Genomic DNA, 57,671 nt, shown 5'->3' with positions numbered 1-57,671 from the left:
TTGGTCAAATGTTCAACATTGATTTTAAGGGGCGCTTATGACACGTCTTCACATCCCTTAGATATGGAAAATCTGCTTCGTCATTTGGGCACTTCGAATAAAAAAATGATTACTTTTGGTAATGCGACACACTATGCCATTGCTGAACGAAAAGCTAAAACACTATGGGAGGAAATTTCCGCTTTTTTTCTGAAAGATTAGGGGTGTATAATGCTATGTTGAGAATTTTTGTTTTTCTAATTAATACCTTAGGAATTTTAGTTAATGCGGCATAATTTTGTTGAAGCCTTTATTGGCGCAGTCGTTTTGGCTGCGGCCGGTTTCTTTTTTGTATTTGTATATTCTGCGAGCCAGAAAAATATCGCCGATGGCTATATGGTGTATGCCCGTTTTGAACGAATTGACGGTATCAATGTCGGTAGTGATGTAAAAATGAGCGGCGTTAAAATCGGTGTTGTCCACCATCTTGAGATCGACCCCAAAACTTACCAAGCTCGGATTACATTGAACCTGTCACAGCATCTTCAGCTGCCGAAAGATTCATCTGCGGAAATTGCGAGTGAAAGTCTGTTGGGTGGAAAATATGTGGCTTTAGTCCCCGGCGGTAGCGAGCAATTCCTAACGTCAGGTGAGGAGATAACCCACACGCAATCATCAATCAGCTTTGAAGGACTGATTAGTAAGTTTTTATTCTCACAGTCCGGCGACAATAAACATGATGCAAAGGCAACTGCGTAGGTTTTCAAAAAAGGTTAGTAAGTGGGCTCTCAATTAAAAAAAGCACAGTTTACCTTTCAGGGAAAAGTCTTTGAGCTGCCTGTACTATCAGGCACCGAAGGTCCTGACGCGGTTGATATTTCAGCACTATACAAAGAAACGGGTCTGTTTACCTATGACCCGGGCTTTATGTCTACGGCCAGCTGTACTTCGGCTATCACCTTCATTGATGGTGACGAAGGACGATTGCTCTATCGAGGATATTCCATAGCATCGTTGGCTGAAAATTGCGATTTTTTAGAAGTTGCTTATCTGTTGTTGTATGGCGATTTACCCAACGTCGCTCAAAAACAAATTTTTATTAAAGATATCAATCTCCATTCCCTGCTTCATGAACAGATGAGCGGCTTTTATCAGGGGTTCCGGCGGGACGCCCATCCTATGGCTATTATGGTTGGTGTCGTGGGTGCCTTGTCAGCCTTTTATCATGATAGCTTGGATATCCACGACCCTAAACAAAGGGAACTGGCGTCTTTTCGGCTAATTGCTAAAATGCCAACCATGGCTGCCATGGCCTATAAATATTCGATCGGCCAACCGTTTTTATACCCAAGGAATGACCTTTGTTATGCGGGTAATTTTTTGCGGATGATGTTTGGTTTACCTTCTGAAGAGTATGAGATTAATCCTGTCTTGGTAAAGGCCATGGATCGTATTTTGATTTTGCATGCCGATCATGAACAGAATGCGTCGACATCCACAGTGCGACTGGCTGGATCCAGTGGGGCGAATCCGTTTGCATGCATTGCCTCAGGTATTGCTGCTTTGTGGGGGCCAGCCCATGGAGGGGCGAACGAGGCGGTCATAAATATGCTGCAAGAAATTGGGGATCTGAAACGCATTCCTGAATTTATTAATCGTGCCAAGGACAAAAATGATTCCTTTCGTTTAATGGGCTTTGGGCACCGGGTATATAAAAATTATGATCCCCGTGCCACGGTTCTTCGGGAAAGCTGCCACGAGGTTTTGTCAGAGCTTAGAATTAAAAATGATCCTCTTTTAGATCTAGCTTTGGAACTTGAGCGTATTGCTTTACAGGATGAGTATTTTATAGAGAAAAAGTTGTATCCGAATGTGGATTTCTACTCTGGAATTATTTTCCGGGCGATGGGTGTTCCGACGTCTATGTTTACGGTCTTGTTTGCTCTCGCTCGCAGCGTTGGATGGGTAGCTCAGTGGCAAGAAATGATTGCTGAGCCGACTCAAAAAATTGGGCGCCCTCGGCAACTGTATCAGGGTCATCCTGAACGGGCCTTTGTGTCTGTTCATAACCGTACAACAGCCTCTCAATGACCCAGTCTTTCAAAAACTATGGAATGAAAACGTACTATAACGCACAAAGCGTCATGAAGAAGGCTGCTAACAGAAATAAAATTCCTAAAATTTTATTGCTCAAGCGGTTCTTAAGAATTAGCCTGTTAGCAGGCCCCTTGTTGGCGTTGCTGTTGTGGATGTTATTGGGGTGATTGTATAGTGATTGTTCATTGTCCTGGCTGTTCTCAAACGTATTTTTTGCCGCCTGATGCTGTTGCTGGCTTTAAAAATCCAACCTCATCCCAATCGGATTTAGGGTGGTGGCTGTCTTGCGGTTTTTGCGACCATCAGTTGTGGCAATCGTATGAGCAGAGTCTGCCAAGCTTTCCAACAATCATGGAAATGGATGATTCAGAACTTTCTAGTCTGGGTGTTCCCAGCCAGGATAGAACCCCCTTCATCAAATCAGCTAAGGCTAGCAATAGGTCTTGGGTCTTCGGCGTTGCCAGCCTCTTGATTGTGCTAATCAGTTTAGGGGGGGTAGGGTACTTGTATCAAAAACCCCTGATGCTGTTTTGGTATCAAACGATAGGAAAACCTATCTTGCCCAGCCCAAAACCTCTTCATTTGAACAACGTATCCTATACCCTAAAGGCATCAGATTCGGAAGGGGATGATAGTCAGATTTTAACCGTAAAGGGCCAAATTGTTAATGCCGCCGCAACGTCAAGATTGACACCGATTATAAGGGTGAGTGTTTGGACGGATTGTCAGGAAACAACTTCCGGTGTCATCAGTGCCCAGGGTGATTGTCTTTACTTTGAATGGGTCTTCAAACCCGACAGCGCCCAAATAGGGGGTTCGACGTGGCTGCCTTTTGAGACCAGTTACCCTGTTTCAGCTAAGGTGAGGCGCGTCGAAGTGGCCATATCACCTTTCTAAAGTGGTAAAAATCAGAGCAAGGTCACATTGAGGAAGGATTTGATTTTCTTGGATTCAACGTACGAAAGTATAAGAATGGAAAACTCTTGATTAAGCCTTCAAAGCCACGATCAAAAGCGTCTGGCACAACTACCTTAATAGCTGATCCTCGCGTTAAATTCACGTTTGACGAGATGGTGTAAGATAAAAAAAGCGCGGCCACACCTTTTGACCCCCTGTACAAAGGATATTTTGAACAGGGGGAACAAGAGAAAAAGCGTCGCAAAACCATCAGCAATCTTAGTCACTTTACTGAGTTGAGAACAATTCAGCCTTATTGAGGGCTTGAGCCGTATGTGGGGAAACTCGACTGCACGGTTCTTAGAAGGGCCCAACCTATAAAGGGGTAACTTTAGGTGTCTACCCTGATTACAAGGGATGGTGCCTAAGTCTCAAAATGGTTGAATCTATACACCAAGCCCAAATCATATCCCAAATCTCTAAAGTTTGCAGTTAAAGAATCTGACAAAAGCATTGACGACCATCAGGTTTGAAAATTAAAACTTCTTTACCCAAAGTTGCACCTATTAATTTCACATTTTCTGATATTTCCGAGAAGTCTCTAGGCGTATAATTATCAGCTGGTAATTCAGTAGACAAATAACCAAGCTGTTGAAGCATTAATGCGACAAGTTCACTGCAAAATAGACTTGAATCGTCCCCGGTCTTATTGCTGCGGCTTTTCGATTTTAAGATCGAGACAATATTTTCTTCATAATTGATACCAAGATATTTTTGAACAAATTTTTGTACGTCGTCTGAAGTCGGTTGTTTATCAAAAATAAAATCTCTCGTAACTGCTTTTGAGAGGCTTTGTTGCATTAGAGATGTGGCCAAAGGATTAATTTGAACTTGGGGGAAAATTCCACTTAACACTTGACTGGTACTGCCTGTTGACTCAAAGCATAGTAATTGGTTATCTTCCAGCCTTTTTAATATTATTCCTATATGTGAATAAGTGCTATGAAGATATTTTTCTATGGCTTTGCTAGGGCGTGTCATCAATTGAATAAGTCATAGATTTCTGTTTTAATTGAGAAAAATTTTACGAGGTTTTTTTCGGTGAGACGCTACGCATTACGGGATGATCAATGGGATCGCATTAAGGGTATGCTACCTGGAAGGGAAGGATATGTTGGTGCAACAGCAAAAGACAATCGCCTATTTATAGAAGCCGTTCTATATCGATATCGAGCTGGAATTCCGTGGCGTGATTTACCGGAACGTTTTGGGGATTTTAGAGTTATTCATCTACGCCATTCGAGGTGGAGCCAATCAGGTGTGTGGAAGAAAATTTTTGAGCTATTAAGCCAAGATGCTGACAATGAATACGCTATGATTGATTCAAGTATAGTGCGTGCTCATCAGCACAGTGCTGGTGCTAAAAAAAAGAATTCTCAGCTGACCAAGCGATTGGACGAAGCAAAGGAGGATTAAGCACCAAAATTCATGCCACCTGTGATGCGTTGGGAAATCCAACAGGGTTTTATTTAACAGCCGGACAAGATCACGATTTAGAAGGTGCCGATGCCTTAATAGATAACCTTACGCAAGCTGGTGCCGTCTTAGCTGACAAGGCTTATGACGCAGACGAACGTATGAGAAAAAAACTTGAAGAGAAAGGATGTGAGGCGGTCATTCCCCCAAAAAAGAATAGGATCAACCCTTGTTCGTATGATAAAGACCTCTACAAGGCCCGGCACCTCATCGAAAACTTCTTCGACAAACTTAAACAATACAGAGCCATAGCCACTCGATATGATAAAACAGCTCGAAACTTCCTGGGAGCCATACATTTGGTTGCTGCGGCTATTTGGCTTAATTGATGACACGCCCTAGTCAAACAAGCTCCTGCAAAAAGAGCTACCCCCTGAAGTTGTATGGTTTTTCCTTCAATTAACTCTAGTCCTTGTCTAAGTAGTGTAGCGTTTTGTTCCTTAAAAATTGAGCAATGTCTGCTGGTTCGATCACTAACAATTGCTTCCAATGAAGTAGGTAGTGCTGTTTGGGACGCGCTAGCATAGCCTATTAATTTAAGGCTCAAACATATAGCTGTTATGAATTTAAATACCCAAGTAATATTTGATTTTAACATGGAAAAATCCTTAATAATAATACACTATCTGGAATTATATGGTTTAATTTATTAATATTTAATTAATATAGGAAAATAAAATCTCGTAAACAAGAGCAGTTGTATGACGAGCGATTCATCCCAAATATCATAAGAAAGGATGAATTTTATGGCTAACAACATGCAGAAAAAAGCCGATTGTGCAGAGTTTAAATTTAAAGTTGCGATTGCAGCCATCAAGGGTGATAAGACAACCGCAGAGTTGTGCAGTTATACTCGGGTTTGCCGGCTGCGCTTTATGGGGAAACAATTTTTCAATTGTTTCCAAGGTACTAGGTTCCAGGAATCAGGTTCCAGGAGAATACAGCATACGAACCATATCATCGAACGCATCATGAAATTTTGTTTATATCGTTTGTGAAGGGTTTCGCTTGGTAACCATAACCGAAAACTGGTCATTGCGAGGAGCGCTAAGCGACACGGCAATCCAGGAAAATACATGGACTTTTCATCCAATTGGCACGCCCCTTACGGGGCTCGCGATGACGGGGGACCTTTTATTTTGAAGGGGAACCAATAGTGGGCTCAAATGGCTTCTAAACTCAACGTTCCAGGGGCTTATACTTTATCCGATGGGGTTGGTCCGCACTGACCCCCAGGCGGCGGTGGCGGTCTTCCTCGTACGACTGATAATTCCCCTCGAACCAAACGACTTGACTGTCGCCTTCAAAGGCCAATATATGCGTGGCAATGCGGTCCAGGAACCATCGATCATGGCTGATGACAATGGCACAGCCGGCAAAGTTAAGCAGGCCTTCTTCCAAAGATCGCAGCGTCTCTACGTCCAAGTCGTTGGTCGGTTCGTCCAGCATCAAGACATTGGCGCCTGACTTTAAAATCTTTGCCAGATGAACGCGGTTTCGCTCACCACCCGACAGCTGGCCAACCTTCTTTTGTTGGTCGGCCCCCTTAAAGTTGAACAATCCGCAATAGGCGCGGCTAGGCATGCTTCGCTTGCCCAATTGCACGTCGTCTAGGCCATTGGAAATTTCTTGCCACACGGTTTTATTGGCATCCAGAGTGTCACGCGATTGGTCGACATATCCCAAAACGACGGTATCCCCAATTTCTAAGGTTCCAGAATCGGGATGTTCTTGGCCTGTTAGCATACGGAAAAGGGTGGTCTTACCCGCTCCGTTGGGCCCAATAACCCCAACAATTCCGCCGCGCGGCAGTCGGAAATTAAGATCATCAATTAACAAACGGTCCCCAAACCCTTTGGTCAAGTGGTGTGCCTCGATGACCTTATCGCCCAACCGTTGGCCGGCGGGAATATGAATGGCTCCATCACCTGAACCTTGGTCGTAAGTTTCATTTAACAAATCTTCATAGGCTTGGACACGGGCTTTGCTTTTACTTTGGCGGGCTTTCGGCGATTGGCGGATCCATTCTAATTCTCTGGCCAATTGCTTTTGCTTTGAACTTTCTTGCTTTTGCTCTTGCAGCAGGCGTTTTTGTTTTTGTTCTAACCAATTGGAATAATTGCCTTCATAGGGGATACCTTGTCCGCGATCCAATTCTAAAATCCACCCCACCACGTTATCCAAGAAATAACGATCATGGGTGATTAAAACAACGGTACCAGAGTAATCCTTTAGATATCGTTCTAACCAGGCGACTGATTCAGCATCCAAGTGGTTCGTGGGCTCGTCCAGCAATAACATATCAGGCTTTTGCATTAACAAGCGGCACAAGGCGACCCGACGTTTTTCCCCGCCAGAGAGCCCGGTAACTTTTGCATCAGCAGGGGGGCACCGAAGCGCATCCATCGCAATTTCAATTTTGCGGTCAAGGTCCCAGGCATCCAGGGAATCGATTTTCTCCTGCAGCTCCCCTTGTTCAGTGATCAGGGCATTCATTTCATCATCTGTCATGGGCTCGGAAAAGCGCAAGTTGACAGCCTCAAACCTATCCATCAGTTCCTTGATATGCGACAATCCGGCCATGATGTTACCGAATACATCAAGGGTCTCGTCAAGTTCTGGTTCCTGGGCCAAGTAACCAACTTTGATGCCTTGGGCAGACCAAGCTTCCCCATTATAGTCTTTATCAAGCCCCGCCATAATTTTCAAAAGACTGGTTTTGCCAGATCCGTTCGGCCCGATAATGCCAATTTTGGCGCCTGGGAAAAAGGATAACCATAAATCTTTGATGACGTCCTTTCCCCCTGGGTAAGACTTGGAAAGGCTTTTCATTACATAAATATATTGGTAAGCTGCCACTGATGCGTTTAACCTTAATTTTTTAAATTTGCCTCATCCTGCCTGATTCTTGGCTTTTTGGCAAATGGTTGCTTTTGAAAACCTTATGACGAAAACTCGATTGTCAAGTTCTGAACATGAAAAAATATGTGATGCTTTTAAAAAGGTTTTTGCGCCCGATGATCAGCTGTGGCTATTTGGATCAAAAGTGAATTTGTCGGCAAAAGGGGGGGATATTGATTTATATGTTGAAACTGAATTCGATGTCTCAAAAGTTGTACAGCTTGAATTGCAGTTTTCAAAGGAACTGTTCTATCGGCTTGATGACCGTAAAATCGATGTGGTTATCCGCTATAAGGACGCCCCTGAAACATTGATTTTTCAAATCGCAAAAAAAACAGGAGTGCGCATGGTATGACAACGAAAACGGTTCTTTTTAGTGTTCTTGAGGTCTGTAAAATCCATGAACAACGGCTGCAAACAGCCCTTGAGTATTTGAATCCAGTCTTTCCCTTGTGTGAAAGTAAGTTCTTGACCCTAAATAGTAATGACCTGGGCCAGCTTGAAATACTGACCGGTCGGTTTGCTAAATTGCAGGATCTGATAGGTTCAAAAGTCTTCCCACTTTTGGTCCAAGCCATGGAGGAAATTGTCAAAGGATCATCCTTTATTGATCTGCTAGAACACCTGGAAAAGATAGAGCTTATTGAATCGGTTGAGTTTTGGCTTGAACTTCGAAAGGTTCGAAATTTTGTCGCTCACGAATATCCCGATAACCCAAAATTGATGGTGGATCACTTGAATCAAATTTACGAGGCAACCCTAAAGTTATTGAGCTATTGGCAGGGCCTTTATACTCGTATTCAAACCATGAATCTTCCAGATTAAAGCTTTTTATGACATATTCGTTTTCGCCTTCCCCCCAAACCGGTCGTCAATTGGCCAAGCGCCTTTTAAGGGTACACGTCAAACCTTATCGTTCTTTGTTTGCCCTGGCTTGTTTATTCATGATTATTGCGGCTGCAGCCACGGCGGCTTTGCCGTACTTATTGCAACCTGTTTTTGATCGCGTTTTTACAGCTGTCGATAATCGTCTGTTGTTTATTTTCTGTGGAGCTGTTTTCTTATCCTTTTTTGTGAAGGGTGTGGCGTCGTATGGCGAGTCGGTGGTGATGACCTATGTTGGCCAAAAAATTATTTCAGATATTCAAAAACGGGTTTTCACACACCTCATGCAGGCAGACCTGGCCTTTTTCCACCGGGTCACCAGTGGGGAATTGCTGTCGCGGTTTACCAACGATGTGAACATTATGCGAAGCGCCATTGCGAATGTGATTATTGGGTTGGGCAAAGATTCTTTTACCTTGATTTTTCTTATTGGGGTTATGTTTTATCGTGATTTTTCCTTGGCTTTGGCGGCCTTTGTCATTTTTCCAACGGCTGTGATCCCCATTGCCAAAATTGGCCGAAAAATGCGTAAAGTGACCGACCGAACGCAAATAGAGTTAGGGTCATTTACGATGCAGTTGACCCAGCTTTTTCAGGGTATGCGGGTTGTGAAAGCCTATGGCATGGAAGAAACTGAATCTGGCCGGGCGGCAACGGCCATCGATAAAATTTTCAAGCTGATATATAAAACGGCCAGAGTCCGATCGGCATCGCATCCCGTGGTGGAAACGCTGGGGGGCTTGGCGATTATTGTGGTGATCGCCTATGGCGGCTGGCAGGTGATGCATCACAACCGCACAACCGGCGAGTTCATTTCGTTTATCGGTGCCATGCTGCTGATTTACGAGCCCTTAAAGCGCCTTAGCAATTTAAATTCAAACCTGCAAGAAGGCTTGGCAGGAGCAGCGCGGGTCTTTGATATTATTGATACGCCGTCCACTATTACGGACCCTTTGAATCCTGAGCCCCTTGATCGGGCAAAAGGTCGGGTGGTGTTTGACAAGGTTTGCTTTGGTTATACGCCGTTTAAAAAGGCCCTGGATGGGTTAAGTTTTACCGTGGAGCCAGGTAAAACAATTGCCTTTGTGGGGGCAAGCGGGGCAGGGAAGTCAACGATTATCAACCTGATACCCAGGTTCTATGATATCACATCGGGGCAAATTTTAATTGATGGTCACGATGTGCGCTCTGTCACGTTGCGCGATCTGCGCCGTCAGATTGCGTTGGTGAGTCAGGAGATTGCTTTGTTTGATTTAACAATTGCGGACAATATTGCTTATGGAAATCCGAACGCTTCCTTAGATGATATTCATCAGGCGGCGAAAGCAGCAGCGGCTGCAGAGTTTATTGAAAAGTTGCCCGATAGGTACAATACGTTTGTGGGTGAAAATGGAGTCAGATTGTCTGGCGGCCAGCGCCAGCGTATTGCCATTGCCCGGGCTATGTTAAAAGATGCGCCCATCTTGTTGTTGGACGAGGCTACCTCGGCCCTTGATACCGATTCTGAACGCCAAGTTCAAAATGCTTTAAAAACCTTGATGAAGGGGCGGACAACGCTGATCGTTGCCCACCGATTATCGACGGTTGTTGATGCGGACTACATCTATGTGCTGGATGATGGTCGCATTAAAGAACAAGGCAACCACTCTGAGTTGTTAGATTTAGGCGGGATTTACGCCCGCCTATGGCAGGCGCAATCTTTGGTCATTACAGGAAGAATCTGAGGGCGCAAAGTCAGCATATCAAACCTGTTCGCCAGATTAAAAAGCTCCTTTTTTTGAAAGCCATATTCTCTTAAAAGGACGGCCCCTGGTAATGTATGAAAATCATAGTCAAAGCTTTTAAGGCCAAAGGTTTCTGCATTTGAAACGATTTCATCCTTATCTAGTTGGTATCTTTTGGCCAACTTTTCAAAATTGGGGTTTTCAAGTCCCAGTTCAATTTTGGCTATGGCTAGAAAAAGGCAGCAAGATCCCTCTGTTTTTTTTATTTGCTCAAGGAAGTCCGACTTTGGAAAGCGTAATGTCGAGATGTCATGAACATGCTCAAGAAAATATTCGACAGGAATTTTGCCCAATTCATATCTCATGACGTCATTTTTTTGAAGTTCCCTAAAGACCTTTTCTTTGTGTGGATAAGAGTTTATAAACCTTCCCAACTCAAGAAGTGTGTATTTATTTTCGTAATGTTGGTGTTGTGCTGGGCCTGCTGGCGATAAAAGGGCCTCTTTATGGCTGGTTTCAGAAGAATCCATGCTCCAGACATCATTTTTGAGCATAACGACCAGAGATAAAAATGTTACAATAATCTTAATCATAATAAATAACTCAAGTGTAAATTGTAATGGCGAATTTTACACTTGATGTTATTAATAAATTGTTAATTTTTTTTATAATATTCGATTTTGAGGTCAACGATAAAGAATGGCCGAAATTTAAATTTTTCTATGAATTTGGCCCTATCAGTCCTTGAGTGATAGTGGCGCTAGAAGCCGCTGTAGGGGGTGGAGTTTGAGGAAAATGACGTCTAAAGTCTGTGATTCCATAGGTGGCGGCATTTTCAATAAGCATGCTTACGGTGAATTTATATTTCGTGGTCAACTCATTAATATTAGGAGCCTCAAGTTTCAATTCTATTTTAGCAGCTGCTAAAAAATGATAAATTTCTTCGGTTTTCCTAAGCTCTGCAATGTAATGCATACTTTTTCTTCGCGCTTCGGTTGTTTTTTGTGCATACGCGAAAAGATCCTCAGCGGAAACTTTCTTCAATAAAACCTGCATGTTGTGTCTTTCATTGAGTTCTTTAAAGGCGACATTTTTTGCAGGTAAAGACGTGACAAACTGTTCCAATGGAATCATAGGAAGTTGTATTTGAGAAGGGGTTCTTTTATGCGCATGCTCTGTGCCATTGACCTTGTAATAATCCGCACTGAATATTTGACCATTGGTGGTTATTATCAATGCAAGCACTGTTAAAGTAGTTTTCTTCATAATTCTATACCCTTTGTTATGTTAAAAACCTTTGCATTATAACTTAAAAAGTGTAAAGAAATGGTTAATTTATTTGTTTTTTTATATTATTAATTTCATATGAAATAATTGATTTAACATGATAAAAAATATTCTGTTTTATTTAAAATGAAAATTTACAAAATAAGCAGTGTGAAAAAATATCCTTTATGCCTTTTGAAAAGGTAAGAACTGTTTATTCTTCAACCCCCATTGAGTGTCAATAAGACATTCGCTATAGTGGTCTCAGTTTCAGAAAAAAGCCCTTCAACTTGCAAAGTTAAACATGACCTTTGATGATCAAGACAAGCCAGGCGACGATCTTCCCCAAAATCCTTGGGCAAGCAATGAAGACGTATCAGAAAAACCTTCTTCTAAAAAAGATGTTAACAAGTCTGATACAAATATCCGCTCGCTTGAGCATCGGCGTAATCAGAAAAATCAATCGCAAAACAACAACGCAGTGGATGATTTTTTTGAAAAAATTCAGGACTTATGGAACAAGAAAAAAAATTCAACATCAGGCGGTATCCCTCCTCTAAAAGCGGGTGTGGGTGGAATACTACTCATTGTGGTTGCCTTTTTGGTGTTGGTTGGTTTTTGGCTGAGCTCCGGTTTTTATCGTGTCCAAGAGGGTGAGCTTGCTGTCGTGCTTCGCTTTGGAGAGGTCGCACGCATTAGCCAACCAGGGCTTCGCTATCGTTTACCAAGCCCGATAGAAGTTGAATTGATCAGGAACGTCGCCGTCCTTAACAAAATTGATGGCGGTTTAAAAGGAGACACTGGACGCAGTTCAACCGATGCACAAGAACAAAACCTGATTTTGACCGGTGATGAAAATATGGTTCACACCAATTATACGGTTCTTTGGAAAATTAAAGACATTTCCGAGTTTTTGTTCACCATGCGTGATCCAGAAGGCACCATAAGGGTTGCTGCTGAAAGTTCTATTCGTGAAGTTTTGGGTCAAACGACAGCCCGCCTAGCTTTAACGGAAGGGCGCGAAACAATCGGCAGTAAGTCGCAAGATTTATTGCAAAAAATTCTAGATATTTATAAGGCTGGCGTACAAATCGTGAGTGTCCAGTTACAAAGGGTTGAGCCGCCTATCCAAGTTGTCCAAGCCTTCAACGATATGCAGGCATCTTTGGTTGATGCTGACCGTTTGCGCAATGAGGCCGAAGCCTACCGCAATGACAAGCTGCCTCGTGCCCGCGGGCGAGCCACAGAAATCCTAAGGGCTGCTGAGGGGTATCAACAACAAATCGTTGCCCAAGCCAGGGGTGAGGTCTCGCGCTTTAATGCCATTGCTTCGGCGTATCGTCTAAATCCAGAAATTACGATGCGGCGGTATTACCTTGAGACTATGCAAAAAGTGCTCAGCAGAGCCAATAAAACAATTGTTGGTTCTGGCGTTGCCGGCGGAAAAGGAACTGGCTTGGTTCCTTATATAAATTTGCACCCACACAAGGCCATCGAGTCGGGACCAAAAGCCGCTGTTCTTGACGAAAAGGCCAATGAAGTCACGTCATCAGCTAGTGTTAATACGGAAAAAGGAAAAAGGTAATTTTATGACACTCTCACGCCTTCCCTTATTTCTTTTAGGGGGTCTTCTCCTTTGCCTTGTGATCCTTACGGGCAGTATTTTTACTGTTGACCAAACCAGCCAGGCTATTGTCTTGCAGTTTGGTGAATGGAGAAAAGTTCACACAACCCCCGGTTTGAAATTCAAAATCCCCTTGATTCAAGAGGTCACTTATTACGATAAGCGTGTCCTAGACTATGACTTGCCGCCCATTCACATCACAACGGGTGATCAAAAAAGATTGGTTGTTGATACCTATACGCGGTATCGTATTCATGACCCACTTTTGTTTTACAGAACCATTAAGCCTGCCTCTGAAATTGGCGCACAGATGCGCCTTGAGGCGTTGATCAGCAGCTCCGTTAGAAACGTTCTTGGTAAAGTTCCGTTGCGCACCATGTTAAGCGCTGATCGGTCGGGCATTATGCGCCAAATTGAACAAGAAGTTCGTGCGATGGCTACGCCCCTTGGTCTTGAAATCGTGGATGTCCGCATTATCAGAACAGAATTACCTGTTGAAAACAGAAACGCCGTTTTTGCTAGAATGAATGCTGAATTAGGACGATTCGCTATGGAAAATCGAGCCAAAGGAGCGGAAGCGGCTTTAGGAATTCGCGCTGAAGCTGACAAAGAAATTGTCATTGCCTTGGCTCAGGCAGAACAGCAAGCTCAAGTGCTAAGGGGGGATGGCGAGGCCGAATCCATCAAAATCGCCATTGAAGCCTTTGGTTCTAACAAGGAGCTGTATACTTTTTACCGTACAATGGAAATTTATCGTGAAGCCTTTGGCGCAGACACAAATCTTATTTTGTCGACAGACCATGAGCTTTTAAGTTTCTTTAACAGCTTACCCAAACATTAATACCCAGTGGAGTCCTAACATATGAGAAGAGAATTTTTTGCAAAGCAAAATCTTAATTTAGTGAGCCTGTTTATGAAAACTTCATGTGTGTTGGCTGCCGCTTGTTTATGTTCAGCTGCAGCGAGTGCTTGGGCGAGTAAACCAACAGCTGCTGTGGTAAAAAAACAGCCTGAGCCAGCAGCCAAAACTGCTGTCGAAGCCACAAAAGAGACCAAGACAGAAAAAGAGTCAGTCCCAGAGGCTTCCGAGAAAGTCCCATCTGAGTTAACTTCACCTTCAAAGAAAGTCATAGAAGATATAAATAAGGGTTTTACAGCGATTGCTGAAGCGGCATTGCCGGCGGTCGTGAATGTAGCGACGACACAAATTATCGAAATGAAAGACCGTGGATTTGACTTTCCCAAGGGATTCCCAGGTATACCAGAAGAATTGTTTCGAGATTTCTTTGATTTTGAGCGATCAAGGCGGGTGCAATCATTAGGATCTGGTTTTATCATTATTTCTTATGAGGGTAAAGCCTATATCGTGACTAACTATCACGTAATTGCTGATGCAAAAAAAATCAGCATTTTCTTGAACGACAAGACGGAGTTAGAGGCGACCCTTCACGCCTACGATGAGCGAACAGACATTGCTATATTGGAAGTTAAAACGGATAGCTTACCGATAGGAAAACGTAAACTCCCCACATTAGAATGGGGCGATTCTCGCACGGTCAGGGTTGGAGAATGGGTCCTCGCCATTGGAAACCCTTTTGGTTTGGGCAGTACAGTCACTAACGGTATTATCTCGAACATTAGTCGTGATCTCATGACGCCTAGCCGCAATAGTTATGTTGACTCTTTCCTGCAGCACAGCGCCCAAATCAATATGGGAAACTCTGGTGGTTGTCTATTAGACATCAATGGTAAAGTCATTGGAATCAACTCCGCTATCTTTTCACCAAGTGGTGGAAATGTTGGAATTGGTTTTGCAATACCATCTGATATTGCGCAAAAAACAATTGAACAGCTCATGCAATTCGGTCGTACAAAGCGTGGGTGGCTGGGTGTTAAAATTCAAAACCTTACTGAAAATATGGCTGAAAGCCTAGGCCTAAAATCGCAAGGAGCTATTGTTGGCAGCGTTACCCCTGATGGCCCTGCTCAAAAAGCAGGTATTCAAAGTGGCGATGTGATTTTAGAGTTTGATGGAAAAGTTATTAACGAATCAAACCGCTTGTCGCGTTTGGTAGGTGAAACACCGATTGGAAAGGCATGTTCTATTAAGATATGGCGTAAAGGTAAAGAAATACCATTACAAGTGACCGTTGGTGAATTTGAAGATGCCTTACAGAAAGGAAAGATTGATGGGGAAGAAAAGCATTCAGATGGAAAAAGTGCACCCATATCAGAAGCTTTAGGGATTAAAGTAAGTTCTATACCCCAAGAAATCAAGCAACGATATGCTCAAAGTGGCCCTTTGAAGGGTGTGTTTATTGTCAAAGTTGATAGCAACAGTTCTGCAGCTGAGGAAGGCTTGATGAGGGGAGATATTATCGTCGAGGCAAACATTGAAACTAAGCGACAAGAACTGAATGAGCCGAAAGATTTTAGCGATTTTGTCGAAAGCGCTAAAAGAACAAAGCACAAAAATATTTTACTTCTTGTTATGCGTAATGGTGAACCAAAATATTTCTCGCTGAAGATTGACGAAGAACTGGAAAATAAGAGTAAAGAAAATAAAAAGAACGAGCCAAAAAGCTTTTCATCTGCCCCATCCGATTTGAAAAGTGGGAATTCTGTCCCTTTTTCAAAAGATGACGCAAAGCCTAAAAGGGGTATGGTACCTGATCATCCGGCTAATAAAGACAACGCATCGGGCCCTGCTGCCTAAAGAGTGAAGGGAATTTTTTCTCTTTTTATAAGGGGGACCATTTATCATGCCCCCCGCCAAATGATTTGAATTGGGTATTTATAAGCTCAACAAGCAGCCATCCTTAAAACCCCACCGCAGTGCTTTTCAACCAGTTGTGTAACGTTTTGAGTGAACGCAATCAAATCCTCTTCGGTGAGGGTGCGTTCCAGGGATTGTAATTTAACTTCAACGCCCAATGATTTTTTGCCAGCTTCTACTTTATCACCTTGGTATAGGTCGAACAGTTGAATGCCTTGAATCAACGTTTTGTCGGCTTTTTGAATTGTCTTTATCAAGGCATCGGAGCTTAAACTTTGTGGAACGACAAAGGCGAAATCGCGGGTGACAGCCTGATACGGTGAAAGGGTCAAGGGCTTTGGAGGCCGAGCCGTCAACGCAGGTAATCGATCGAGAAAGATCTCAAACCCCATCACAGGACCCTGCAAATCAAAAGCCTTTAAAATTGTAGGGTGCACTTCACCAAAATATGCCAAAATTTTAGCGCCTTGTTTAAAAGTCCCTTTACGGCCGGGATGGTAATAGTCAGGTCCGCTGGCGTCCACCTGGTATCCTTGAATACCCAAAGCATCCAGGACAGCATGCACATCACCCTTCACATCAAAAATATCCACCAAACGAGGGGGGGTTAGCCAATGACGATCGCCAGTTGATTGAACGCGAACGCCTGCTGCCACGTTTTCTTCGTGAACCCTATCGTTCTGTTTTTGAAACTGATGGGCAATCTCGAAAAACGTACTGTTATGTTGGCTTTTCGCTTGATTGTAACAGATCGCTTTTAAAAGCCCCGTTAACAAGCTAGGTCTTAACACAGCCATGTCCTGGTTCAAAGGAGCACTAAGTTCTACGCCCTCACCAAAAAAATTGGACGTCGTCTGATCCGTAAATGACCAGGATAGAATTTCATCCAAACCTTGTTGACAAAAAGCCTGACGAACTTTATCAACGGGCTTAATTCTCTCGCACGGTGGCCTTATGGGCAAAGAGGTGACGGAAATATTCTGATAACCGTTGAGGCGCAAGACTTCTTCAATTAGGTCAACCTCAATCTGCAAATCATGACGCCAGCTTGGGGTGTTTATCGTCAATGTATCTAAAGTTTCGCTTTGGATAGTAAGACCCAACCGTTCAAGACTTTTTCCAGCCTGATTCATTGTCAAATGAGGGTCACCTGTCAGTGACGTTAATTTTTTCTGGGTTAGTATAGTGGTGTGGACGTTTTCTGGTGGACAGCCAACTTTTAGAGGCTGACTTGCTTCTCCCCCACAAATATCCAAAATCATGTGTGTTGCCGCATTCAATGATCTGATAATTTGTTCAGGATCAACACCCCTTTCAAATCGCGCCCTTGCGTCGGTGTGTAAATTAAGCGCTTGGCCTGTTTGTGCAATTCGAAGAGCGTCAAAGTGTGCCGCCTCGAGGAAAACGCGTGTGGTTGTAGACGTACAGGCTGAACTTTCACCACCCATCACCCCGGCTAAGGCTAGAATGCCCCTATCATCCCGAACGGTGGTCATGCCCGTTGTCAACGTGTAAGTCTGATCATTCAAAGCTGCTAAGGTTTCACCCTCTTTGGCTGGTTGCACGTAAAGAACGGATGATATCTTATCCGCATCAAACGCATGCAAAGGTTGTCCCAGATCGAAACAAAGATAATTGGTGATATCAACAAGGGCTGATATAGGTTTTTGGCCAACGGATATTAGGCGTTTTTGCAGCCAGTCAGGGCTGGGACCATTGGTAACCCCTTCAATTAAACAGCCGTTAAAATAAGTGCAGGCAGGGTCCGTTAGCGTTACTTTGATGGGACAATCTTTAGAACTTGCAAAAGAAAATTTCTTTAAGGGTTTCAAAACACCAAGGTCCGCTGCAGCCAAGTCACGGGCAATACCACGTACAGAGAAACAATCTGCCCGGTTGGGGGTCACGCTGACCTCTATGACTACATCGTCTAAGCCTAAGGCTGCAGCCAAACTTGAACCGGGGGGCAAATCGGTTTGCAAATCAAGGATGCCATTACTTTCTTCAGCCAGAAGCAATTCTTCGGCAGAGCACAACATTCCCTGGCTTTCAACACCCCGAATGACGCCGGCTTTCAAAGCCTGCCCTGTAGCGGGTATCACGGTACCCACACGTGCAAAGGCCACCTTCATGCCGGCCCGAACGTTTTTTGCGCCGCACACAACCTGTATCAACTCCCCTTGGCCATCATTCACCTGGCATAAACTGAGGCGATCAGCATCGGGATGGCGGTCAGCGGTTTCAACCGTTGCGACCACAAAGCCTGCAAGCTTTTCGCTGGGATTTTCAATGCCCTCAACCTCTAAGCCTAGGTCGACAAGGGCGTTGGTAATTTCCAGCATTGATGCTGATGTTTCCAGGTGATCTGATAGCCAACTAAGTGTGAATTTCATGATATACCTTTCCTAATGTCAACAGCCCTGGCCATAATGGTCCAGCCAACGTTGATCAGAATGATAAAGCTGACGAATATCGGTTAAGCCGTACTTCAACATGACCAACCGCTCAACCCCAATACCAAAAGCAAACCCCTGAACAACTTCGGCGTCAATAGAACAGTGACGCAAAACGTTGGGATGCACCATGCCAGAACCCAACACCTCCAACCACTTCTTCTCGCCCTTGGTATTGGTGTACAAAATATCCACTTCCATAGACGGCTCGGTGAAGGGGAAAAAGCTGGGACGAAACCGCACCTGCAGATCTTTATTATTAAAAAAATGGCGACAAAAATCGGTCAAACAACCCTTAAGATGGCCGATATGAATGCCTGGCTCCAACACCAAGCCTTCCAGCTGATGAAACATCGGTGTATGGGTCGCATCTAAATCATCACTTCGATATACTCGCCCTGTGCTGATAATACGTAACGGGGGCTGTTGAAGCTTTAGGGTGCGAATTTGCGTGGTTGATGTATGGGTACGCAACAACCAACCCGGCATGTCTTTTAAATAAAATGTGTCGTGCTCATGGCGAGCCGGATGATGGCTTTGAAAGTTTAGCGCATCGAAATTATGATGTTCATCCTCAACCTCAGGCCCCTCTATGGTTTGAAATCCCAGATCACAAAAGTAGGTATGGATATCTTGTATGACTTTCGTAAAAAGGTGGATTTTTCCCGACTTATGGGGGCGCGCCGGTAAGGTGACATCCAGGGTTTCGGATCTCAACCGTTCAGCCAAACCTTGTTGTTCCAAAACAACCTTGCGATTTGCTAAACATTGGGTTAATTCATCCCGTGCCGCATTTAAAAGGGCGCCTTGTTCACGGCGAAGGTCGGGCGATAATTTCCCTAATTCTTTCAGCTGCAAGGTTATAAGTCCTGTTTTACCTAACAGCTGCAGACGAATATCTTCCAAGGATTGTGCATCTGCACAATCTTGAAGCGCTATTTTCCAGGTTTGAGTAAAAATTTGAAAGTCAAGGGTTTCGGTCATATCTTACAACCCACAAAAAAAACCACCCCACCGTTAAAATAGGCAGGATGGCGAACAAAATCGTTTAAGCGGCAGCAGCCATGGAGGTTTTAACCTGTTCAACCAAAACCTTGAAAGAAGCAGGTTCATTAACCGCCAATTCAGCCATGGCTTTACGGTCGATGGTAATCCCAGCTTTAATCAAGCCGTTCATGAAAACGGAATAGGTTAACCCCAATTCGCGAACAGCGGCGTTGATACGCTGAATCCACAAGCCGCGAAAATCGCGCTTTTTATTGCGGCGATCGCGGTAAGCATACTGCAATGCTTTTTCAACACGTTGTACGGCAATACGGAAACAATTTTTGGAACGACCACGGTAACCCTTGGCCATTTTGATGATTTTTTTGTGACGAGCATGGGTCGTAACCCCGCGTTTAACACGTGACATGGTAAGCCTCTATAAAATTAGACGTGAAAATAATAGGTTTTAACTTTTTTTGCATCACTTGGGTGCATGATGGTTGTGCCACGAGCATTGCGCAACATTTTGTTGCTCCGCTTGCGCATACCATGGCGTTTACCGGCTTGGGCCATTTTCACTTTACCAGAACCTGTCAAACGAAAGCGTTTCTTGACGCTGCTTTTTGTTTTCATCTTGGGCATTTTAATTCTTTCTAAGATTTTTAAAAAAGATTATATAATATCCGCAGATAGGCATGCCCGGAGATCAACGATAATAATACGTCTCTCCTTGCTCACGCTGCGGAGCACATTAAATTAGTAAGATAGCCTATTATTGAAGTCAAGGAAAAGTGACAAGAAAAATGAATAAACAACAGAAGCTTTTAAACGTTAACGCCATTGTGGCCATTGCTTCTGGAAAAGGGGGGGTTGGAAAATCCACTACAGCCGTAAATTTGGCTGTTTCAATGGCGAACAGGGGATTGAATGTTGGTCTTCTTGATGCTGACATCTACGGGCCTTCATTGCCAAGAATGATGGGGGTCAACCAAAAGCCAGAATTAACCGACGATAAAAAATTGATTCCTTTGGTCGCTTACGGTGTGTCGTGCCTGTCCATAGGGTTTCTGGTGCCAGAAGAGTCCCCAGCAATATGGCGTGGTCCCATGGTGCAAAGTGCCTTAAAACAATTGCTTCACGGTGCTGCTTGGGGGTTCCACCATGATAAGGGGTTGGATATATTGGTTGTTGATATGCCACCTGGTACAGGCGATGCTCATTTAACTTTGGTGCAGCAAGTCCATTTAAACGGGGCCATTATTGTTTCCACATCCCAAGATGTCGCTCTGATTGATGCCCGAAAAGGCTTGGCTATGTTTCAACGGGTTAACGTTCCAATCTTGGGTTTGATTGAGAATATGAGCCAGTTTTCTTGTCCTAGGTGCGGTCATGCAAGTTCTATTTTTGGACATGGTGCTGTAAAAGCCGATGCTGAAAAATTCAATGTTCCTTTTTTAGGAGAGATACCTATTGATTTGGCATTACGTGAAAGTGGCGATGAAGGCCGCCCTATAACAGCACTTGATCCAGACAGTCCCATCAGCCGTATTTATTCGCACATTGGGGAAAAAGTCATAGTTGGGGGGTGAATTTAGTTAAAAAAACCCCATTATTTTAACAATTTATTAACTTTTTTTTGCAAAAATTAAAATATAAATTTTTTCAAAAGGTAGTTAAAAAATGCGTTTTTCACATGCTTATCTTGGTTTTTATGTCAGCTTGGGCCTTCTTTCATCCACCTATGCAAGTACGGCGGATTTGACGGGCGATGGCGCTCTTCGTCATTCTCCTTCAGTAAGTGGCAGTGTGGTTAACTGTCTCACAACTTCGACACCTAGCAACCCTGTGATTCAACAAGAACCTTCAACCTCTTCAGCAATCTCCATACCCCTATCTTCCTTGACGATATCTCAGCAAACGCCTTTTGCTAATATTGTGACTGCTGCCGATAAAAAAGTTGTGGTTACCTTTGTGACGCCACGTTTCTCAAAAAAGGCGAGTCACAAGTTTTTAACGTCCGTTGGTCAGGGGCTTACGGTAAAATGCGGACTAGCAAGTGCGGATGGTAACGGATTTGAAGGTTCAACATTTAACGTAAGATTGACCAATCACTGGGAAAATCATCGTTACGTTAATGACTCTGACATGAATCCAACAAACAATTCCACGCCTCAAAGTCTCGGTGCGACGCCTTTGTGCTGGGTAGGAGCCTCCACAGCATTTACAGTGGGATCTGTTTACAGGTATGAACTCTGGCTCAGTGATTTCGCCTCAGGTAATACTGCTGGAGATAATCCTTTGTGGGCCGGAAAGCTGGACAGTTTGGTGCCAGCATCCACTGGAACCAATTCTGATCTTGAAAGCGTCATCGTACAAATTCAGGCTTAGGTTTAATTGATCTTAGAAAAACTCATAAAATGGGCCGTTATTAATAACGGTCCCTTTTTTTGTGTCTGAACCCAACTTTTTTTCCATCTAATATTCTTGATTTCCATAAATCAATTTCCTATATTGTTAGCACACTCATGACGATGCTGCTAATGCAGTTAGAAATTTAGGAGATTTATATTATGGCTAAAGTCATTGGAATCGATTTAGGTACGACGAACTCTTGTGTTTCTGTAATGGAGGGCGCAACTGCCCGTGTTATAGAGAACAGCGAGGGTGCAAGAACAACCCCTTCAATGGTTGCGTTTACTCAAGGGGGCGAACGCCTGGTAGGGCAGTCGGCTAAACGTCAGGCAGTAACCAACCCTGAAAACACTTTATTTGCCATTAAACGGTTAATTGGGCGGTCGTTTAAAGACCCCATGACCCAAAAGGATATTGGCCTTGTTCCTTACAAAATTTGCGAGGCTGAAAATGGTGACGCCTGGGTGCACTCACGTGATCAAAAATACAGCCCCAGCCAGATTAGCGCCTTCATCTTGCAAAAAATGAAGGAAACGGCAGAGGCCTATTTAGGTGAAACCGTCACACAAGCTGTGATCACTGTTCCTGCCTATTTTAATGACGCCCAACGTCAAGCAACCAAAGACGCCGGCAAAATCGCTGGCTTGGAAGTTTTGCGTATTATCAACGAGCCAACAGCGGCTGCTTTGGCCTATGGTCTGGAAAAGAAAGCCCATGGGACTGTTGCTGTTTATGACTTGGGTGGTGGAACATTCGACGTATCTGTTTTGGAAATTGGCGATGGTGTGTTTGAAGTCAAATCAACCAATGGCGATACGTTCTTGGGTGGTGAAGACTTTGATGCGCGTATAATGGATTACATTGCGGATGAGTTTCAAAAGGAACAAGGTATTGACCTTCGCAAAGACAAGCTAGCCCTGCAACGGTTAAAAGAAGCTGCCGAAAAAGCGAAGATTGAATTGTCAGCATCTATGCAAACGGACATCAATCTGCCCTTTATCACGGCTGACGCGGCGGGTCCAAAGCATTTGAATCTGCAATTAACGCGTTCTAAATTTGAATCGCTGGTTGATGACTTGATTCAACGTACTGTTGAGCCATGCCGCGCTGCCCTAAAAGATGCTGGCTTGACTGCCAAAGACATTGACGAGGTGATCTTGGTGGGTGGAATGACCCGCATTCCAAAAATAATGGAAACCGTCAAATCATTCTTCCAACGCGAACCTCACCGTGGGGTTAACCCTGATGAAGTGGTGGCGATTGGTGCGGCTATTCAGGGGGGCGTTTTAAAAGGCGACGTTAAAGACGTTCTTTTGTTGGATGTTACGCCATTGTCATTGGGTATCGAAACATTGGGTGGAATCTTTACACGATTGATTGACCGCAACACGACCATACCGACCCGCAAAAGCCAAGTCTTTTCAACGGCGGAAGATGGTCAAACAGCCGTGACAATTCGGGTTTTCCAGGGTGAACGAGAAATCGCAGCCCAAAATAAAAGCCTGGGGCAATTTGATCTGATGGGGATCGCGCCAGCGCCAAGAGGGACGCCGCAAATTGAAGTCACCTTTGACATTGATGCGAATGGTATTGTTCAAGTCTCTGCCAAAGATAAGGCGACGGGTAAGGAACAACAAATCCGTATTCAAGCCTCGGGTGGATTATCAGAGGCCGATATTCAGCAGATGGTCAAAGATGCGGAATTGAATGCAGCTGAGGACAAGGTACGTCGGGAAATGATTGAAACAAAGAACCAGGCGGAAGCCATGGTTCACAGCACCGAAAAAAGCTTGAAAGAACATGGGGATAAAGTTTCAGAGACTGATAAGGCCAGTATTCAATCGGCTATTGATGACCTAAAGCAGGCCATAACGGCTGAAAATGCTGATGAGATGAAGGCGAAATTAGAAATTTTGACCCAAGTGTCCATGAAACTAGGTGAAGCTATTTACAAGGCATCTTCCCCAGAGGCTGGTCAAGCGCCAACGTCAGAGGCAACGGATGAAATTGTTGATGCTGAGTTTAAAAACGTGGACGATACAGATCGTAAACAGGCTTAGTTTTGCCAAGCATCTTTGGTGTTCGCTTCAAAGATGCTTTTTTATACATAGTGTTCATAATAATGTTTAGAGCAAGTTTTCCATGGCCAATAAAGATTTCTACAAAACCCTAGGCGTTAGTCAAGGTTCCAGCCCTGAAGATATTAAGAAGGCCTACCGCAAATTGGCCATGAAATATCACCCTGACAAAAATCCGGGGGATAAAGCAGCGGAGCAAAAGTTCCGTGATGTTGCAGAAGCCTATGAAATCCTAAGTGACGAACAAAAGAAGGCTGCTTATGACCGGTATGGTTCGGCGGCTTTTGAACAAGGCATGGGCGGTGGCGGCGGAGCTGGGCCCGGGTTTGGCGGTTTTGGTTTCTCAGGAAACTTTTCAGACATCATTGATGAAATGTTTGGTGATTTAGGGGGAAGTGGGCGGACTGACACGTTCCAGCAGATCGGGGCGGATGTTCGTTTTAATTTAGATATCTCTTTGGACGATGCGTTTAAGGGTACGACAGCGCGCGTCAAATTCACAACAGGCGTTCCTTGTGACCATTGTCATGGTTTGGGCAGTCAAGGCGGGCTTGCCCCAACTAATTGTTCAGCTTGTCACGGGCGAGGCAAAACCCGATATCAACAAGGTTTCTTTACCATCGAGCGGGCCTGCAACACCTGTGGGGGCAGTGGAAAAACCATCGCTGATCCCTGTCGTCCGTGTGGTGGCCAGGGGCGCGTCAGGCGTGAAAAAAACCTTGAGGTGAAAATTCCACCCGGGGTTGAGGACGGCACCCGCATTCGGCTGACCCGTGAGGGGGAGGCTGGCCTAAGAGGCGGACCTGCCGGAGATTTATACGTCTTTTTAAGTGTTCGGCCCCATCGTCTGTTTAAACGTCAAGGCGCCGATCTGTTCTGTCGTATTCCTATTCCCATGACCACAGCGGCTTTGGGTGGAGAAATAGAAGTTCCATGCGTGGATGGCAGCAAAAGCAGTCTGAAGATTCCGTCGGGAACGCAAGGTGGTCAACAATTCCGCCTGCGTGGAAAAGGGATGTCCGTCTTGCGCAGCAGTGCCAGGGGTGATTTGATTATTGAGGCCGGGGTTGAAACACCTGTCAACTTGTCGAAAAAGCAAAAGGAATTGCTGAAGCAGTTTGAGGAGGCAAGTAAAAAAGAAGAAAACAACCCCCACTCGACTGGTTTTTTCGCCAAAGTCAAAGAATTTTGGGATGAATTGGGTGGGGCATAGAATAATAAAATCCTAAAAAACACTTGAATATAGAACAGGAATTTTGTAAGTTCCATTATTCTTTTTTGTTTCAAGTGTAATTTTATGGTTATTATACGTTTTTTAATTCTTTTTGTTTTTTTCTCATTTTCTTGTTATGCGGTGGAGTATATCCGTCAACAAGATCAAAGCCGGCGCGATATTTATGCCAGCAGCCGTGATGCTTCCAGGGCGCAGCCCTTTACCAACAATATAAGCAATCGGCTAACCGATCATGCCCGCATTGACTACAGTCGTACAGCAACCGAAGCGGAACGAGAGATCATTTACAAGGCCATGATGGGCAGTATCATGGTGCATGATCCTTCCTATTTTAGATCGTTCTATCAATCAACCAGCAAAGACGTTCGCTTCCAAAGTCACTTTGAAGCATTAAAGGAGATTAATGATTCCATCAGGATTCTATGGAAAGGTGTGAAGCAAAAAAATTATATTCGCAAAACTGATCAAGTTACTTTACTTGGGGCGCGTGAAGATTTGCTCACGAAACATTTCGTGAAGTGGTTCTACGAAGCCTTGGAATCTTATCAGCCTGATATGTATAACGACTATATAACGCCCATCTCAGCACTAAAAGGCAAGATTATTTCTCCTGCGGTTGTTAATGCCCCGCTTAGTTCGGACATTCACCAAATTATTGGCGTTAAACCCCTAGAACGACGTGATGGGAATGTTACGGATGTCTACTTTGTGCTGGAAAAATTAACGAACGAAACCATCAACCGCTGGCAAACGTACGGAGACAATGCTTTTCCGCCTCGAGGAAAGAATGGAGGAAACGAAGGTTTCCGTGAGTCCCTAACATATTATGGAAGAACAGATACGTGGGTTGCCTATGCAGCATCAAAAAATCCTAAGATAGAGGAGTTAGTCATGGGGACGGGGGTTTCGCTTGATAAAAAAAGCCATATCGAAATGGTTTTCTGTGTCCATATGAATGAAAACTGTCCTGTTACGACACACATGGGAATTTATCGTCCTTATGCGTCTCAGGAAATGGTGAATGGTGACGTGGTAATGAGGCACGATTGTCACAAAAACTTGTCAGTGGAGCTCCACGGTTTTGCTGCAAAAGTATCACGGCTGATGAAAGGTAAAAAGCATATAATGGTAACCAGGCCTTTAAAAGTAATGGGTGACATTTTAGTGCGTAATTTTGCCGACAAACCTAATCAAATCTGGACTGGTGATGAATATGAGCGTTCAAAGGCAAGGAAAGAGATAAATAACAAATTAACGGGTATTCAAACTAGTGAATGGTCCAAATATATTTCGAAGGAAGATATTTTGGAAAAATTTATACCTAAAATTGAAGAGCCCGGAATTTTAGAAAGTATGTCAGATGAACTATGTAAATTGAACGTTGAAGGCCAACAGATCTTATTCCCACGTCCCAACTGGTTTGATCACAATTGCGTTATAAGGGGCGGCGGAAGCAGTCCTTTAACTATGATTTCTCTGAAAGCAATGGCAGATAAGTGGTGAATGACGTAGTTCATCATTATGACGAACGCAGCTCCGCAGATTTAAACATTCTAGTCATCAAACTGGGGGCGTTGGGTGATTTCGTTCAGGCAACAACGGCTTTTGCCGCATTGAAGGCCTATCATCCAAATGCTCAGTTGACGTTATTAACCACAGCCCCTTACGTTGATTTTGCCCGACGTCTGGGGTTTTTTGATCATATCCTGATAGATTCGCGCCCCAAGTGGTATCAGTGGACGCAGATTCGATCGCTTATTAAAACCTTGCGAAGCAGGTCGTTTGATACGGTGATCGATTTGCAAGGGGTGGACCGAACACGGCTTTATAAACGACTTTTCCCCCGATCGACCGTTTGGGTTGATCATCCTTCGTCTGGCAACTTGCCACATCCTCAAGATCGTTTCCGCTATCAGTTAAAGGCGATGGCTGTTCACGACCTGCCAACCCTAGATTTGGGGATGTTGGCAGAACCATTAACAGTATCGAATCCCTATGCGCTTTTGATTCCAGGTGCCAGCAATGCTCACGGTGGGCGCAAGAAATGGCCTGAAGAAAACTATGCGTCATTAGCGAAATATTTATTGGGGCAGGGGATCCAGCCGGTGATTATCGGCGGGCCGGGTGAATCATTTCCTATTATCACCCAGCAAGTTCCTGTAGCTTTAAACCTTGTGGGTCAAACGTCCTTTTATCAAGTGATTGGTTTGGCGCAGCAAGCCTTGTTTGCCGTTGGCAATGACACGGGTCCTATGCTGTTGGCTGCCAGCGGTGGTTGTCCAACTTTGACGTTGTATTCGTCAGTGAACCCAGCGGCAATTGGCGGGGCGAAGGGACCTAAGAATTTTGCGATAGAGATGACCGATTTAAAAGTTTTGAGTCTAGAAACAGTTATTGAAAAAACTCACGCTGATCTTATATGATTCATTGTATTCCTTTTAAAAATTAAATGTTGAGTGGTTCATGAAGATAAAATTTATCTTATTTATTATCATCTTTTTGTGTTCAAACGTATATGCGGTTGAGTATATTGGCCAACAAGATGGGGCTCGCATCAAGGTCTTTTCGAAAGATGACAGGGGTGAATATCTTCCCCATAGAAGCAGGGATCTTGCACTTCCCTATACCCGAAATATCAGCAGCCGATTAACCGATCACGCGAACATCGATTATAATCGCACGGCAACCGAAGCCGAACGTGAAACTATTTATAAAGCCATGATGGGAACGGTTATTGTGCATGGTGGGTATTCTTATGATAAGACGACTACCGGACACGTGGGCTACGAGAACCACTTTAATGCTTTGAAAGTCATTGATGAATCCATAAAGGCCTTATGGATAAATGTGCAGAGTGGTGCATACCTTGTTAGTCTTGATCAAATCACTGGCGACTCCTGTAGACAAACTTTGTTGACTCCCCATTTTGTGAAATGGTTTTACGAGGCTTTGGAATCTTACCGCCATGAATTGAACTTTTTTGGGGGAACAGCATCTTTTGATTGGTTTCAAAGGGCCAACGTCAATTATGCCAATGCAAGCAGAAGAATGAAATACGACCTTGGAACAGAGTATTCTTCCAATAAAAAAGACGTTATACACATTCATATTCAAGATGAAAATGGCCTCAAAATGGCCGTTTTGAAGCCTAAGCCGACTACTGATGAAAACAGAAGGAATGACTGGTTGGTTTCCTTGGCAGCCAAGGCAATAGGATTAATTGACGTTATCAACCCCGCTATTCCCGTTCGTATCGAATCAGGAAAATTGGTTATAACCACTTATAATTTTACTCATATTTTAGAACCCTATGTGGGAATTAGTCCCGATTCATCTTCTCAGAACATGAATCAGTTATTGCAGAATGTTAGATCAAATGAAGAAAATGAAATAAAAAAGAAAGTTTATACTTTAAATATACATTCTTTTGCAAGATACTTTGAGAACAACAGCGTACCGACCCCAACGCGAATTGACGATTTACAAACATTTAACAGTTCAATTGATGTGGAAAATCTTGTGAAACTTATTGCGTTTTGGCAGGTTTTTAAAATCAAAGATATGCATGATGGCAATATTCTTTGGACGTTAAGGCCTGATGGAAAATTTGCGATTACATGCATTGATTATAATCTATGTTTTGATGATCCTATGAGACAACAGCCCCCCTTATCGATGTTAAGACAGGCGACCCAGACGATTGAAACAAAGGTCCAGAATAGGGTTGGTGCGATTTCTTTCACACCTCTATCGCAAGTTTTCAGACACCATAATGGTTCGATGCCTGAATGTCTTTCAGAAGACTCATTCAACAGCGTTAAGCGCATTTTGACAGAACAACCTACCGTCAGACACGCTATGCATGAGTTTTACAAAAAGGTGGAAGGACATCCTTCAGGCCGTTCTAAAAAAAGATCTGATTTTTGTGCTGAAGTTGGAAAAAATATTACTGTCTATACTCCCCTTGAAATTAGGCCTGTTGGCGAGTGCCATCCGGGCGGCTTTTGTAAGCTTCCAGTTATGCCCTCACGCTTGGGATATAAATCTATCTTTGTGGAAAAAGTGTACGGCCAGGGGGCTTACATAAGCTATCAAGTACGTTACTTGCGCGACTGGGTATTTTCAGCCCAAAGTTCTGAAGATTTAAGCAAGGAAAGATTTTTTAACAGTTCTGCTTATCCTGCCATAAAAATGTGGGATGATGGAATGTTACCTTTTAATCAATTCTTTAGCGATCGTTACGACCAAATCTTACCAAAAGATTAGCCATTTCCGTCGTTTACGTTGCTAACTTAGAATACCAGTAATCAGTTCATAAGTTAGCAGCACGATCGTGATTTCCCAGAAAAAACAAACAGTCACTCTTATTTCAGGTGATGTTGTCGGGCCCGAGATTGCATCGGCATAGAAGTCAGCGAGTTAAACGATTTAAGTCTAAAAATAGTTATTGAAAAAATTCACAGCAAGCTTATATGATTTACCACAGTTAACTTCGTAATCAAATAAGGACAAATTTGTGGTCTTAAAGTTTTATTTTTTCGTCCTTATTTATTTATCTTCAAACCTATACGCAGTTGAGTATATCGAGCGGCAGGATAAGAGCCGTATCTCTGCTTATGCACAAGATCGAGATCCGGCTCAAGCTGAGCTCTTTACCGCCAACATCAGCAGCCAGCTAACCGATCACACGCAGATAGATTATAGTCGTGCGGCAACCGATGCCGAACGGGAAGTCATCTATAAAGCCATGATGGGCAGTGTTATCGTGCACGGTCTTTATTCTTACAATAAGACAACTACCGGACACATCGGTTACGACAGCCACTTTGATGCTTTGCAGGTGGTTGATGAATCCATAAGGGCATTATGGACGAATGTGAGCAAGGGTACGTATATCGATGGCCTGAGTCAGATAACGAATGATCTTACGCGCCAAGCTTTGTTGACTCCTTGCTTCGTGAGATGGTTCTACGAAGCCCTGGAATCTTATAAAAACCAACTGAACTTTTTCGGGGGAACAGCATCCTTTGATTGGTTTAAAGGGGCAGATTTAAACTATCGTGCGGCTAGAAAATTTGACAAACGTGATCATGGCGGAGGGAGTTGTGCAACCCATACATACATTCAAAATGAACAGGGTCACCTTATAGCTATCCTGAAGCCGAAAAAGCCAACCGAAAAGTCAGATTGGTTGGTTTCTTTATCGGCTAAAGCAACAGGATTAATAGACGTTATCAATCCTGCCATTCCTGTCCACATAAAAGGTGGATGGTTAACTATTGATACGAAGGATTTTACGCATATTATCGAACCATTTGTTGGGTTCAGCAATGATCAGATAAATGCTGATTCGCCGATGGGACAATTACTTCGGCATGTTTTAGATGCTAACCCAAAACAAAAAATGGGGAATAATGCCTTATTCCGTCTTTACCACTTCGCCAAATATTTTGAGCATGGTACAAATCCTTCCGATCAACGCTTTAATGATTTGCAGACCTTCAATGCAGCTATTGATCTTGAAAACGTTGTGAAAATTATTCTGTTTTGGAAGATGTTTGAGATTGCCGACATGCACGATTCTAATATTTTGTTGCGTGTAAAATCAGAGGGGAAACTTTCGTTTGTTGTTATCGATTATAATTTATGCTTATGCAACACGACACAATGTTCGCCTTCTTTGGTGGTGCTTAAACATGCCACTCAGCTTATCAATTCTGGCCTAAGACAAAAGATCAATGAACGAATTTCCTATGAGTCTATAAAGAGGGTTTACGAGGCTTATTCAGAAGGTGACCGATTAACTGCATCTCGCGGCAGGTATCCTTCTGTAAGAGATAGGCTGACGCTTTTCATTCCTCAGAAGTTAGAAGAATTTTTTCGAGAAGGGGCGAGTATTAGAGATATCATATGGAGGATTGATCGGGAAAACATTAAGGCTGAGGAAGAAAGGTTCATGAGGCAATCCGGCAATAAAGAGGAATCCAAATTGTTGTCTTTTTATAAAAAACTTGAGCCTATAGTTGGTGACCATATTAATTGTTATTGGCCCTTGGATATAAGGCCTCTTGGGGAAGTCCCCCAGAGTATGAAAGAGCGGTCTACTTACGAGTACAACGGACATTTTTACGTTGATTTTCCCAAATTAATGGATTCCACGCCTATCGATTTCGGCCATGGAGAGTATCCAATTTATCAGGTGCGCCGATCTTGTTACGACTGGGTATTCTCTGTTACAGATGCTTTACAGTTAGAGCGAGGTTGTTTTTTCAAAAGTACTGTTAAATTGAGTCGTGAGGACATGCCCGGTCTATGCATGTGGCGCAATGGGATGATTCCATTGTCCGAATTATTTCATCCAAAATACGTTCAAACATTGCCCAGCGATTAACTCTTGCTGTTGCCTGTTTTGCTAACTTAGAATGGGAAATTCAGTTCATAAGATTGCAGGCAAGTCATGGGTGTTTCAGATAAAAAAACAGTTACCCTTATCCCTGGCGATGGTGTGGGGCCGGAGATCACCAAAGCCACTTGCCAAATTCTTGAAGCCTCAGGCGCAGCGATTGAGTGGGAGGTTTGCGAGGCCGGTGCCGCTGTTTTCAAAAAAGGCTTAAGCACGGGCGTTCCCAAAGAAACCATTGATTCAATCCAACGCAATCGTGTGGTGCTGAAGGGGCCGCTTGAAACCCCCGTTGGCTATGGCGAGAAAAGTGCGAATGTGACTTTGCGCAAACTTTTTGAAACCTATGGCAATATTCGCCCCGTCAAAGAAATGGCCGGGGTAATGAGCCCCTATCACGGGCGCGGCATTGACCTGGTGATTGTGCGCGAAAATATCGAAGATTTGTACGCTGGCATTGAACATGCCCAAACACCCAATGTCGCCCAATGTTTAAAATTAATTTCGCGTCAAGGTTGCGAAAAGATTTCTCGCCTAGCATTCGAGTTTGCCAAAGCAGAGGGCCGCCGAAAAATTCACTGCGCCACCAAAGCCAACATTATGAAACTGACCGAGGGGTTGTTGAAGCGGACCTTTGAGGAGGTTTCTAAAGATTACCCTGACATCGAAAGCCAGCACATCATCGTGGATAACTGCGCGCATCAGCTGGTCAAAAAGCCCGAGCAGTTTGATGTAATTGTGATGACCAATATGAACGGTGATATCCTAAGCGACCTTAGTTCGGCTCTTGTGGGTGGTCTTGGATTTGCGGCCAGTGCCAACATTGGTGACAGTTGCGCCATCTTTGAGGCTGTCCACGGGTCGGCTCCCAAGTACGCAGGTCAGAACCTGATTAACCCCACGGCGATGATCTTGTCGGCTGTCATGATGCTGCGGCATATGGGGCAGTTTGACGTTGCCGAAAAAGTCGACTCAGCTGTACAGAAAACATTGGCTAGGGGCATTTTAACGCGCGATGTGGCGGGTGATAAACCGTTTGTGTCAACCACTGATTTTACCCAGGCTGTTATAGAGGCTTTGTCTGACGTTGCTTCCAGAACCCATCGCCACAACCCTTTAGATTTATCGAAAGTTTATTCGACGGATATATCCGCGCAAACGCGGGACGTTGTGGGGGTTGATATATTTATTGAAACCCATCATCAGCCGAATAATATTGCCGCCTGTTTACAGTCCCTGGTCAAAGACTCACCATGGCAGCTGCAGTCGTTGTCCTGCCGTGGCCTAACCATATACCCCGATATGGATATCAGCCATTTACACCTTATTGATCATATTCGGTGTTGCTTTACGTTGAAAAACGCTTGCTTGGAAATGGTTGATGACCATATTGTTTCGTTATTGAAAACAGTTGGTGAAAAATATCGTTGGATGCATGTAGAGAAGTTGCAAACCTTTGATGGTGTTGAAGCCTTCTCGAAAGCCCATGGTGGATAAATTAAGAGTATGTATTTGCAAACGCGTTTAATCGTTTTTTGTGTTGCGATTGTTGGCTTATTGTCTGGCTGCTGTACGAAAAAAGACGTTTCTGTTCAGAATAAGATCGATGTTATCTGGGGAACGGAAGTTGTCGACCATCCCTTGATTCAAGACTTAATTGAATCGCCCGTGATGCAAAGAATTAAGGACGTTGATCAGTCGGGGCCTACTCGATATTTTGGATTTGTTCCCGCCTACAGTCGTTTTGACCATTGTGTTGGTGTGTGGGCCTTATTGAAAAGGTTCAAATGCTCTTTTCCAGAACAGGTGGCTGGATTGTTGCATGACGCCTCTCATACGGCTTTTTCCCATTTGGGCGATCATATTTTCTCAACGCCGGAGACGGATACGTCGTATCAAGATACGATCCATTTGTGGTTTTTAAAGCAAATGAATTTAGAATCTGTTTTAAAACCGTATGGCTTGTCGGTTGGTCAGGTGGATCCCGATTATCCCGGCTATAAGGGGCTTGAGCAACCCTTGCCGGATCTGTGCGCGGATCGAATTGAATACAATTTGCACACAGGCTTGCTTTTCAAACTTATTACGCAACAAGAGGTTGTGGAAATTTTGAATGACCTGCGGTTTGAGGGGGGAATTTGGTTCTTCACCAATCAGCAATCGGCCAAAAAACTTGCGGACCTTTCCCTATATTTTACAGAACAGACATGGGGGTCGGCTTGGAATTTTGTGTTCAACCATTATTTCACAGAAATTATGAAACGCGCGTTTAAATTTGGTATCGTAAACAGCGACCAGATGCATTTTGGTACTGATTTGAAGATTATGGATATCTTGTTAAAAACGACTGATCCCTTCATTCAACGACGGATTGAAGCTTGTCGCCATATTCATAATTCTTTTAAGCTGGCAGAGAACGGCCAGCGCCATGATCTTTATGTTCAGCCAAAGTTTCGGGGTGTGAACCCCTGGGTTCAGGTGGGTCAAAAATTACATCGCCTTACAGACCTTGATTTCCAGTTTTCTAGGGATTTTCATGGGGTCAAAAACAGATGCAAAAAAGGATATGCCATTGTGCTGTCGGTTAAAGGTTAAGATTTTTTCCGAATCAAAAGCATACCGTCCCCTATGGGCAATAGACATTTTTCAATTTTTTTATGCGTTGAAATGATTTTGTTAAACGCTTTAACGGATGGCAACGTTAAATCGCTGGGGTCTTCCTCGGCGACTTTGCCTTGCCAAAGAATATTGCGGTGCACCCTTTGGACTGGACAGAATTGAGGAGTATTTAAGAGAGTTTCCTTCCCTAAGTTTTGATGATTGTTACCACGGGCATTTTTCTAGGTCCAGTACTTTTTTTCCTTTTTGACCCCCTTGATTTGCCCATTCACTTTTCCAACAAATTCCCTTTATTAATCTACGGGACAATGCTATTTCTCACCCACGGAACAGGCTGGAAAGCCGATGGCCGTGCATGATTAAGGGTAGGGTTGCTTCGGTGACCCCCTTCCTTCAAGCTCACCTTTAAGCATGCTTTAAATATTCCGGGGTGTGGGGCAGAGCCCCGCCATATTAGGCAGCCTCTTTCATTTCCCCCACCAGATATAAATCAGCCGGACGTTTGTTCTTGATCCCCTGATGGCGGCGTTTCGTATTGTAAAAGATCAAATAGTGCTCCAAGCCCTTTTCGAGCTCCCACATGGTTTGATGGCAGAAAAGATGGACATGTTCATACTTAATAGACACCACCACAACCGTTCAATACGAATGTTATGTGCGCCCTGCTAAGGGGCGTAGGTTCAGTGGGTGCGAATTCCACCCGGTAAACTGTTGCTCCGGCCGGAAGTACTTTGGAGTAGCTCACGAGGTAACGAATGGGTTAAAGCATCTGAAGAAAAGGTCATGTAGATGATCAACGATTGTGCGGGCCGTAGCGCGCAGCGAACATCGAGCAGGCTCCGAGAAGATTAATGTGGTAGCTGACCCACCATAATATTGGGGAAAGCCGCTGTAGAAAGGGCAGAGAGCAACCTTAATCCTTTCTATGCCACCGGGGTAGTGATGATGGCACGTACAAAAGAGGACCTATGTCCAACAGGGGAAGTCTCTGCTGGGACGGTGTGGCAAGCCGTAAACAGTGGCCTCGTGAGGGGTAGACACTGACCAGACGAGATGGCGGAGGGGCCCGTAGTACCGATGAAGTTGGGTAATGCCAACGGAGGAAAGGGGCCCTGGTTTAGAACAAATGCGTCAAAAGGAACGAGCAGGATGATTGATAAAAATCTAGGAACATCTAAAACAGCAAAAGATCGCTGTAAAGTTGAGGTCCTTCAAAACGCATTACATGCAAAAGCCAAGGCAGAACTTAGCTACAAATTCTACAGCCTATGGGATAAAATCTACCGGACAGACGTTTTACGACGTGCCTACCGCCAATGCAAACGCAACGGGGGTAGCCATGGCGTGGACCATCAGCGTTTTGAGGATATTATAACCATAGGGGAGGAAAAGTGGCTTTTGGAACTGCACGAGGAGCTGAGACAAGGGGTTTATGCCCCCAAGCCCCTCAGAAGAGTATGGATTCCGAAAGGAAACAGCAAAAACATCTCTCGTCCGTTAAGCATTGCATGTATTAAGGACCGCGTGGTCCAAACAGCAATGTTACTTGTCTTACAACCGATATTTGAAGTCGATTTATTGCCAGAGCAATATGGCTTCAGATCAGGTATTAATGCAAAAATGGCGCTTCGTCGCATTTACTATCATGTGACGGACGCCAAGCGAACAGAGATTGTTGATGCTGACCTTCAGGATTACTTTACGACAATCCCCCATGGTGATTTGATGAAGTGCCTCAGTCGCCGTATTGTTGATGGGAAGGTTTTATATCTCATCAAACAATGGCTAGAGGTACCAACAGAGGAACACCGGCATGGGAGAACGCATCGAACGTCTGAGGCAAAAGAGCACCATAGGGGGATAGCCCAGGGATCTCCGCTATCACCCTTATTGTCAAACTGCTACTTCAGACGGTTTTTGCTGGCTTGGAAGAAATTCGGCATGGAAAAACGGCTCAATGCAAAAGTGGTGAATTACGTGGATGATTTTGTCATCTGTTGTCCTCCCCACATAGCGGAAGAGGCAATGCATTCTATGCGTACCATTATGGAACGTATAGGGCTTTTTGTGAACGAAACGAAGACCAGGATTGTAAAAGCGCCGCATGAATCCTTTGATTTTCTGGGGTACACATTCGGTCAGGCTTATAATAAAGAGCATAAGGCCTATTGGGGAACCCAGCCATCAAAGAAAGCGGTTCGACAAGTTATTCAGAAGATCCATAACGAGACGCGTATTCAATTGACCTGGACAACAGCAGAGAAGAGGATATTGGCAATAAACCAAATTCTGCGAGGCTGGTGTGGCTACTTTAATCAGGGACCTGTTTTAAAGAACTACCATACGGTTCGAAAGTATACAGAAAAGCGTCTTCGACGTTGGTTGGTGAAGAAGCATAAAATGAGAGGGACCAAAGGACATCGCCAATTTCCGACCGAGCACCTTTATGGAAAGCTCGGCCTCTATAAAATAGCTTGCGTCATGGCTGACGTGCCGAAAGCGAAAGCATGAGGTTCTGAACGAAAGCCGGATGCGTTAATAGCGCACGTCCGGTTTGATGTGGCAGGCAGTGGAAACGGGATACCGCGCCACTGCTTGACCCTACCAATGCAGCGCCCCACGCCATCATGACTCACCTTGATCCCATGGGCTTCTGCCGCTAGGATCCAAGCTTCCCCTGTGAATTGGCTGCCTTGATCCGAGTTCACAATCTCCGGCGATCCGTGACGTTTTATGGCCTCCTCTAAAACTTCAATCCCATGACTTGCTTCCATTGTGTTGGCCAACTTCCAGCCCACAACAAATCGTGTGTGCCAATCGATCAAGGCAAATAAATAGACCATGCCGCCGGGGAGCTTGATGTAGGTGATATCCGTGGCCCAGACTTGGTTTTTGTGATCAATCACAAGCTCCTTCAAAAGATACGGTCTGACAGCATTTTCACGATTTGCGATGGAGGTGTTTGTCCGGGGTTTGGGTAATATGGACCGCAATCCCATAAGTTTCATCAATCGCAGGGCGCACTTGTGGTTGATGCGTATTCCCCGATCCAAAAGCCAGCCGGTGATTCTCCTATAGCCAAAAAAGGGGTGTTCCCTCCATATGTCCATGATTTCGTTCATAATCTCAGTGTAAGATTCATCTTCCTTTTCGGCATAGTAATAGCTTGAACGGTGAAGCCCGAGAAGGTCGCATTGTCTTTGAATTATCAGGCTTTGGTCCGGGGAAATAATGGAGCGCTTCTCTCTAACGCTCATTTCCCCAACGCTTTTTTTAGAAAATCTAAGTCCATGGTGAGCTGGCCAATCTTGCGTTGAAGATCGTCAACTGTGGGGCCATTTTCTTTAGGTTTTTTGCGACGGCTGAAAATCTCAGGCCCACCATCCAAAAGCTCATTCTTCCACCTCTGGAGAACGCTTTGATGAACGCCATATTTTTGTGAAAGTTCTGATACGGGGCTCTTGCCACTGATCATCGCAATCGCTGCTTCTAATTTCGTTTTGCCGCTGTGTTGTTGGCGGATCTTTCCCATTTTTTATTTCCTTCAGTTGCTGTCTTTTATACAACACTCAGGAGCTAAAAAACTCTCTTAACTTTGTGTCCAGTTTTTGGGGTGCAGGGCATATTATCGACCAAAATGACGCCATTGGGGTTCAAAAGACTCAAGCTTAGTTCCAGGTAGGTCCCATAATTGCTTTTGTCTGCATCGATCAAGACTAAGTCGAAAGTTTCTTGTTGTTGGATCAATTTTTGTAAGCTATCGACCGCCTTTCCCATCATAAGGGTGATTTTGTGGCTGACACCAGCCAATTCCCAATATTTTTTTGCAACGTTTGTCCACTTTACATTTCTGTCACAAGTTATGATCCGACCCTCCTCAGGTAAACTGAGGGCCATGGTCAAACTGCTGTAGCCGGTGTAAGTGCCAATTTCCAATATTGTCTTCGCATTGGTCATTTTAACCAGAAATCCCAACAGCTGGCCTTGTAGGGGGGTTATCTGCATGCTGCCTTCTGGCATGGTTTGGGTTTGTTTACGTAAAGCTTGCAAAACCCTTGATTCATTTAAAAAATGGTGGTGGCAATAATCTTGTAATTTTTCTGTCAGGTTGATGTCTTTGGGCATAATGGGACTCTTTTATGCAGATCGTAGTCCTTGAAAAAAAGAATATCCAAGTCCTTGATTTATAGTATCGCTTCTCGCTAGCATAAGGCATATTTCCATAATGAAAAAATATAATGTCGACCTTTTTGCCTTTGGTGGCGCCGTCCTTGTTATCAGCGAATTTTTTGCATCTGCAGAGTGACATTGATCATGTCACCAAAGCTGGTGCTGATTGGTTGCACATAGACGTTATGGATGGTCATTACGTCCCTAATCTCAGTTTTGGTCCTGAATGGGTCAGACAAATTCGAAAAGCAACCTCTCTGCCCATAGATGTTCATTTGATGGTCAGTTGTGTTGATAAGTGCATCGATGATTTTGCTGCTGCTGGTGCCAACCATTTGACCATTCATCCCGAGGCTGTTTATCACCCCCATGGATGTTTACAAAAAATTAAACAACTTGGATTAAAGGCTGGAATCGCCCTAAATCCAGGAACGGGCCTGGAAGTCCTCTATCCCTTGTTGGATCAGGTTGATTTAATCCTGGTCATGACAGTCAACCCCGGGTTTGGTGGACAAAAGTTTTTGCCAGAGATGATGGTAAAAATTCGGGCGTTGCGGGCATTTTTAGATAAAGAAAAACCAGATATTTCTATTGTTGTAGATGGTGGTCTGAATGACCAATCGGCACCCTTAGTTGTGGAAGCGGGTGCCCAGGTTTTGGTGGCGGGTAGCTACCTTTTTAGCGATTCTTCTGAGACACTTGCTGATCGCGTGCAAAAATTGAGGGGCTTTCATGGAAAATAGAAGCCGAGAGATGCCCGCAAGTTTTTCCCGTAATAATTTGTTAACCATTTCCATAGTACTCTGGTTTTGGTGGTTAGTTACACCTGAGATTGGTCGGGTGCGCGAGAGGATAGATAAAATCCTTCTTTTGTTATTCAAAGCAAGGGAATTGCCTGGGGTAGAGTCTTGGAACCGGTTTCGAGACTTTAGCCGAATTTCTATGGGATTGGAACCCCATAGAAAGACATTGCTCAAAAATCGAAAGATTGCGGGCAACAGGGAGATTCGTGTCGTGGTTGAGTGGCGGGGCGGGCGCTGCGGAATTTTTGGGCGGCCCTTCTTGTATGCAGTATGTCCAAAAACCCCTCATGCGTCTGAGGGAAAAAACTGGTTTAAAAACCAGCCTCCTTTCTTGCATAGGAAAATCGTTTTGATAAAATCCCGCAACTTTCTCGGACGTTGGAAACGCCTTTTGCAAGCAACTCCCCTATACGGTTTGCGCTTGATGGGGTCAACAGAATCTATTCCGTCGATTGTTTTAACAGATTTGTGGCCCGGCGACAGTATGGCCGGTCAAAGTCTGGTGGAGGGATCCTTTAAGATGGGGGATTACTTTGTCCCGTTAAAGGAAGTATCAAGGTTCCTTAGTCACAGTCGTGAGTGCCCCAAGGGGTTTTTGCTATTTCTTCATAGTTTTGAATGGCTTCGCGATTTGCGGACAGCAGGAACGAACGCTAGTCGAAAGCGTGCCCGAGAGCTTATTAAATATTGGATTCAGAGCCATGGATCATGGGCTAGAAAAAACTGGCTTGAGCCGTCTTGGTATCCAGAGGTGATGGGTCAGCGAATAAGGTTCTGGTTAAGCCTTTATGATTTTTTTGGCGCCACAGCTGATGATGAATTCAAACGGTTATTTTTTACAAGTTTACATCGTCAATATCGATATCTTCAAAACAACTATAAAACTCATACTCGCACCGATTGGCAGCATTTTCAGGCCCTTGTTGGACTTATCTTCGCGACGTGTTGTTTGGAAAAGACATCTTACCGGCTGGCTGTGTATATGAAGGAATTGGAAAAACTTTTGAGCCGACAGTTGTTTGAGGATGGAGGGCACGTCAGCCGATCGCCTAAAATTCAATTTTTTCTGTTAAGAGATTTGATTGACATGAGGGGAGTTTTAAGAAGTTGCGGTGTAAGCGAGCCAGAGTTTCTTCAACAAGCCATCCAACATATAGCACCTATCGTTCGTTTTTTTCGTCACACTAGCGGGGAGTTGGCTCATTTTTCAGGAGCATTAAATCAAGTGGATGCGCTGCGTCTGTCTTGTCATTTTCTTTCTTCTGCGATGGTGGATCGCGTGTTGTCGTTGTCAGATACACGATCCAGGGGGGGGCAACGCTGCGCTGATACAGGGTATGAACGGTTAACTTCTAAGGGAGGTGTGATCATTTTGAACACGAAGCCATGCTACAGTGGCGATCAAACAACCGACAAAGCTTTTGGAATGGTGGACTTTGAATGGAGTGTTTTGCAACGAGGGTTGGTTTGCGCCAGTGATTTGATATTCCATGATGCTAGTGGAAACATTGTTTCGCTAGATGGGGAGGGGGATTCTAACAGTTGGAAGCTAGAGACCAGCAGGCACCACAAAGATGGATCTCACCACCTATGGGCTCAACTTCACTGTCATAAAGGCGGTTTTGACCTGATGTATGAACGAGAATTTTATTTGGCGGCAGACCCGCATGATTTTAGAGGGCAGGAAAAAATTATTTTTAACCAAGAAGGGGTGGCTGGTATTAGGTTTATTTTTGACAGATCGGCGGAAATCATCAACCAGTCAAAGCGTAGTATAAAAATTAAACTGTCGTCAGTCTCAGCTGACCAACCTGGACATATTTATCGTCTGGCAAGCTCAGGAGCAGAACAATTGATCTCTTATCCTTTGCAAGAAGGTAAGTTGGGGGTCGTTTTAATGACAGCTGTGCAGGCTCATTCGTCGAAAATTATTAAGTGGGGGTTTCAATTAGCTGGCTGAGATGATTGATTTTCTGCCACGCATGAAGATAATTTTGGAAAAAATATAAATAATGGTTGATTAAAGATCCAACTACAACTATAACAATATACAAAATAGCGTCTTTCCAAGGATTTTTTATATGAGCGAAGTATTAACCCATCAAGAACTTCTAAATTATACAGTGCAAATTGCAGCTGCGTATGTTACTAATCACGCCACCTCTTTAGAGGACATATCGGACGTGATTAGCAAGACTTATCAGACTTTGAACAAGCTGAATAAAGACCCTAACGGTTTTCAAAGCAAAACCCCTCAAAACCCAGCCGTGCCAATTTCTGAATCAGTGACTGATGATTATATTGTCTGTTTAGAAGATGGTAAAAAACTGCAGATGTTAAAGCGTCACCTTAATACGGTTTACAAAATGTCTTTAGACCAATACCGCGAGAAGTGGGGCCTTGGTGCAGATTATCCGATGGTTTCTCCCAACTATGCTAAAAGACGTAGCCAGATTGCTAAAAACACCGGACTTGGTGTAAACGGCAGACGTCGTGCCTTTAAAGTTGTTTCTCAAAATGACAATGGTCAAAAGCAAATAGCTTAGTGTTTCACATTTTCAAATGATTTATGGGTTTCCCGTCGTCATTTTAATACCTCCGAAGTCATTCCCGCGCAGGCGGGAGCCCAGGACATAAATAACTGGACCCCCGCCTCTGCGGGGGTGACGATTCAGGTGATGAACCGCAAGGCAATAACTCAAAACACTTGAAAACAAATGTTTTACTGAATGGTAAAATAAGTATGATCAAAAATCTTTACATAAAAACTTATGGCTGTCAGATGAACGTGTATGATTCTGGCCGCATTAAAGATCTTTTGAAGCCTTTGAACTATCAATTGACTGATGACCCCTCCCAGGCGGATCTTTCGATTCTTAATACTTGCCACATTCGCGAAAAGGCTGAACAAAAAGTTTATTCCGATTTAGGTCGTCTAAGACAGCATCAAACCACTCGCCGCCAACAGGGCGGTGAAATGTTGATCGCCGTTGGTGGTTGCGTCGCCCAGGCAGAGGGTGATGAAATCCTTCGCCAGGCACCCTATGTTTCTATGGTGTTTGGGCCTCAGACCTATCATCGATTGCCAGAAATGATTGCCCAAGTGGCACGTCAACAAGATTCAAAAAAAGGAAAAGCGGGCAGGGGGATTGTTGACACAGATTTCCCAATTGAAAGCAAGTTTGACAGCCTACCCGCCTCTCAATCAACGTCAACTTCTGCTTTTTTGTCGATACAAGAGGGCTGTGATAAATTCTGTACGTTTTGCGTTGTTCCGTATACAAGGGGTGCTGAATATTCAAGGCCCGCCAAGGATATTCTGATTGAGGCAAAGCGGCTGGTAGAGTTGGGGTCTAAAGAAATTACCCTTTTGGGGCAAAACGTGAACGCCTATCACGGGCAAGCACCAAATGTGAACCAGGAGTGGGGTTTGGGAAGGCTTTTGCTTGAGCTGGCTTCGATTGAAGGGCTTCAAAGGCTTCGGTATACAACCTCGCACCCGCGTGATATGGATCAGGATCTTATCGATGCACATGGGCAAATTCCTCAATTAATGCCATTTTTGCATTTACCGGTTCAAACAGGCAGCGATACTCTGTTAAAAGCGATGAATCGCAAGCATGCAGCAAAAGATTACCTGGGCATCATAGATCGCCTTCGAAAGGCTCGTCCTGATATCGCCTTTTCGTCTGACTTTATTGTGGGCTTCCCTGGTGAAACTCAAAAAGATCACCAAGATACGCTTGAGTTGGTTAGGCAAGTTAACTTTGCTCAAGCCTATTCCTTTAAATATAGCATACGACCAGGTACGCCTGCGGGATCGATGGACCAGCAAGTACCTGAGGCCATAAAGACTGAACGGCTCTATGAATTGCAAGACCTCTTGAACGAACAGCAATGGGCCTTTAACAGGACAAAGGTAGGCACCGTACAACCTGTTTTGTTCGAGCGTGTTGGCAAGATACCTGGCCAGATCTTAGGGAAAACGCCTTATATGCAATCCGTTCCTTTGGTGGCTCCCCAGCGTCTTGTGGGAAGCTTGGTCGATATCTTGGTCAAGGAAGGGTATGCAAACAGTCTTATGGGCGTTATCATTGATTCTAATGAGCCGGTTGCCAGTGCTGCTTAGGTTCAAAAAGTTTTTATTGAAAGGTTAATTTTCTGTCAGCGTCACAATCCCGCGTTATAGAATTCTCAGATAACCATCTTCTTGCCCTTTTGGTAGGACCGCAAGATCGGAATCTTCAATACATCGAGGAAGCTTTAGGTGTTATTATGTCCCTAAGGGGCAACTGCATAACCCTTGAGGGAGACTCTATACAAGTCGTGTATGCTGAAAAGGCTGTTCTTTACCTTTATGAACAGTTGAAAAAGCGGCAATCCATTGGAATTTCAGAATTGGATCACGCCCTGCAATTGACCATTCGTCAGGTGACGGCCAACCAATCAGATGACTCAGATTCCATGCTATTGGATCAAGGCTCTGAAATATCGATTGTTACCAAACGTCGTATTGTCTTTCCAAGGAATCCTCATCAAACAGATTATGTTCAAGCCATGCAAGCTAACGAACTGGTTTTTGGTATTGGGCCCGCTGGAACCGGAAAAACCTATTTGGCAGTGGCTCAGGCTGTTTCCTTGTTGTTGGAAGGGAAAATTGACCGCATTATTTTGTCGCGGCCAGCGGTTGAAGCGGGTGAACGATTGGGATTTCTACCAGGTGATCTGAAAGAAAAGGTTGATCCTTATCTGCGCCCTCTCTATGACGCCCTGCATGACTTGTTGCCGGCAGAACAGGTCATCAAGCATTTAAGTAGTGGCGTCATTGAAGTGGCACCATTAGCGTTTATGCGCGGACGAACGTTATCCCATGCTTTTGTTATTTTGGATGAAGCTCAAAACGCAACGGCTATGCAGATGAAGATGTTGCTCACCCGCTTGGGCCCGCATTCACGTATGGTCGTTAATGGTGATTTGACACAAATTGATTTGCCAGGTGGTGTTATGTCAGGGTTGAGACATGCGATGCAGGTACTGCACGCTGTTAGTGATATCCCCTTTATTGTATTTGACGATAATGACGTGGTGCGCCATCCTTTGGTTGCCAAAATTGTCAAAGCCTATAATGCATATGATCAAAAGGGGAATGAAAGTCGTGGCTAAAGCTTTACCATTTATCACCCCCGCTCACGAGGTCGTGGTCGAGATCAATCATGATCCCTGGCTGGTCTGGTACCAACCTGACGAGTGGCAAGAGAAATTAGCGGAAATTGTCAGGGGAAGTTTAAGTTATGTCCAGTGGAATTTTGAAAGTGAAGTCAGCATTCTTCTGACGGACGAGGAGCAAAGCCGCCAGCTTAACCATGCTTATCGGGGGGAAGATTCACCCACAAACGTTTTGTCGTTTCCAGCCTTCACCCCAGAGGAGCTTCGCTTGCTAGGCAAACAACAACCCTCGCTTATTTTGGGGGATATTGTTTTATCTTTGGAAACCGTGCTAAAAGAGTCCAAGGATCAGAACAAACCTTTTCTGAATCATTTAATGCATTTAACAGTCCATGGGACATTGCATCTACTCGGTTACGACCATCAGCTTGATGCGCAAGCTGAACAGATGGAATCGATTGAGGTGAGTGTTTTATCGTCTCTTGGTGTTGCTAACCCCTATCAATGAAATCATCTATACTAAATATTATGACCAAAGAAGAACCACGATCGTTACCCTCCTTTTTTAAAATCTTTAAACGCAAGTTTAAGAAAAATGACAATGACAACAATTTGCGAGAAACAATTGAGGAATTAATCGACGAAGTTCACGAAGTTGAGCCGTCGATTGAATCGAATGAGCGCGAGCTTTTAGGGAACGTCTTAAATTTGCGGGATCTGACGGCTTACGACGTGATGTTACCGCGTGCTGATATTATCGCTGTTCCTCTTGGCATTAGCGCCCAAGATATGATCCAACAATTCGTTAAAACGGGTGTTTTGCAAATTCTGATTTATAAAGATAACTTAGACAACGTGGTGGGCATGCTGCACGTTAAAGATATCTTGGCTTGGCAAATCAGTAAAAAACCTTGGGCCCTTAAGACTTTGATGCGGAACGTTTTATATATTTCCCCGACTATGCGCACCCTGGATTTATTATTAAAAATGCGTGAAACAGGCAGCAAGGTTGCTGTTGTCGTTGATGAATACGGGGGCGTTGATGGATTGGTTACATTTTCAAATTTAATTGAAGAGATCATAGGCGACATCCAAGATGCCCGCGAGCAGTCACCGTCGGTTCAAATTGAAATCCGCACCGATGGCACTATTTTTGCGGATGCCAGGACAACCCTGGAAGAGCTGAACAAGGCTGTTGGCGTTGAATTGCCCTTAAATGACCACGATGACGATATTGATACATTGGGTGGGCTGGTTGTTTTATTGGCTGGGCGCGTGCCCATAAGGGGCGAAGTCATCCGACACCCCACATCGGGCATTGAATTCGAAGTTATGGAAGCCGACCCCCGCAAAATACGCCGCGTGTGCATACGACAGAAGTAGGTCAGGGGCGGGTGCCAAACCTGGCTTAACTCTTAAGAAACATCATCCTATCATGAATTGCTAATTGTGAGCAGTCCTCTGATCTGGCTGAGCGTTGGAGGGGAGCCTGAAACATAATATTTCCATGCCCAAATGTAATCAAAGCCATTGCCGAGTGGCTTAACATCCAATTGTACCCATTCTCCGTTTAAAGGAGTGGCGTACACTGCACCCGTAGGAAGAGAAAGGTCCGAACTTGGATTCCCGGCAACTCTGCCCAATCCTGAAATATCTTGCCCGGGGGAGACGGACTGTCTATGAGAATAATCGTCCAACCAACCTACTGTTGAGGGATACAAGGCTGCATTGGCGGCGTGAGGGGCGATAACTTGATGATAAGCACTCCCGTTTGGTGCGGGCCAGATATAATTGCCGCCAGGACGGATATGTTGCCACCCTGCTTGGGTTCCATCAGAATGCTCAAGCGTTAACCACGCTCCTGGTGCACTAGCGTCTGCGGCTAAACTTATTTTGACGGCTCCCTTGCCCACATTGCTGGCAATTGACTCAATGACATCATACGTCACACCTTCAAGGGTTACGGCTTCTCCTTTAGGTGTTTCAGCCAAAAAAACACTTATAAATATTGAGATATATTTTTTATTCATTTAAAAACCACTTAATTATTAAATTTCAGAAATATATTGAATATGTATTACTAATATAGTGTTGGCAGATAAAAAAATTCAACCTGTGCTGGCTGTTTGTGGTGATTCCACTTCCAACCAGCTTACTTCAATACCAGCGATTGTAACCCCATCGGAATCTATGACACGATTGACTACGTTGGCTCCGCATGGGCCCAGTATATTTGTATAACTTTCGTTAGGAAGCGCCGGAAAGGTATAACTAAAACCAGGATATGCCATATGCCAACTGGTCTGAGATATGCGCCCCGTATTACTTATCTTTTCAAGTGCAATGAAGCGGCATGATGTTCCCCCCGCTGGGACCGAGACTTGAATTTCCCCATTCTCACCTCTGGGGCATGTGCCGATTCGGCCATGCTCGACCCCTTCAATGACCATGCTCATTTCTTGTGCCCCAACTATCGTACAGACGCTTAAAAAAATCATTGTGATATTTTTAATAATTGAAGTCACGATAATTAAACTATTTAAAATGAAACTTATTTTTATAATGAACCTAAATTCATTAACATACAGTAAATAATTCTTTTAAATCTTATTTCGGGGACAAAAAAAATCCTGAAAAAAATCATCCCCCCTATCACCGTTTTTTTGTCTTTTCAAGACTTGTGTTTCATCTTTTTTCGTGATCTATATAACAAGATGTAGATAAGACCCTAAAATAATCTACTACATTTAGTGAAAATTTGAAATTTCTTTAGAACAGAAGGAACCTTTATCCATGAAGATACAACGCCGCTGGACTGTGGCTTCGCAGTCTCCCTACAGCTTACTTGAATTCCGCAAAGCGAGTAGCGAGATTCGAAATCCCGACGGCTCAATTGTTTTCGGTCAGGAAGATATCGATGTTCCTGCCCAGTGGTCTCAGGTGGCGTGTGATGTGATTGCCCAAAAATATTTCCGAAAAGCCGGCATCCCCGTTGAGACGATTATTGTCGAAGAAAGTGGCGTGCCTGAATGGTTGTCGCGTCATGTGGCTAAACCCGGAACGACATTTGTTGGTGAACGGTCTGCCAAACAGGTTTTTGATCGTATGGCGGGTGCCTGGACGTATTGGGGTTGGAAAGGCAAATACTTTGACGGCGAAGAAGATGCTTTGGCGTTTTACGATGAACTGCGCTATATGTTGGCAGCACAAATGTGCGCCCCCAATTCCCCGCAATGGTTTAACACAGGTCTGCATTGGGCCTATGGCATTGACGGGCCAGCCCAGGGGCATTTTTATGTGGATGATCATACCAAACAATTAGTCGCCTCCAGCTCTGCCTATGAACGGCCGCAACCCCATGCTTGTTTTATTCAAAGCATCGATGATGATTTGGTGAACGAAGGCGGCATTATGGACCTGTGGGTGCGTGAAGCACGTTTGTTCAAGTACGGATCAGGAACAGGAACCAACTTTTCCAATTTGCGGGGCTCTGGTGAAAATTTATCAGGGGGAGGGCGATCCTCCGGCTTGATGAGCTTTTTGAAAATTGGCGATCGGTCCGCTGGTGCCATTAAATCGGGCGGTACAACGCGCCGTGCGGCCAAAATGGTCGTCTTGGACATTGATCACCCCGACATCGAAGAATTTATCAATTGGAAAGTGATAGAGGAGCAGAAGGTTGCAGCCCTTGTCACCGGCTCAAAAATAAACAAGCGCCATTTAACAGAAATGCTACAGGCTTGCCTGAACAGCGATTTGGCCGATGACCAACGTTTTGACCCAAAAAAGAATGCCCCCTTAAAAAAGGCGATTCATGCGGCCCGTCAATCTTTGGTGCCTGACAATGCGATTCGTCGGACCCTTCAGTTGGCTGAACTGGGACATACAGATATTGATCTGCCCGTTTATGATACTGACTGGAATTCCGAGGCTTACGCGACTGTATCAGGTCAAAACTCTAATAACTCTGTCCGTTTAAATAATGAATTCCTAAAGGCCGTCGTAGAGGATAAAGACTGGCATTTAACTGCGCGCACCGACAAACGGGTGATGAAAACGTTGAAGGCTCGCCAGCTGTGGGATCAGATTGGGTATGCTGCCTGGGCTTGCGCAGACCCCGGCGTACAGTTTGATACCACCATCAATGAATGGCATACGTGCCCACAAAGCGGCAGGATTACCGCCTCTAACCCCTGTTCTGAATATATGTTCCTGAACGATACGGCGTGTAATTTAGCATCTTTGAACTTGGCAACATTCTTTGCCGATCAAAAATTTGATGTGGCCCTGTACCAGCATGGGATCTCGCTGTGGACAATGGTTTTGGAAATTTCCGTTGCCATGGCGCAGTTCCCTTCGAAAGAGATCGCTCAGCTATCTTATGAATACCGTACCTTGGGCTTGGGCTATGCCAACTTGGGTGGTTTGCTAATGCAAATGGGCATTCCCTATGACAGTGCCCAAGGACGCGCGTTGGGAGGAGCCTTGGCGGCGATTTTGACGGGTGTTTCTTACGCGACGTCTGCTAAAATAGCTAAAGAGCTAGGTACTTTCCCAGGCTATGCCAAGAATAAAGACGATATGCTGCGTGTCATGCGAAACCACAAACGGGCAGCCCATGGCGAGGCGAAAGGCTATGAGAAATTATCCATTTTGCCCGTGGCCTTAAAAGGCAAAGATTGCCCATTGGCAGATGTCGCACAAGCGGCAAAACAAGCATGGGACGAGGCTTTGAGTTTGGGTGAAAAGTATGGTTATCGAAATGCCCAGACAACAGTGATTGCGCCAACCGGTACGATTGGTTTGGTTATGGATTGCGACACCACCGGTGTGGAACCTGACTTTGCCTTGGTTAAATTCAAAAAATTGGCTGGCGGTGGGTATTTCAAAATTATTAACCAAATGGCGCCAAAGGCCTTAAAAACCTTGGGCTATACGGATGAACAAATCCTAGAGATGGATCAATATGCGGTGGGTCATGGGACGTTAGAGGGCGACACTGTTCTTTCCCTGAAGGCATTGAAAGAAAAAGGGTTTACAGACGCTGTCTTGGACAAAATCAAGGGAAGTTTGGCTGGGGCTTTTGACATTAAATTTGTTTTCAATAAGTGGAACTTAGGGGAGGATTTCTGCAAGAAAACCCTGGGCTTTACCGAAGACCAATTGAACGACCCCGCGTTTGATATGCTGACGGCTTTGGGATTCACCAAAAATGATATAGAGGCTGCGAACGCCTATTGTTGCGGCACAATGACCTTGGAAGGGGCGCCTTATCTAAAGGACGAGCATCTTCCTGTATTTGATTGCGCAAACCCGTGTGGGCGTATTGGCAAGCGGTTTTTGTCGATTCAAAGCCATATCGAAATGATGGCAGCGGTTCAACCCTTCATATCGGGCGCCATTTCGAAGACCGTCAATATGCCAAATAATGCGACGCTTGAAGACTGTAAGGAGGCATATTTACTGTCTTGGCGTTTGGGAATTAAGGCCAACGCATTGTACCGGGATGGGTCTAAATTATCGCAACCGTTAAATTCGGCGGTTTTGGATGACGAGGATATTTCGGAATTGTCACAAACGGAAAAAGTTCAGGTTGTGGCTGAAAAAATTGTGGAAAGAGTCGTTGAACGCGTGATTCATCATTCGCACCGTCGCAAGTTGCCAAACCGCCGAGGGGGCTATACGCAAAAAGCGGCCGTCGGGGGGCATAAAATCTATTTACGTACCGGTAATTACGAGGATGGTACCTTGGGCGAAATCTTTGTGGATATGCACAAAGAAGGCGCATCGTTCCGATCCCTGATGCACAATTTTGCCATGGCCATTTCCATTGGTCTGCAGTATGGCGTGCCGTTAGAGGAATATGTGGAAGCCTTTACCTTTACCCGATTTGATCCATCTGGTTTGGTTGAAGGAAATGACACCATCCGCATGGCCACCTCTATCCTGGATTATATTTTCCGGGAACTGGCGATCACCTATATGGGACGCCACGATTTGGCGCACGTCCAGCCGGCTGACCTGTCACCAGACACGATTGGAACGTTGTCTGATTATCCTGTTTTGTTGACCGAGTCGCAAAAATCAGGGGAAGGGGAAACGTCAGAGCTTCAATCTCAGGAAGAGGAAGAAGAAGACGTAGTCCTAGCAACCGGGACCCATGGTAAAATTGTTAGCTACGCCGTGGCCAGCGCCAAAGTTAAAAAACGCAATGACACTGACCGAGTTAGTCAAGCCAAACTGCAAGGCTATCAAGGGGATGCGTGCGGGGATTGTGGAAACTTTACCATGGTGCGTAACGGCACCTGCCTAAAGTGTAATACGTGTGGGGCCACCAGTGGCTGTTCTTAAATAGACATCTTTAAGGGGGGTAGGTCCCTCATTTTGGGGGATCTATAACCACGGGTTAGGGTAGGGATTCACCCGTTGAAACGTCCTTGAAGATGTATGGTGCTGCTTAAAAAAGACCCGTTGGTAGGTGAAAATAGCTTTTTTCGGTTCTTCCAGGGCCGACGCAGGCCGGGGATCATCTAAACTGTGGAGCTGCTGTTCCAAGCTGTTTGTCATCTGCCGAGCCTTGGCAACCCAGCGACCTAGTGTCCTTAGAACAACGGGAAGCTCCTTTGGTCCCAGCAACACCAAGGCCACAACAACAACCAACAAATATTCCGTCCAGGCCACATCAAACATTTAAAAACTCTCCCCCCATCACATGCTATAGAGATATAACACTTTCAGAAAACAGAAAAAACTATGTTACTTATTTTTCGTAAAATCCTTTGTTGGGCAGCCGCTGTATTGGTGCTGGCTTGGGTGTACGCGATTGCCCATACCCTTTACACCCACGATCTTTCTTTGGAAGCCATCTATGATGCCCCAAAAACAAAGGATGGCTCAAAACCCTTTGTCTATGTGGTCTCTTACGCCGATGGGCCAGAGGTTTTTCTGCGCAACCAAAATGCCCTGGCCCGCTCTGTCATTAACAGGGGAGTGGACTTCACCTTAAGCTATCGAAAACACCATTTAGATGCCGACTTTATTAAACGGAATGCTAAGATCTTTAGCTATAGCCGTGGTGCTGGTTATTGGATCTGGAAGCCGTGGGTCATTTTACGAACGTTGGAAACTGTTCCTTTGAATTCGATCGTTATCTATCTTGATTCTGGCTTTGTGGCGACGGCAGCTTTGACACCTTTGATTAATCTGGCGCATGACCATGACATTATCTTGATCAAACATGATGATCTAGGGACAAATTGCGGCATGATTACGCAACGCGAAACGCTGCAACGCATGAATTGTGACACTGAATCCTGTTACCAGTCACCTCACATCTGGGCTGGTATTTCAGTTTATCGCAATACGCCAGCGGCTAGAGCCTTTGTTAAAAAATGGTTGGATTGGTGTCAAGATCCCGTTTGCGTTTTAGAACATGAAACCTTGCATCAGGGGACGCCCCAAGAAAAGTCGACGCTGGCGCCGTGTCCCGGTTTTGTTCACCACCATCATGATGAATCCATCCTCAGCACATTGTATGCAAAGGAACCCCAGGGGAAGTATATTTTGCCCCTGGCAGACATGAGCAAAATGCGCGTCCTTTTTTGGCATCATCGTCATCCACAAGGGGAGCATTATTCTGTCCTGCCCTTTATGCACCGATATAAAGTCAACAAATGGGAACGCTGGTGTTATTGGCTTTATACCTGGCCAATTAGTAAGTTGAGAGCAAAATAATTTTTATATAGGTGAATTTCGTCCAACAGATCGACGTTTTTATGCGCTAATTCCTAATTGAGTAATTTATGTTTGTATGATCCAATGCCCTTGGTTCAACAAATAATTATGGAGTTTACATATGAAACATGTTTTTTATACAGCCGGCCTCATCTTAGGATTCTGTAGCATTTCTCCTAATATGATTTTAGCGTCAGATCAGGCTACGACATCTCTAATTTCAGAAGCAGAAGGGCATAGAAATCTTGGGCAAACTTCTAGTGGGGGTGGAAATCACAGGCAAGCTGCACAACACTATGATAATGCAGCCGAATGTTATGATAAAGACTACAAGACAACAAAAAATAACGAGGTTTTGGGACATGCGGCTGCCATGTTTTCTTGGGCTGCATCATCTTACAAACAGGCAGGTGACGACGCTCTGGCACGGCATCGTTTTGGTGTAGCTGCTACTCTTTATTCTACAAAGTATGTCTTAGAGAATGATCCAAAAGATTATGGGTCATGGGCATCTTGCTACAAAAAAGAAGGTTCAGACTATTTGAATAGATTTGATCCGGCGATATTGTTACAAGCTGCAAATTCTTTTGGAGATAAATGGCCGACGGAAGCCGAACAGGCAAGGGATATGGCTGCAGAAATAACGGCAGCAAGAGCAGCATCTCAACATTAGTTTATTAGAGAAGGAGACCTGCCGCATGGGAACCCGAGAACACGGGGTTGTTGGGGTTGGTCTCTTTGTTCCTTATTTATAAGATTTTTAGGTGAGCTGTTCGTTTGAGACCTTTCCTATTTCGGACTGTTAATTTCCTTCTTAACGCCCCCCTTAAACGGCTTTCTCTTTTTGACAAAGTCTTTTTTCCGCTCAGTGCGCTGGGTTAGAATTTTCTGAGTGAATTCCTTATGGGAAGCATCAATGGGCTCAACAGATGCACCCGATAAATCAACACGATCTTCAGATTCAGCCAAGGCTTTTAGATAATAGGTTGAATGAGTATAGTATTTAAGGGCTGATCTTAGTTTTACTTTTGAGATGGTTCCATCATCGGGCAAGTGATCATAAATATCCTTGGTAATGCTGACTTTTAAAGGCTTTGGATTTTTAAAGTTGAAAGCCTCGGGAAAGGTTGAACTTAACCAGGCAATAACCATTTCATGCTCTTTGCGACGGTCTATCCAAGTTTTTTTCAAGTCCTGGGGAAGGGCAGATTTTTGCTCCTCAGATTTGTTTATTACTTTTGGTTCATCTTTTCTGGAGTCTGGAGATCTTGGTAGCTCTTGATCCTCTGTGGGGGAAGAAGACAGTGCTCCCTTTAAAGAACGAAGTTTTTCCCAGGTTTCAGTACTTAAAGATGTGCGCGGCTGTTTGTTAGAAGACATGATCAATTTCGCATTGGGGGCATTTTTACATTAAGAGAAACCTAATCGTAATTTAAAAAAATAGCCATAAGTTTTTATCACAATCCGCAGTTAAAAGTGATATAAAATGTCTCAATTCATACAAGCAGTCGTTAGACAAAAAATGAACGCAATGATTGCCATTCAGGCTGACCCACTAAACATCCTTGACCTTAAAAGTGATACAACTTTAAAGATTGGGCGAGAGGGGCAAAAAAGGGGGGGCAAGCTGTTTGCCTATACGCCGAATGATTTGACGTATGACCAAGGCCGTTTATTGGCTAGGGGATCTCTTTTTCAGTTTAATAAAGATGGTGCCCTTGTCACACAAGAAACAGAAACATTGGACCTAAAATCAGCTGATTTTGTTTTAATTCGCCAAAACCCACCTTTTGATAAATCGTATCTTACCAAGACATTTCTATTAGATCACCTGCCACCCTCGGTTCAAGTAATTAATGATCCAAAAGGACTTAGAATCGTCAGTGAAAAACTGTTTATATTGGGTTTTCCTGATTTTATTCCGCCGACTCTGGTGACAGTGGATCATCAGAAAGCGACAGACTTCATCAACGCTCATCAGCAGGTCATTCTAAAACCCTTATACGAGTATGGGGGAAGGGGGATTGTGTATTTGCATGATCAAGATCCTAATATTCAGGCCGTCTTAGAATTGTATACAACCCTTTATCCAGAGGGGTTTATGCTGCAAAAATATTTACCCCAAGTTAAACAGGGCGATAAAAGGATTATTTTGGTAAATGGTCTGCCCGTTGGGGCCTTTTTAAGACAGCCACAAACCAACCAAGTGCGTAGCAATTTAAGGGTGGGCGGGACCGCAGTACCCGTGGACTTGAACACCCGAGATCATGAGATTTGTGAAGCTTTAGCACCGTTTTTAAAACAATGGGGATTATATTTGGTTGGACTAGATGTGATTGGGAATTACCTAACTGAAGTCAACGTCACTTCACCCACTGGGTTCGCCTCCTTAGAACAGTTGTACGACATAAATGCTGCTGTCAATTTTTGGGAGGGTTTAGGTGTTTGAATCTACGAAAAACTTACCGAATTTATTGGTGGTGGATGATGACCAGCGATTGCGTTCCCTTTTGGTGCAATTTTTAACATCAAATGATTTAAGGGTTCAGGCCGCATCGAATGCTGCCGAGGCCAGGTCTTACATGGCTTCCCAGTCCTTTGATGTGTTGATTATCGATATTATGATGCCAGGAGAATCAGGCCTAGAATTAACCCAAAGTTTGCGTAAAAATGACGAGACGCCCATTTTGCTTTTAACCGCGCGCGACCAGCTGCATGATAAATTATCTGGCTTCGATTCAGGTGCTGATGACTACTTAACCAAACCGTTTGAGCCTGCTGAATTATTAGCACGCATTAAAGTTTTATTACGACGCAAACAAGAAAAGCCGATTATACCGTTTGTTTTCTTTGGAGAGTATCGGTTTAGTATACAGACAGGCCAATTACGTCATAATTCTGAAATTATTCATTTAACATCGACAGAGCTTATCTTGTTAAAAACCTTGGCGCAAAGCCCCCGTCAACCTTTCTCCCGAGAAGAGCTAGCCCAACGGATGGGACATCGGGTTAGCGAACGCACCGTTGATGTCCAAATAACCCGATTGCGCAAGAAAATTGGTGATGACCCGCGCCAGCCTCGAACCCTGCAAACTATCCGCCACATTGGCTATGCCTTATGTCCAGACTGACAACAGCTTACCTCTTTGAAGAATTTCTGGCCCATAAAAGCGCCAGCGCGCAGGAAGCTTGGCGGGAAAAGATATCACTAGAACGACTTGTCAAAATGATAGGGACCTTAGCCCCCATAACAATTCCAGCCATGGTGGCCTTTGAAAGAAGAGTGAATTGCTTTAAAATCATATTGCCGGACTCTAGGTCAGGCACAATCAGAATATCTGCTCTTCCTGCAACCTGAGAATGAAGATGTTTGAGGCATGCGGCCTCTACTGAAAGGGCGGTGTCAAAGGACAAGGGGCCATCTAAAAGCGCTCCTTGGATTTGTTGTCTTTCTGCCATTTTACAAAGGGCTGTTGCGTCCAGGGTCGACGGTATATTTTCATTAACAGTCTCAGCCGCCGATAAAATCGCAACCCGGGGTGTTCTCTGCTCTACGGCATGGAATAAATCAATCGCATTTTGAATGATGTCTTTTTTGTCAGACAAGCTTGGAAAAATGTTGACGGCAGCATCGGTGACAAAAAGAGAACGGGGGTAAGCGGACGTATCAAGGACAGAAATGTGGCTGATTCTTCTGGCTGTTCTAAGTCCTGTTATCTTATCCATAATAGGATGAAGTAGTTCATCCGTATGGATAGCCCCTTTCATAATGGCTTCTGCCCCACCTTCGTTAAGAAGTTGAACGGCTGCATCAGCCGCGGCGTGACTGTGGAGTGTTGGGATGATCATCAGGCCAGAAATATCTATTTTTTCTTCCTTTGCAACCATCTTAATCCGCTCTTCCGGTCCAACAAGGATTGCTTTGATAAGGTTTGCTTGATGCGCTGCTACGGCTCCCTGCAAGGAGAGTCTATCTAACTGGGTGTACGACAGCTGTGATTAACGGCTCCAGGCCTTTTGCCAGACCCATAATACGGGCGTGATTGGGGCGCTGGCTTTTCTCAAAGTGAACTTTAGGAAGAGTAATTCTTGGCATCTTAACTTTTTCCAGGGGTGCCAAAACTTTTGCAACACCTTTCATGACTTCTTTTCCGTCTTGATTGATGCATACACAGTCTAACTCGACAATTTTTCCCTTGCCATCCTTTGAAGTGACCGTAACTTTAGCAGTCACAGTATCTCCAATACCCACCGGCTTTGAAAAATGAAATGTTTGTTCCAGATAAATGGTGCCGGGGCCCGGTAGCTGGGTACCCAAAACTGTTGAGATCAGCGAACCCGTCCACATACCGTGGGCGATAATTTTGTGAAACATATCGCTTTCGGCGTACCTTCGGTCCAGGTGCGCTGGATTCACGTCGCCTGACATAACAGCAAATAGTTGAATATCCTTAAAGGTTAAGATGTGTTGAACGGAAGCTGAATCCCCAACCTTAATTTCATCGAAAGTTTTATTTTCAATAAAATCCTCGACCATGATTTTAACCCGCCATGATGTTATATCCGGCATCTATATAGACTGTGGATCCCGTTACAAATCGGGCTTCATCAGACACCAGAAAACGCGCATAGGCACCAACGGAATCAATGGAAACGGTTTCACAACCAGGTGATCGTAAACAAGCCGCCTCCATTAGGTCTGCAAAGTCAGAGATCCCACTGGCGGCCCTGGTTGCAATAGGGCCAGGTGATAATGCGTTGACCCGTATCCCTTTCCAACCTAATTCAGCTGCCAGATACCGAACGCTTGATTCCAAAGCGGCCTTGACGGGGCCCATGATGCCGTAATTTTCAACAACTTTTTCTCCACCGTAATAACTTGCCGTCAAAATGCAGCCGCCTTTTTTCATCAAAGGTTCTGCGCCTTTTGCCAGGCGCAAAAGAGAATGACAAGAGATATCCATTGCTGTTAAAAAACCAGATACTGAACAGTCAATAACTCTTCCGTGCAAATCTTTTTGGGGTGCATAGGCAACAGCGTGAAGGACAAAATCTAAGTTATCCCACGTTTCTTCAATCGCTTGGAACAGCTCGCTCATTTGGTTTTCATTTTGCACATCCAGCGGTAGGATGATGCGGGCTTGGACTTTTTCTGCTAAAGGCCGCACAAAATGTTCTGTCTTATCATTCAGGTATGTAATAGCAAGCTCTGCACCTGCCGCATGAAACGCCTGTGCGCATCCCCATGCAATGGACTGCTCATTTGCAATCCCAACAATCAGTCCCTTCTTTCCTTTTAAAGTAGATGACATCATTGACTTGTGGCTCCTGGTGACTGAACTTACTATTATGGTATATCAGAATAAGGGTTAACAAATCTTTAAAACACTTGAGATTGTTGGGGTATAAAAACCCGTTTGCATTGGTGCTTGAATGTCGCTACTTGCAAAACACTAAAGTTGACCTTTATAATAAAGAAGCAGATTGTGAGATAGAAATATTATAAAACGTATTTAGAATCTTACTTATTAAGTATTAACGTTGTCTTTCGCTTTTTTGGAGTTCGTATGAAAAATTACATCTTGTCATTAAGTCTGATCCTAGCCTGCTCTTCTATGATGATCACCCATTGCTACAGTTCGCCTTCAAGCCCAGTTGATCCTAAAGCGGAGGCGATGGAACGCGTAAGTTCTGCTTCCGCACCACTAGTAGCACTTAGTTCTGTCCCCGCACCGACAGCAGAAAAGCTATTATCTCCCACTGAAGTGGTCGAAACTTTAAGCAAGCGAGGGGTGGAATTAAAACAATCTATTGAGTCTTTGCAAACAGGTAATGCAGGAAGAATGGGTGCACTGCGGTGCACCCTTTGGACTGGACAGAATTGAGGAGTATTTAAGAGAGTTTCCTTCCCTAAGTTTTGATGATTGTTA

Annotated in this window: 55 protein-coding genes and 1 pseudogene (1 of these 56 running past the window's edge); 36 read left to right on the top strand and 20 right to left on the bottom strand. The window is 44.4% G+C overall.

What is annotated here, in order from left to right:
• The 5 genes from EQU50_RS02155 to EQU50_RS02140 all read left to right on the top strand — a co-directional run.
• Positions 1-201, top strand: the 3' end of a protein-coding gene (locus EQU50_RS02155; RefSeq protein WP_165380301.1) for an alpha/beta hydrolase. The gene continues 777 nt to the left of window position 1, outside the view; the window shows 201 of its 978 coding nt (coding positions 778-978); its start codon lies beyond the left edge, outside the window; the stop codon is at positions 199-201.
• A gap of 63 nt (positions 202-264) precedes the next feature.
• Positions 265-738 (top strand): outer membrane lipid asymmetry maintenance protein MlaD, encoded by a 474-nt coding sequence (mlaD, locus tag EQU50_RS02150; RefSeq protein ID WP_130153523.1) that lies wholly within the window; start codon positions 265-267, stop codon positions 736-738.
• Positions 739-759: 21 nt separating this feature from the next.
• Positions 760-2,070 carry a citrate synthase gene (locus EQU50_RS02145; RefSeq protein WP_130153522.1) on the top strand — a complete coding sequence of 437 codons (1,311 nt, stop codon included), beginning with the start codon at positions 760-762 and terminating at the stop codon, positions 2,068-2,070.
• On the top strand, positions 2,067-2,243 hold the full coding sequence (locus EQU50_RS08330; RefSeq protein WP_165380300.1) for a hypothetical protein: 177 nt from the start codon (positions 2,067-2,069) through the stop codon (positions 2,241-2,243). Before EQU50_RS02145 ends, EQU50_RS08330 begins: the two co-directional genes overlap by 4 nt.
• A gap of 7 nt (positions 2,244-2,250) precedes the next feature.
• Complete coding sequence (locus EQU50_RS02140) at positions 2,251-2,973, top strand: hypothetical protein (protein WP_130153521.1); 723 nt, start codon at positions 2,251-2,253, stop codon at positions 2,971-2,973.
• Between the two features lie 492 nt (positions 2,974-3,465).
• Here the strand turns inward: EQU50_RS02140 and EQU50_RS02135 are convergent, their stop codons facing one another.
• Positions 3,466-4,017: a hypothetical protein gene (locus EQU50_RS02135; protein WP_130153520.1), complete on the bottom strand. Its 552-nt coding sequence runs from the start codon at positions 4,015-4,017 to the stop codon at positions 3,466-3,468.
• Between the two features lie 57 nt (positions 4,018-4,074).
• On the opposite strand from EQU50_RS02135, the gene EQU50_RS02130 reads away from it, so the two are divergent.
• Both EQU50_RS02130 and EQU50_RS02125 read left to right on the top strand, forming a co-directional pair.
• Positions 4,075-4,838 (top strand): IS5 family transposase gene (locus EQU50_RS02130; protein ID WP_130153426.1). Its coding sequence is split into 2 segments (ribosomal slippage): positions 4,075-4,407 and positions 4,410-4,838, totalling 762 coding nucleotides; the frame shifts between segments, so codons are not numbered across the junction.
• A gap of 417 nt (positions 4,839-5,255) precedes the next feature.
• Positions 5,256-5,507 carry a hypothetical protein gene (locus tag EQU50_RS02125; RefSeq protein WP_130153519.1) on the top strand — a complete coding sequence of 84 codons (252 nt, stop codon included), beginning with the start codon at positions 5,256-5,258 and terminating at the stop codon, positions 5,505-5,507.
• Positions 5,508-5,688: 181 nt separating this feature from the next.
• On the opposite strand, the gene ettA is transcribed toward EQU50_RS02125, so the two are convergent.
• Positions 5,689-7,368: an energy-dependent translational throttle protein EttA gene (ettA, locus tag EQU50_RS02120; protein ID WP_130153518.1), complete on the bottom strand. Its 1,680-nt coding sequence runs from the start codon at positions 7,366-7,368 to the stop codon at positions 5,689-5,691.
• Between the two features lie 85 nt (positions 7,369-7,453).
• Between ettA and EQU50_RS02115 the strand changes: the two genes are divergently transcribed.
• The 3 genes from EQU50_RS02115 to EQU50_RS02105 are packed head-to-tail and all read left to right on the top strand — an operon-like array spanning position 7,454 to position 10,019.
• On the top strand, positions 7,454-7,765 hold the full coding sequence (locus EQU50_RS02115; RefSeq protein WP_130153517.1) for a nucleotidyltransferase domain-containing protein: 312 nt from the start codon (positions 7,454-7,456) through the stop codon (positions 7,763-7,765).
• The gene (locus tag EQU50_RS02110; RefSeq protein ID WP_130153516.1) at positions 7,762-8,235 is read left to right on the top strand and encodes a hypothetical protein; all 474 of its coding nucleotides are present in this window, start codon (positions 7,762-7,764) and stop codon (positions 8,233-8,235) included. Before EQU50_RS02115 ends, EQU50_RS02110 begins: the two co-directional genes overlap by 4 nt.
• 8 nt (positions 8,236-8,243) lie before the next feature.
• Positions 8,244-10,019, top strand: a complete 1,776-nt coding sequence (locus EQU50_RS02105) for an ABC transporter ATP-binding protein (protein ID WP_130153515.1) — start codon at positions 8,244-8,246, stop codon at positions 10,017-10,019.
• Here EQU50_RS02105 and EQU50_RS02100 read toward each other — a convergent pair.
• Together EQU50_RS02100 and EQU50_RS02095 are read right to left on the bottom strand one after the other, a co-directional pair.
• A complete protein-coding gene (locus tag EQU50_RS02100; protein WP_130153514.1) occupies positions 9,968-10,612 on the bottom strand; it encodes a hypothetical protein in 645 nt (214 codons plus the stop codon). The genes EQU50_RS02105 and EQU50_RS02100 overlap by 52 nt on opposite strands.
• Positions 10,613-10,739: 127 nt before the next feature.
• A complete protein-coding gene (locus EQU50_RS02095; protein WP_130153513.1) occupies positions 10,740-11,285 on the bottom strand; it encodes a hypothetical protein in 546 nt (181 codons plus the stop codon).
• A gap of 304 nt (positions 11,286-11,589) precedes the next feature.
• Between EQU50_RS02095 and hflK the strand changes: the two genes are divergently transcribed.
• From hflK to EQU50_RS02080, 3 genes are read left to right on the top strand one after another with little or no spacing between them, the layout of a single operon-like run.
• Positions 11,590-12,870, top strand: a complete 1,281-nt coding sequence (hflK, locus tag EQU50_RS02090; protein WP_130153512.1) for an FtsH protease activity modulator HflK — start codon at positions 11,590-11,592, stop codon at positions 12,868-12,870.
• A 4-nt stretch (positions 12,871-12,874) separates the two neighbouring features.
• A complete protein-coding gene (gene hflC, locus EQU50_RS02085; protein WP_165380299.1) occupies positions 12,875-13,750 on the top strand; it encodes a protease modulator HflC in 876 nt (291 codons plus the stop codon).
• Positions 13,751-13,771: 21 nt separating this feature from the next.
• A complete protein-coding gene (locus EQU50_RS02080; protein ID WP_130153510.1) occupies positions 13,772-15,625 on the top strand; it encodes a Do family serine endopeptidase in 1,854 nt (617 codons plus the stop codon).
• Positions 15,626-15,711: 86 nt separating this feature from the next.
• Here the strand turns inward: EQU50_RS02080 and pheT are convergent, their stop codons facing one another.
• From pheT to rpmI, 4 genes are all read right to left on the bottom strand, one after another.
• On the bottom strand, positions 15,712-18,078 hold the full coding sequence (gene pheT, locus EQU50_RS02075; RefSeq protein ID WP_130153509.1) for a phenylalanine--tRNA ligase subunit beta: 2,367 nt from the start codon (positions 18,076-18,078) through the stop codon (positions 15,712-15,714).
• Positions 18,079-18,096: 18 nt separating this feature from the next.
• On the bottom strand, positions 18,097-19,122 hold the full coding sequence (locus tag EQU50_RS02070; RefSeq protein ID WP_130153508.1) for a phenylalanine--tRNA ligase subunit alpha: 1,026 nt from the start codon (positions 19,120-19,122) through the stop codon (positions 18,097-18,099).
• A 64-nt stretch (positions 19,123-19,186) separates the two neighbouring features.
• A complete protein-coding gene (gene rplT, locus EQU50_RS02065; protein ID WP_130153507.1) occupies positions 19,187-19,552 on the bottom strand; it encodes a 50S ribosomal protein L20 in 366 nt (121 codons plus the stop codon).
• 17 nt (positions 19,553-19,569) lie between these two features.
• On the bottom strand, positions 19,570-19,767 hold the full coding sequence (gene rpmI, locus EQU50_RS02060) for a 50S ribosomal protein L35 (RefSeq protein ID WP_130153506.1): 198 nt from the start codon (positions 19,765-19,767) through the stop codon (positions 19,570-19,572).
• 161 nt (positions 19,768-19,928) lie between these two features.
• Between rpmI and EQU50_RS02055 the strand changes: the two genes are divergently transcribed.
• The 10 genes from EQU50_RS02055 to EQU50_RS02010 all read left to right on the top strand — a co-directional run bounded on the left by EQU50_RS02055 (position 19,929) and on the right by EQU50_RS02010 (position 33,844).
• The gene (locus EQU50_RS02055) at positions 19,929-20,714 is read left to right on the top strand and encodes an Mrp/NBP35 family ATP-binding protein (RefSeq protein ID WP_130153505.1); all 786 of its coding nucleotides are present in this window, start codon (positions 19,929-19,931) and stop codon (positions 20,712-20,714) included.
• A gap of 91 nt (positions 20,715-20,805) precedes the next feature.
• The gene (locus EQU50_RS02050) at positions 20,806-21,513 is read left to right on the top strand and encodes a hypothetical protein (RefSeq protein ID WP_130153504.1); all 708 of its coding nucleotides are present in this window, start codon (positions 20,806-20,808) and stop codon (positions 21,511-21,513) included.
• Positions 21,514-21,695: 182 nt separating this feature from the next.
• Complete coding sequence (gene dnaK, locus EQU50_RS02045) at positions 21,696-23,597, top strand: molecular chaperone DnaK (protein ID WP_130153503.1); 1,902 nt, start codon at positions 21,696-21,698, stop codon at positions 23,595-23,597.
• 82 nt (positions 23,598-23,679) lie between these two features.
• Positions 23,680-24,828, top strand: coding sequence for a molecular chaperone DnaJ (gene dnaJ / locus EQU50_RS02040; protein ID WP_130153502.1), 1,149 nt, complete (start codon positions 23,680-23,682; stop codon positions 24,826-24,828).
• A 141-nt stretch (positions 24,829-24,969) separates the two neighbouring features.
• Positions 24,970-26,352, top strand: a complete 1,383-nt coding sequence (locus tag EQU50_RS02035; RefSeq protein WP_165380298.1) for a hypothetical protein — start codon at positions 24,970-24,972, stop codon at positions 26,350-26,352.
• Positions 26,346-27,272 carry a glycosyltransferase family 9 protein gene (locus EQU50_RS02030; protein ID WP_130153500.1) on the top strand — a complete coding sequence of 309 codons (927 nt, stop codon included), beginning with the start codon at positions 26,346-26,348 and terminating at the stop codon, positions 27,270-27,272. Before EQU50_RS02035 ends, EQU50_RS02030 begins: the two co-directional genes overlap by 7 nt.
• 40 nt (positions 27,273-27,312) lie before the next feature.
• On the top strand, positions 27,313-29,115 hold the full coding sequence (locus EQU50_RS02025; protein ID WP_130153499.1) for a hypothetical protein: 1,803 nt from the start codon (positions 27,313-27,315) through the stop codon (positions 29,113-29,115).
• A gap of 250 nt (positions 29,116-29,365) precedes the next feature.
• The gene (locus EQU50_RS02020; protein WP_130153498.1) at positions 29,366-31,240 is read left to right on the top strand and encodes a hypothetical protein; all 1,875 of its coding nucleotides are present in this window, start codon (positions 29,366-29,368) and stop codon (positions 31,238-31,240) included.
• A gap of 66 nt (positions 31,241-31,306) precedes the next feature.
• Positions 31,307-32,746 (top strand): NADP-dependent isocitrate dehydrogenase, encoded by a 1,440-nt coding sequence (locus tag EQU50_RS02015; protein WP_130153497.1) that lies wholly within the window; start codon positions 31,307-31,309, stop codon positions 32,744-32,746.
• A gap of 15 nt (positions 32,747-32,761) precedes the next feature.
• Entirely contained in the window at positions 32,762-33,844 is a 1,083-nt protein-coding gene (locus EQU50_RS02010) for an HD domain-containing protein (RefSeq protein WP_130153496.1), read from the top strand.
• On the opposite strand, the gene EQU50_RS08630 is transcribed toward EQU50_RS02010, so the two are convergent.
• Both EQU50_RS08630 and EQU50_RS08325 read right to left on the bottom strand, forming a co-directional pair.
• The gene (locus EQU50_RS08630; RefSeq protein WP_130153495.1) at positions 33,841-34,008 is read right to left on the bottom strand and encodes an O-methyltransferase; all 168 of its coding nucleotides are present in this window, start codon (positions 34,006-34,008) and stop codon (positions 33,841-33,843) included. The two genes, EQU50_RS02010 and EQU50_RS08630, sit on opposite strands and share 4 nt — an antisense overlap.
• A 313-nt stretch (positions 34,009-34,321) precedes the next feature.
• Positions 34,322-34,495 (bottom strand): transposase, encoded by a 174-nt coding sequence (locus EQU50_RS08325; RefSeq protein ID WP_165380297.1) that lies wholly within the window; start codon positions 34,493-34,495, stop codon positions 34,322-34,324.
• A 522-nt stretch (positions 34,496-35,017) separates the two neighbouring features.
• Here EQU50_RS08325 and ltrA point away from each other — a divergent pair.
• Positions 35,018-36,379 (top strand): group II intron reverse transcriptase/maturase, encoded by a 1,362-nt coding sequence (ltrA, locus tag EQU50_RS02000; RefSeq protein ID WP_130153494.1) that lies wholly within the window; start codon positions 35,018-35,020, stop codon positions 36,377-36,379.
• On the opposite strand, the gene EQU50_RS01995 is transcribed toward ltrA, so the two are convergent.
• Genes EQU50_RS01995 through EQU50_RS01985 form a run of 3 tightly spaced genes read right to left on the bottom strand, consistent with a single transcriptional unit; the run spans position 36,331 to position 37,993 of the window.
• The gene (locus EQU50_RS01995) at positions 36,331-37,125 is read right to left on the bottom strand and encodes an IS3 family transposase (RefSeq protein WP_130153493.1); all 795 of its coding nucleotides are present in this window, start codon (positions 37,123-37,125) and stop codon (positions 36,331-36,333) included. The genes ltrA and EQU50_RS01995 overlap by 49 nt on opposite strands.
• Positions 37,122-37,400: a helix-turn-helix domain-containing protein gene (locus EQU50_RS01990; protein WP_130153492.1), complete on the bottom strand. Its 279-nt coding sequence runs from the start codon at positions 37,398-37,400 to the stop codon at positions 37,122-37,124. Before EQU50_RS01990 ends, EQU50_RS01995 begins: the two co-directional genes overlap by 4 nt.
• 44 nt (positions 37,401-37,444) lie before the next feature.
• Positions 37,445-37,993: an O-methyltransferase gene (locus EQU50_RS01985; RefSeq protein ID WP_130153491.1), complete on the bottom strand. Its 549-nt coding sequence runs from the start codon at positions 37,991-37,993 to the stop codon at positions 37,445-37,447.
• A 113-nt stretch (positions 37,994-38,106) separates the two neighbouring features.
• Here EQU50_RS01985 and rpe point away from each other — a divergent pair, with 113 nt between their 5' ends.
• From rpe to EQU50_RS01950, 7 genes are all read left to right on the top strand, one after another.
• On the top strand, positions 38,107-38,781 hold the full coding sequence (rpe, locus tag EQU50_RS01980; RefSeq protein ID WP_130153490.1) for a ribulose-phosphate 3-epimerase: 675 nt from the start codon (positions 38,107-38,109) through the stop codon (positions 38,779-38,781).
• Entirely contained in the window at positions 38,771-40,801 is a 2,031-nt protein-coding gene (locus EQU50_RS01975; RefSeq protein WP_130153489.1) for a hypothetical protein, read from the top strand. The genes rpe and EQU50_RS01975 overlap by 11 nt, the downstream gene beginning before the upstream one ends.
• A gap of 121 nt (positions 40,802-40,922) precedes the next feature.
• Entirely contained in the window at positions 40,923-41,387 is a 465-nt protein-coding gene (locus EQU50_RS01970) for a Ros/MucR family transcriptional regulator (RefSeq protein ID WP_130153488.1), read from the top strand.
• A 197-nt stretch (positions 41,388-41,584) separates the two neighbouring features.
• Complete coding sequence (gene miaB / locus EQU50_RS01965) at positions 41,585-42,970, top strand: tRNA (N6-isopentenyl adenosine(37)-C2)-methylthiotransferase MiaB (protein WP_130153487.1); 1,386 nt, start codon at positions 41,585-41,587, stop codon at positions 42,968-42,970.
• Positions 42,971-43,116: 146 nt separating this feature from the next.
• Entirely contained in the window at positions 43,117-44,004 is an 888-nt protein-coding gene (locus EQU50_RS01960) for a PhoH family protein (RefSeq protein WP_165380296.1), read from the top strand.
• On the top strand, positions 43,997-44,515 hold the full coding sequence (gene ybeY, locus EQU50_RS01955; RefSeq protein ID WP_165380295.1) for an rRNA maturation RNase YbeY: 519 nt from the start codon (positions 43,997-43,999) through the stop codon (positions 44,513-44,515). The genes EQU50_RS01960 and ybeY overlap by 8 nt, the downstream gene beginning before the upstream one ends.
• Complete coding sequence (locus EQU50_RS01950; protein ID WP_130153484.1) at positions 44,512-45,390, top strand: hemolysin family protein; 879 nt, start codon at positions 44,512-44,514, stop codon at positions 45,388-45,390. The genes ybeY and EQU50_RS01950 overlap by 4 nt, the downstream gene beginning before the upstream one ends.
• 50 nt (positions 45,391-45,440) lie before the next feature.
• Here the strand turns inward: EQU50_RS01950 and EQU50_RS01945 are convergent, their stop codons facing one another.
• Together EQU50_RS01945 and EQU50_RS01940 are read right to left on the bottom strand one after the other, a co-directional pair.
• The gene (locus EQU50_RS01945; RefSeq protein ID WP_130153483.1) at positions 45,441-46,037 is read right to left on the bottom strand and encodes a hypothetical protein; all 597 of its coding nucleotides are present in this window, start codon (positions 46,035-46,037) and stop codon (positions 45,441-45,443) included.
• Between the two features lie 78 nt (positions 46,038-46,115).
• A complete protein-coding gene (locus tag EQU50_RS01940; protein WP_130153482.1) occupies positions 46,116-46,463 on the bottom strand; it encodes a hypothetical protein in 348 nt (115 codons plus the stop codon).
• Positions 46,464-46,800: 337 nt separating this feature from the next.
• On the opposite strand from EQU50_RS01940, the gene EQU50_RS01935 reads away from it, so the two are divergent.
• On the top strand, positions 46,801-50,358 hold the full coding sequence (locus tag EQU50_RS01935; protein WP_130153481.1) for a vitamin B12-dependent ribonucleotide reductase: 3,558 nt from the start codon (positions 46,801-46,803) through the stop codon (positions 50,356-50,358).
• Positions 50,359-50,400: 42 nt separating this feature from the next.
• Here EQU50_RS01935 and tatB read toward each other — a convergent pair whose 3' ends face one another.
• Positions 50,401-50,697 carry a Sec-independent protein translocase protein TatB gene (gene tatB, locus EQU50_RS01930; protein ID WP_130153480.1) on the bottom strand — a complete coding sequence of 99 codons (297 nt, stop codon included), beginning with the start codon at positions 50,695-50,697 and terminating at the stop codon, positions 50,401-50,403.
• Between the two features lie 63 nt (positions 50,698-50,760).
• Here tatB and EQU50_RS01925 point away from each other — a divergent pair, with 63 nt between their 5' ends.
• The gene (locus tag EQU50_RS01925) at positions 50,761-51,741 is read left to right on the top strand and encodes a hypothetical protein (RefSeq protein WP_130153479.1); all 981 of its coding nucleotides are present in this window, start codon (positions 50,761-50,763) and stop codon (positions 51,739-51,741) included.
• A 121-nt stretch (positions 51,742-51,862) separates the two neighbouring features.
• Positions 51,863-52,414: a hypothetical protein gene (locus EQU50_RS01920; protein WP_130153478.1), complete on the top strand. Its 552-nt coding sequence runs from the start codon at positions 51,863-51,865 to the stop codon at positions 52,412-52,414.
• A gap of 116 nt (positions 52,415-52,530) precedes the next feature.
• Here the strand turns inward: EQU50_RS01920 and EQU50_RS01915 are convergent, their stop codons facing one another.
• Positions 52,531-53,121, bottom strand: a complete 591-nt coding sequence (locus EQU50_RS01915) for a ProQ/FINO family protein (protein ID WP_130153477.1) — start codon at positions 53,119-53,121, stop codon at positions 52,531-52,533.
• Between the two features lie 106 nt (positions 53,122-53,227).
• Here EQU50_RS01915 and gshB point away from each other — a divergent pair, with 106 nt between their 5' ends.
• Entirely contained in the window at positions 53,228-54,190 is a 963-nt protein-coding gene (gene gshB, locus EQU50_RS01910; RefSeq protein WP_130153476.1) for a glutathione synthase, read from the top strand.
• Positions 54,183-54,872, top strand: a complete 690-nt coding sequence (locus tag EQU50_RS01905) for a response regulator (protein WP_130153475.1) — start codon at positions 54,183-54,185, stop codon at positions 54,870-54,872. The genes gshB and EQU50_RS01905 overlap by 8 nt, the downstream gene beginning before the upstream one ends.
• Before the next feature lie 7 nt (positions 54,873-54,879).
• Here the strand turns inward: EQU50_RS01905 and EQU50_RS08625 are convergent.
• The 3 genes and pseudogenes from EQU50_RS08625 to EQU50_RS08430 all read right to left on the bottom strand — a co-directional run.
• A pseudogene (locus tag EQU50_RS08625) lies at positions 54,880-56,278 on the bottom strand (bifunctional enoyl-CoA hydratase/phosphate acetyltransferase).
• 4 nt (positions 56,279-56,282) lie between these two features.
• Positions 56,283-57,056, bottom strand: a complete 774-nt coding sequence (fabI, locus tag EQU50_RS01895) for an enoyl-ACP reductase FabI (protein ID WP_207216289.1) — start codon at positions 57,054-57,056, stop codon at positions 56,283-56,285.
• A 317-nt stretch (positions 57,057-57,373) separates the two neighbouring features.
• On the bottom strand, positions 57,374-57,671 hold a 298-nt coding region (locus EQU50_RS08430; RefSeq protein WP_207216288.1), incomplete at its 5' end, for a hypothetical protein.

This window comes from Candidatus Finniella inopinata (assembly GCF_004210305.1).
In the GTDB taxonomy this organism is placed as follows: Bacteria; Pseudomonadota; Alphaproteobacteria; order Paracaedibacterales; family CAIULA01; genus Finniella; species Finniella inopinata_A.
This window is presented reverse-complemented; position numbering and strand designations above follow the sequence as displayed.

What these genes read in the sequence shown, in the direction of transcription:
- EQU50_RS01985 (WP_130153491.1), bottom strand. Translation starts at nt 37,993, where the DNA reads ATGCCCAAAGACATCAACCTGACAGAAAAATTACAAGATTATTGCCAC.
- ltrA (WP_130153494.1), top strand. Translation starts at nt 35,018, where the DNA reads ATGATTGATAAAAATCTAGGAACATCTAAAACAGCAAAAGATCGCTGT.
- rpmI (WP_130153506.1), bottom strand. Translation starts at nt 19,767, where the DNA reads ATGCCCAAGATGAAAACAAAAAGCAGCGTCAAGAAACGCTTTCGTTTG.
- EQU50_RS02080 (WP_130153510.1), top strand. Translation starts at nt 13,772, where the DNA reads ATGAGAAGAGAATTTTTTGCAAAGCAAAATCTTAATTTAGTGAGCCTG.
- EQU50_RS02115 (WP_130153517.1), top strand. Translation starts at nt 7,454, where the DNA reads ATGACGAAAACTCGATTGTCAAGTTCTGAACATGAAAAAATATGTGAT.
- EQU50_RS02100 (WP_130153514.1), bottom strand. Translation starts at nt 10,612, where the DNA reads ATGATTAAGATTATTGTAACATTTTTATCTCTGGTCGTTATGCTCAAA.
- pheT (WP_130153509.1), bottom strand. Translation starts at nt 18,078, where the DNA reads ATGAAATTCACACTTAGTTGGCTATCAGATCACCTGGAAACATCAGCA.
- tatB (WP_130153480.1), bottom strand. Translation starts at nt 50,697, where the DNA reads ATGTTTGATGTGGCCTGGACGGAATATTTGTTGGTTGTTGTTGTGGCC.
- EQU50_RS02070 (WP_130153508.1), bottom strand. Translation starts at nt 19,122, where the DNA reads ATGACCGAAACCCTTGACTTTCAAATTTTTACTCAAACCTGGAAAATA.
- dnaK (WP_130153503.1), top strand. Translation starts at nt 21,696, where the DNA reads ATGGCTAAAGTCATTGGAATCGATTTAGGTACGACGAACTCTTGTGTT.
- EQU50_RS01975 (WP_130153489.1), top strand. Translation starts at nt 38,771, where the DNA reads ATGGAAAATAGAAGCCGAGAGATGCCCGCAAGTTTTTCCCGTAATAAT.
- EQU50_RS01925 (WP_130153479.1), top strand. Translation starts at nt 50,761, where the DNA reads ATGTTACTTATTTTTCGTAAAATCCTTTGTTGGGCAGCCGCTGTATTG.
- EQU50_RS01915 (WP_130153477.1), bottom strand. Translation starts at nt 53,121, where the DNA reads ATGTCTTCTAACAAACAGCCGCGCACATCTTTAAGTACTGAAACCTGG.
- hflK (WP_130153512.1), top strand. Translation starts at nt 11,590, where the DNA reads ATGACCTTTGATGATCAAGACAAGCCAGGCGACGATCTTCCCCAAAAT.
- EQU50_RS01960 (WP_165380296.1), top strand. Translation starts at nt 43,117, where the DNA reads ATGTCCCTAAGGGGCAACTGCATAACCCTTGAGGGAGACTCTATACAA.
- rplT (WP_130153507.1), bottom strand. Translation starts at nt 19,552, where the DNA reads ATGTCACGTGTTAAACGCGGGGTTACGACCCATGCTCGTCACAAAAAA.
- gshB (WP_130153476.1), top strand. Translation starts at nt 53,228, where the DNA reads ATGTCTCAATTCATACAAGCAGTCGTTAGACAAAAAATGAACGCAATG.
- EQU50_RS02015 (WP_130153497.1), top strand. Translation starts at nt 31,307, where the DNA reads ATGGGTGTTTCAGATAAAAAAACAGTTACCCTTATCCCTGGCGATGGT.
- EQU50_RS01995 (WP_130153493.1), bottom strand. Translation starts at nt 37,125, where the DNA reads ATGAGCGTTAGAGAGAAGCGCTCCATTATTTCCCCGGACCAAAGCCTG.
- fabI (WP_207216289.1), bottom strand. Translation starts at nt 57,056, where the DNA reads ATGATGTCATCTACTTTAAAAGGAAAGAAGGGACTGATTGTTGGGATT.
- EQU50_RS02095 (WP_130153513.1), bottom strand. Translation starts at nt 11,285, where the DNA reads ATGAAGAAAACTACTTTAACAGTGCTTGCATTGATAATAACCACCAAT.
- EQU50_RS01950 (WP_130153484.1), top strand. Translation starts at nt 44,512, where the DNA reads ATGAAATCATCTATACTAAATATTATGACCAAAGAAGAACCACGATCG.
- dnaJ (WP_130153502.1), top strand. Translation starts at nt 23,680, where the DNA reads ATGGCCAATAAAGATTTCTACAAAACCCTAGGCGTTAGTCAAGGTTCC.
- EQU50_RS08330 (WP_165380300.1), top strand. Translation starts at nt 2,067, where the DNA reads ATGACCCAGTCTTTCAAAAACTATGGAATGAAAACGTACTATAACGCA.
- EQU50_RS02055 (WP_130153505.1), top strand. Translation starts at nt 19,929, where the DNA reads ATGAATAAACAACAGAAGCTTTTAAACGTTAACGCCATTGTGGCCATT.
- EQU50_RS02110 (WP_130153516.1), top strand. Translation starts at nt 7,762, where the DNA reads ATGACAACGAAAACGGTTCTTTTTAGTGTTCTTGAGGTCTGTAAAATC.
- rpe (WP_130153490.1), top strand. Translation starts at nt 38,107, where the DNA reads ATGTCGACCTTTTTGCCTTTGGTGGCGCCGTCCTTGTTATCAGCGAAT.
- EQU50_RS02025 (WP_130153499.1), top strand. Translation starts at nt 27,313, where the DNA reads ATGAAGATAAAATTTATCTTATTTATTATCATCTTTTTGTGTTCAAAC.
- hflC (WP_165380299.1), top strand. Translation starts at nt 12,875, where the DNA reads ATGACACTCTCACGCCTTCCCTTATTTCTTTTAGGGGGTCTTCTCCTT.
- EQU50_RS01935 (WP_130153481.1), top strand. Translation starts at nt 46,801, where the DNA reads ATGAAGATACAACGCCGCTGGACTGTGGCTTCGCAGTCTCCCTACAGC.
- EQU50_RS01945 (WP_130153483.1), bottom strand. Translation starts at nt 46,037, where the DNA reads ATGAATAAAAAATATATCTCAATATTTATAAGTGTTTTTTTGGCTGAA.
- EQU50_RS02125 (WP_130153519.1), top strand. Translation starts at nt 5,256, where the DNA reads ATGGCTAACAACATGCAGAAAAAAGCCGATTGTGCAGAGTTTAAATTT.
- EQU50_RS02105 (WP_130153515.1), top strand. Translation starts at nt 8,244, where the DNA reads ATGACATATTCGTTTTCGCCTTCCCCCCAAACCGGTCGTCAATTGGCC.
- EQU50_RS01940 (WP_130153482.1), bottom strand. Translation starts at nt 46,463, where the DNA reads ATGAGCATGGTCATTGAAGGGGTCGAGCATGGCCGAATCGGCACATGC.
- EQU50_RS02050 (WP_130153504.1), top strand. Translation starts at nt 20,806, where the DNA reads ATGCGTTTTTCACATGCTTATCTTGGTTTTTATGTCAGCTTGGGCCTT.
- EQU50_RS01970 (WP_130153488.1), top strand. Translation starts at nt 40,923, where the DNA reads ATGAGCGAAGTATTAACCCATCAAGAACTTCTAAATTATACAGTGCAA.
- mlaD (WP_130153523.1), top strand. Translation starts at nt 265, where the DNA reads ATGCGGCATAATTTTGTTGAAGCCTTTATTGGCGCAGTCGTTTTGGCT.
- miaB (WP_130153487.1), top strand. Translation starts at nt 41,585, where the DNA reads ATGATCAAAAATCTTTACATAAAAACTTATGGCTGTCAGATGAACGTG.
- EQU50_RS01920 (WP_130153478.1), top strand. Translation starts at nt 51,863, where the DNA reads ATGAAACATGTTTTTTATACAGCCGGCCTCATCTTAGGATTCTGTAGC.
- EQU50_RS01990 (WP_130153492.1), bottom strand. Translation starts at nt 37,400, where the DNA reads ATGGGAAAGATCCGCCAACAACACAGCGGCAAAACGAAATTAGAAGCA.